This is a genomic window from Nostoc sp. (assembly GCF_036916985.1).
Classification (GTDB): Bacteria; Cyanobacteriota; Cyanobacteriia; order Cyanobacteriales; family Nostocaceae; genus Nostoc.
Genome location: NZ_JBALFD010000042.1, coordinates 57,672 through 99,226 on the forward strand (window position 1 = coordinate 57,672; position 41,555 = coordinate 99,226).

Genomic DNA, 41,555 nt, shown 5'->3' on the forward strand with positions numbered 1-41,555 from the left:
AAGGTCATACTTTGCCACAATTCCGTTACAATGACGTAGGTACTTTGGCAATGATTGGGCAAAATTTAGCTGTTGTAGATTTAGGCTTAATCAAACTCCAAGGTTTCATTGCTTGGCTCTTTTGGCTAGTAATTCACATCTACTTCTTAATCGAGTTTGACACTAAAATAGTAGTAGCAATTCAGTGGGCGTGGAATTATATCACTCGTAATCGTCGCTCTAGATTGATTACAGGTCGGGAAGCTTTTGTAGAAGCAAAAACTGTTAAGAAGAACGTGCAACGGCCTTCTGTGACACCTCTGTAACTTCAGGAATTACAGAATCATTCAATGATGTTATAAGAGCTTGTTAGAGTGATGACTGTACCTTCCCTTATTTTGAGATGGCAAGAGAAATTAACGGCTTGAGGGGGAAGTAATTAACGTGAGTTCGATAAACCTCTCCCTGCTTTGAATTAAAGTTCAAGTCTGTCCCTCTCCGAGTCGGAGAGGGACGGTTTTGCATGATTCTAGAATCTTCATTACACCGATTAAGGATTTTCAAAAAGTTAGAATTATTGAGTGCATTAGACGTAGGTTGTGTGAAGCGGAGCGCAACCCAACATATATCAGGATATCGGGCAGGATGTTGGGTTACTGAAATGTCTTTAATTTTGAATTTTGAATTTTGAATTTTGAATTGTTAATGAGTTTGGTTGTTTGATATTGCAGCATTATTTTTATCGTGTTCAAGTTCTCTGATTAGAGAATCAAAACCACTGGTGTTGTTTCCGCTTTGGGCAAATAAAGACCGAATTTTATTGATGATCGCACTCATACTGTTGGAGAAAAACCGACCGAGATTATTAACAAAGTTTTTCAGTTTCTCAAATATCGTAACCTCTACAGTTGAGTATTTATTGACAATGGGATATACAATTTTTCCTTTTTCTGTTTCATAGTACTCTTGTTCAGGCATCAACATTGATTTGAGTGGTTGTACCTGTTTTGCCATATCGGCTTCGGTTCGTTTATTGCTGAGGAATAAAACATCATAAATTTTCCCATTCCAGCTAGCCCAATAATGGTTTTGAAAAAACCATCGTTTACCATCATCACAATTTGGCTTTTTCCCTTGGTGTGGCGTAGCTCCAGCTTCACTCAAAAAAGGCTTGGCAATACTTTCAACTGTTATTTTCTCAATACCAAAATATTCTTCTGCAACTTTTTTAAAAGCACGAGCTAATGTCTGACAGTCTCCTTCTGGAGAGCCTTTTAATAGAGTATCTTGACTCTTACTCACCATTGTGTATTGAAATTGAATATTTCCAAAATTTTTGAAAAGCTGTTCCAGGATTTTATCTTCTGGTAATGTGTCATCTATGCCATTTACTAGTGTTTTGGCTAGCGAGTATTCTTGTAAAAATTTTTGTTTTTTATCTGCTGAGTTATTTGCTGCTAATATTTCTTCAGACTTTGCTTGTTCGTTCTTAATACCTGGTAGAGTTGTCTGCTGTGCATCCTGGTTTTCTGAAACAACTCGATTAATTTGGTTAACTACAGAAGTAGCGACGCTATCCGCCTCTTGCTCATATTGATCTCCTGATTGACCAATAGTGAGTTTTGGCTGTATTTGTCCCATTAACACACTATCAGCACGTTTGATCGCCATTTTGCTCAGGCTATGACCAAACTGGGAAGAATGTTTTTTTCCTTGCTGCAACGACTCATTTATCTTTGTTTGCAATACAGTGAGTCGCTCTTGTCCCTCTGCTGTGATCGTGCCGTGCTTGGCTTGTATTTGGAGTTTTGTTGCCTCAAACTGATACTGTTGAAATTTCTGATTTTCTACTTTAGCCTGTACTATAGGCTGGTTGGAGCGGAGTTGAGGGTGGGTAGTTAATAGATGCTTTCGCAACTGACTTTGCTCTGACGAATAAGCGGATGAGTCAGCTTTTTTGTGGATTTGTAGCCGTTCTTTCATCGCTAGTTTCAAAAGTCAATAGTGGGTAATCTATATATTATGTCATTTAAATAACCCCAACTTTTTAAAGAAGTCGGGGTTCTACGGGTTTTAGATCGGATTGCGATAATTTCTACTGGCTTAAGAACGCCGTACATTCAAGCAACACCATTCTTTTCGTTTCCACAGGGTAGCGACAACCCAACCATTTTGTTCTAAAGCGTCAGCAACAGCTTTAGATTGTTCCAGCAAAATACCACTGAAGATCGCCCAAGTTTCAGATTTAGCGATCGCACTCATTTCTGGTATCAATTCAATAATTACATGAGCCAAAATATTGCAGACGATACCATCCACCGGACTTACAATTAATTTTGTCAAAACGTCTACACTTCCCAATGCTGGTAGTAAACGTTCTGGGCTAATGTCATTCAGGGCACCATTACTGATGGTTGATTGTACCGCCAAAGGGTCATTATCTACTGCATAGACTTTCTCTGCACCTAATAGCAGCGCCCCAATGGAAAGGATACCAGAACCACAGCCAATATCCGCAATTACCAGATGTTCATGTTTGCCACTACTACCCACAAAAGACTGAGGAACGCCACTCAGGCGCATTTCCAAAGATTCCAAACATAACTGAGTCGTAGCATGGTTGCCCGTACCAAATGCTACACCAGGGTCGAGACGAATCACTAACCGTTCCGTTGTTTCTGGTAATGGTAGCCACGCTGGGTTAATTAGGAAGCGATCGCCTATTTCTTGCGGATGCCAATATTGTTTCCAGCTAGTCGCCCAATCTTCCTCATCAATCAATTGCCATTGCAGTGAGGGAGATGAAACTCCTACACAGAGGGCATCTTGACGCAGCCATAGCGATAGTGCTGCCAAATCTAGTAACTCTGTTTGAATTGTCGGCAGATAAGCCCTGACTAAAGATGAGTTTCCTTTGTTTTCGCTAGCTGTACCACGACAGCCAAAATCTTCCAGTCGCCAAAAGATCGAATCTTCTAGGTCTGGCTCACATAAAATCTGTAGTTCCCACCAGGTGTTTGCCATAAAAAAGTAAAAAGTAAAAAGGTAAAAGGCAAAAGTAAAAGTATTTCTTTTTACTTTTGCCTTTTTACTTTTGCCTTTATAGAGTTACTGTATACGCGTCCCGAATACCAGGGACTTTGATAATTTCATCCAAAATGCCCTCTGGTAAAGGGTCATCTATACTCAGAGCCATTACCGCATCACCACGGACGATTTTACGACCTACCTGCATACTGGCAATATTCACATTAAAACTGCCGAGTAGGGAACCAAGTTTGCCGATGATCCCCGGCATATCGCGGTGTAGAGTAAACAACATATATTTGCTGGGGGGGACGTTAATTGGAAAACCGTCAACGTCGGTGAGGTGGATTTCCCGCTCACCCAACAAAGCGCCTGTTACTGAATGAGTACCTAAAGTACCCGTAGCTTCTAGATGCAGTGTGCCGGCATAGTCTCGAATGGAAGCATCGCGGGTTTCAATTACCCGAATTCCGCGTTCTTTGGCTTCTATACTGGCATTTACGTAATTTACCCGTTCCCGCAAAGCTTGGTAAAGTAGTCCTTTCAGGGCAGCAACGATTAAAGGCTGACTTTTGTTAGTTGCGAGTTCACCTTGCAGTCGAATATTCAGTACTTCCACCCGTCCGCCAGCTAGCTGTCCTACTAGATTACCTAGAGTTTCTGCTAGCTGCATATAGGGTTTGAGTTCTTCCAAAACGTCGGGGCCGAGTCCGGGGATGTTGACGGCTGAACGCGCTGGTAGTCCTAAAAGTACATCACGAATTTGTTCGGCAACATCAATGGCCACATTCACTTGAGCTTCGGCGGTAGAGGCTCCTAAGTGGGGGGTGAGGATAACTTCTTTGCCTAGCGATCGCAATTCCGATTCACCCAGCGGTTCTGACTCGAACACATCCAAGGCTGCACCACCGATTTTACCAGCTTTCAGAGCTGCTGCTAAAGCTACTTCATCAATAATCCCACCACGAGCGCAGTTGATAATCCGGGCTGTGGGTTTCATCTTTGCCAAGGTTGTGGCATTGATTAAGTGGGTAGTTTCTGGGGTTTTGGGAATGTGGAGGGTGATATAGTCTGCTTGCTGGAAGAGTAAATCCAACTCCACCAACTGACAGCCAATTTGTTCGGCTCGTTCTGTAGAAATAAAAGGGTCGTAAGCTAGGAGTTTCATCCCCATTGTCTTAGCTACAGCCGCAACATGGGAACCAATTTTGCCCAAACCGACAACGCCGAGAGTTTTTTTGTAGACTTCCGCGCCGACAAAGCTATTGCGATCCCAAGCACCGCGTTTCACCGAAGCGTTAGCATCGGGGATGTGGCGAGATAAAGCTAAAATCATTGCTAGTGCGTGTTCGGCAGCGGCAATTGTATTTCCCTCTGGAGAATTGACTACCACAATTCCCCGGCGTGTGGCGGCGGGAACATCTACATTATCCACGCCCACACCAGCACGACCGATGATTTTTAGCTGAGTGCCGGCATCAATGATTTCTTGAGTGACGCGTGTACCAGAGCGAATCATCAGCGCGTCATACTCACCAATAATTGCGATCAGTTCCGCTGGTTTTAGACCTAGTTTGACATCAACAGTTGCAACTTGCGAAAGAATGTCAATTCCAGCTTGGTCAATCGAATCGGAGACAAGAACCTTAGACATGATTATTTCATTTAAAGCTACAGGTTTTGCTGCACAAGACTTTTTAGTTTAGTCTTTATCTGTCGCAATTCAGCAAAAATTATTCATTTGAATATCGACTTAACTTTAACTTACACTATATGGTCGTGGTATCAAAGCATGAGTTACTTCCGGTGGCTAATGCCTGCTAAGTGTTTTTATTGCTGACTAGAAACTCTCAACACTAGCTTTACCAAGTACTAGCTCAGAAATCGCTATAATTCTGGTGAGCCAAATACCCTTTGAGTTTTGTGGAAACCACCCATGTTAGAGTACAACTTGCCAAGGTACTTGCCCTCAGCCGAGGAACTACCGGACTCTGATGAAACACCTGTGGATAACGAACTGCAAGAATTGATACCAGGCTTGCTTAAAGCTATCCTGCTGATACTTTGGGCAGAACGTATGGACTGGTTGTTTGCCATAGATATGGGTATTTATTATCACCCAGATAAACCGCCAATTGTCCCAGATGGGTTTTTGAGCTTAGGGGTAGAGCGTTTTTATGATGAGGAACTGCGTCCTAGTTATGTGCTGTGGGATGAAAATGTTGTACCGATTTTCGTCCTAGAAGTAGTATCCCAAAATTATCGTAAGGAATACACTACTAAATTAGCTGAATATGAGGCTTTAGGTGTACTTTATTACGTAATTTATTCCTCTCGTCGCCGCCGTAAACCGCATCTGGAAGTACATAAATTAGTTAATGGTAAGTATGAATTGCAAGAGGGAAACCCATTTTGGCTACCAGAAATTGGCTTAGGAATTGGTTGCGAAAGGGGAAATTATTGTGGTGTAACACGAGAATGGATGTATTGGTATGATGAGCAAGGACAACGATATCTCACGCCCGCAGAACAAGTAAAACAAGCAGCACAACTTGCTCAACAAGAGATACAACGCGCTCAACAAGAGACACAACGCGCTCAACAAGAGACACAACGCGCTCAACAAGAGACACAACGCGCTCAACAAGCAGAACAACGCGCTCAACAAGCAGAACAACGGGTGCAACAATTGACTGAACAATTAAGAGCGCTGGGAATAGATCCAGACAATCTGGGTTAACTGAAATATTTTGCAATATTTTCAACAAGACTCAAAAAACTGAGTTTTTCAGATTTATGGCAAATGCCTAAATCAAAATTTGCTACTGGAAACTGTCAGTAAAAAACTATTGCTTTTTAGGAATAACGTTCCTGATTCCACTTTTGCTATAAACAGTATCACCTTTATAACGAGGGATGATATGAATACTAGCGTGCATAATATTTTGACCTGCGGCTCGATTGATGTTCATTCCTACATTAAAACCATCAGGTTCAAATTCTGTTTGGAGAATTTCTTGCACTTTGTTCACCATAAGCCAGCAAGCAGATTGCTCCTTTAATGGCAGTTCAAAATAATTGCTAACATGACGTTTGGGAATAATCAAAACATGACCTTTACTTATAGGATAGCCATCAAAAATAGCATAGGCAGTTGCTGATTCAGTTAATAGTTTGAGAGTTTTATGGGGATTACAGAATATACAATAATTAGATGAATTTCGCTGATGATTATAATGGATATATTCATATAATTCCCGGCGTTCATCTAAACAAACCGAGGGGAAGGGAAGTTTTACAATACACTGATAGGTAGGTTTTTTGTGAACATAATGTTCTCGAAAACCTTCTTTTTTGAGATCCCTCCTTACAGCATAATAAGCTTTACCTCCTGGTTTTAATAGGTGTGATACTTCCATGAGAACATTAGTTTGTTCTTCAATAAATAAAACATTTAAAACATAAAAGCAAATTATTGTATCGAACTTATTATCAGGATATTCTGGAAAATAATAAGGGTCGTAACCTGTAATATCATAACCTTTTTGGCGCAATATCTTAACATCATTCCCAAAGCCACAACCAAAGTCTAGTATTTTGCCTTGTAACAGGTTTTGATTTAATAAAAACTGTGCAGGAAATGACAGATAACTTCTTTCGATCGCAGTCAGATGACTGAATTGATTTTTTTGCTGTTTCATGGAATGAACTTTGGTGCAGATATCCCAAATTTATTATTCCCAGCACCCATTGAGGTTATGCGATCGCAGCTGATAATTTTTAAGGTGAAAACAGGTAACAGTGTCGAGTAAATAGTTCACAAGCTATAATAGCGTAGGCGTAGCCAGCCTTAGGCATCGCTTACAATCCGACTTGAATATATTTCATCAACAATTTGTTCTGTGGTGCGTGTATCTTCCCACGTTCCAAAGGTTTCCATAAATGTGTCTAGCGGATGCGGTTTGGGCTGCTGCTCAGATGAGAGAATGATTTCATTCGCTATCAATTGATTTGCTTCTGGGACTTGCTAGAAGAGAAATTGCGCGATCGCGGCCGATAAGTTTATAATTACTTCAAAATAGGAGATTTTCAAAAGGATAACTTTGCTTCCAACGATAGGTATTAAAGTCACGTTTATCTACTGAAAAAATACGTCCATGCCCTAAATGCTCTGCTAAAATTACTAGGGAAGCATCAGCCAAATCCATTGGAAGATCAGCATATTTTTTCATTAATTCAATAATTCGAGCAGTATGGTGAAGTTCTAAATTAAAAATCGTAAATAATTCTTGTTGCAGACTATTTAGAAAAATAATTTCAGCTTCAACTCCCTTGCGAGTTAGCAAAAGATAACAAGTTTCTGTGACAACAGACCATGTTGTAATTAAAGGTTCATTATATTGTTTTAAAGCTTGTTTTACTCTTTCGTGGTGAGTGTCCTTTTTATCAATAAGAGCTAACCAAAACCCTGTATCAACAATGATCATATTTATTATCTAATGTATTAGATAAAACTTCTTTGTATGTGGTTGATAAATTTTCTTCCACAGAACAACAACCAATTAATCCAATGTCATCAAATTTTTCATAGAGACTTTTTTCCTGACTATGATTTTCTGATTCTGATTGTGGATAACGCTTTTTGAGCAACTGAATAAAATCAAGTAGTAATATTTGAGCTTCTTCTGGTAAAGTATCAATATCTCTAGATATCTCTTCAAATTTAATTACCATAATTAACTGCTAAATTGAGTCTTTTCAGTATTATCCCATTATAAACTACGCGGTGATGGTAGGGTGAGACGTTTGATACGGTGAGCTAGTTGATCACGAGTCAAGTATTATTACTGTTAGATTACTCTATGTTTATAGGCTAAAAAGATACTAAAATACCACTTAGCTGAACTATAAATAGTTCTAGGTATTCTTTGTTTGCCGGAAATTTAGACGTAAATCTAGGAGTAGTTTGTTGTGAGTTTACAAGAAGAAGTTGCTCAGATTTTTAGAAATTGGGGCAGTGGTATGTTGGAAGTTGAACGCAAAGCATTAAGAGAAAAGGCTGCTAAGTATACAGTTGATGATTGGAAAGCAGAACACATAGTATACGTAGCTGGATCTGGTGCATTAACTGGCGCAATTGGAGGCCCCGTAGGGTTAGCAGCAATAGTACCTGATCTTCTTTGGTGTAAAAAAGTAGCCACTCAGGGATGTCTTGGGATTGGTCACATCAAAGGTTACGTTATAGACTATGAAAATGACATGAACATGATCCTAGCTGTTTGGTCAGACTTAGCAGAAGCAACAGTTTCAGTACCAGTTGGAAAAGTAGGGATTAAGGTTTCAAACAAGATACTTCCTAAAGTAGCTGGCAAGGTAGTAGAAAAAGTAATCCTTAAGGGAAGCAGTAAGATTGGGGCGAAACTAGCGGCAAAAGCTGCATCCAAAGCAGCGACAAAACTAACTGCGAAATTAGCCGCAAAAACTGGTGTTGGATGGATTCCGCTAATTGGTGGAGTAGTATCAGCAGGAATCAATTGGTGGTTACTAAAAGGATTGCTAGATGCGGCAGAGACTTACTATAAGAGTGATTACATTGTTTTAAAGGATGATGAGATTTCCTCACTAGCCTAAATAAAAAAATCAGTACGATCGCAAATCTTGTACGGTGCGTTATGATATTTTGATTTTTAATTTTTTTTACAAACATGACTGCAAGTAATTACAGCTAAGTGTAATATTTTTTATTTTTAATAAAAATTAACCAACATGAAAATTTTTTGTTCAATTCTTATTTTAGTGATGCTATATAGCTGCAAAGGCTCTGGCAAACTAGCAGGTGAAATAGCAGAAGGTTTAGGGAAAGGTTTCGCTAATGCCGTAGGTGAATCTATGGTAAAAACTGGTAGCGAAGCTATTGCTAAGTCATTTAGTAATCAGAACAAAGTCTCTAAGCAACAGGCTTTATGGGAAGCAGCTAGTGAGATGAATAAGTCTACACCTATACAAATAGATCAAGAAACTATGCTGAATAACGTTAGTGTAGACGGTAATGGATTAGTTTATAACTATGAATTGATCAACTACTCATCTTTTCAAGTAGATCCAAAACAGCTTGTTTATAATATATCTCCGGTAGTAAAAAATTCTCTCTGTAGCACTCCAGATACAAAAGTTGCTTTGCAAAAAGGTGTATCATTTTCCTATTGTTATTTTGGTAATGATAATAAATTTATCGTGAAATTAATTATAGAGCCAGCAGATTGTGGCTATTAAATTAGTGCGTGCTTACCGATTTTGTCAAATTAAAATAACTACAATCTATATCTGCTTTTTTTTCACAAATCTCACTAAATCCTCAGAATATCCCTAACCTATTTTAAAATAGGTTAGGGATATAAATTTATAGCAATATAGCAAATCCTTAATGCACTAACGCGATCGCTCTTTTTGTCAAAGCTTCCGCAGTCAATCCATTAAACGCCATCAACTCGCCAGCACTGGCTGTAGTTTCGCCACGTTTCCATGCAAAAGTATCGCGCTTGGCTGTACTCCTTAACAGAATTGGTTCTAGCATCCCCGCAGCGCCACCAGTAACGGCAATTAACGCATCGCCATCAAATAATTCGGCAAATGCTGCATCATCCAAGAAACCGCCTTCGGGTTCAGAACAAGTATCCCAAGCAGTATCATGGCTACGGTATAATTGCCGAGGATTGATCACAGAAACAATCTTGACACCAATACCTTCAGTTTCTAAGAAAGCAGCAGCTTCAAATACTGGTATTAATGTTAAATCGCCAATCACAGCAAATACAACTTGCTTATCACCAGCGACTTCATGCAATAGCACAGCACCATCTCGTAACCCTTGACGAGTTTGTTCTAAAGTTGTGCGAATTGGCAATGGTGATTTACTTGCAGTTATCACAATTCCCTTATTTTTAGTTTTCAATGCCCAGTCATAACAGGCTTGAATACTATTAGCATCAGGCGGAAATAATGGGAAAACATTTCCATTTCGCATCAACGAAGCAAAGTAAGCTTCAATTTCTGGACGTTGGTGAGTCCAACCGTTGCGTCCTTGCTCTAATGCGCCAGCTGTGAATAAAGTAATAGTCGAGGGAGTTGGACGGCGCAATTCTGCCATTGCTTGAGTCACAGTTTGCCAAATTGGTAATCCGTTGATGGCAAAAGATTCGTAAGAACACCACAAAGTTCTCGCACCCATTAACGCTAAACCGGCAGCTAAACCGGCACAAGCATCTTCACTCAATGGTTCATAAACTTGTCCGTTTGGTGCTTGGAAATATAAGTCGTCGGTTGTGGGGTGAATAATTTTTAATGCTTGGTTGATGTTGGCAATTCCTGATGCTTCGTTACCATCGGCGTTGGTGACAAGGAAATTCTGATCTTTATTTCCAACTATTCCTACCAATCGTCCCATCGCGGTTGTAGAAACTTTGGGTTCACCACCAACGGCATATTCTTCTAAAGGTAATTCGCCTAGTTCTGGTAATGGTAATTCAAATTCTGTCACCACAGTTTTTGCTGCTGGGCCACCACCGGCACGTTCGGCATTTGTTCTGACTAATTGCCAAGCTTCCGCAGACAAAGCACGGGTTTGCAATGCACTGATAATATGCGGTGCATCCAGCGTATCTTTAGGATAGAGGTTGTGAGATTTTGCACCCCGCGCGTGAACTCCTGCACCTTTGAGTTGTTTAATAATGAAGACGGTAAGTTTACCACCCAATGCAAAACGCGCGGCTTGATCTACACCCGAAAGTACTGCTTGCGTAAATGCTAGACGTTTCTCAAAGGAAAAGGCGGTACTATCAACGTAATCCCCTAGCTGGTTTTGATCGTCGAAATCTTTGGCATCAACTAACACGACTTCATCAAAACCGTTACCTTGCCAATATGCCTGCATCTGTGCATTGGTTTTGAGGGAAACCATGCTGTGATGTTCTTGGCTGTAACCGTTCCATACCAACACCGGTAAAAAGTTGGTGACAGCAGGATAAGCTGTATGGAAATGCGCGATCGCACTTACAATATAAGGCTCACCCAATCCACCATCGCCAACTGTAAAGGGGAACAACTTATCTTTGTGCAAGAGTGCAGCTGCCATTGCAAAGTGTTGCCCTTGTCCCAAAGGCCCCGCAGGTGCAAGAATACCGGGAATGTAACCAGAAAGATGTCCTAAAAGTCCGTGCTTTTCTCGGAAGCGATCGCGCAATTGTTGGACTGTAAAAATTCCCATGTCCTCTAGCGAACGATCCAAGAACATGGCACTATAAAATCCAGGGGCGTGGTGTCCGACTTCAGTAATAATGTTCTTGTATCCCAGCATGACAAGAGATGCGTAAGCTTCTGCTTGGCTGGCAAATCCGCCGGGATGCCCAGAAGCCTTACTACCAGTAACTTGTAAAGTCAGGTAGCGTAAGGCATCGGCAGCAAGTAAAGTTTGATATACTGCATTTGGTTCTGTGGGAGATGCGATCGCAATTTTGCCTGACTCAATAGCAGGTGTAGCACCATAAGTTTCAAAATCTGGTAACGCTTCACCAAAATATTGAATCCCTTCAGAAAAATTGGGAAGCGCTGAAGATGCCTTTGGGGAGATTGCAGTCATGCTGAGTACCTTATTGACGATGAGGTGAAACTGTAGATGCTCGTTGAATTTAACCAAAATTTTACATCTTCGAGGTTGTAACAGTTTATTGCTTTTTTGCAACGTTAGAATAAGTACTTTAAATGGTTACGCAAGCAAAATTTAAATTAGTTTCATACCAATTCTGTATGACAATGCAGATAACAACACTTCTCTGTAATTTCCCCTGAATCAGACAGAACGGTGTAGCTGGTGGGTAAATATATGCAGCTTCACTAAGAAACGGTTTAAGTAGCAAAAAAATATCAAGCAGCAAAAAAATTTATGAAATTCCCAAACGGCCCACAAACTCCAGCAGTTGTACAGATGCTACGCTGGATTGCCAATCCAATGTCATTTATGGAGGCTTGTGCTAAAAGCTATGGCGAGATTTTTACTCTCAGATTAGACAAAAATCTTCCTCCTTTGGTGATTGTCAGCAATCCCCAAGCGCAACAGCAAATTTTAACAAATGATACCAAGGAATTAGAAGCACCCGGCGATCTGAATGATGTGTTTGAACCTTTGCTGGGAAAGCATTCTGTGATTACCATCAGCGGTGCAGAACACCAGCGTCAACGTCAGTTGTTAATGCCTCCCTTTCATGGCGAAAGAATGCGGAACTACAGCCAGGTGATTACCGATGTCACCAAGCAAGTTATCAGCCAATACCAGATAGGTAAACCCTTAAATATTCGGTCTGCAACTCAAGCTATTACCCTGCGGGTGATTATGCAGGCTGTATTTGGTTTATATGAAGGGCCTCGCGCCGAAAAACTACAGCATTTTTTGGGCGATCTTTTAGAAAAGGCCAGTTCTCGCTTAAGTGTGGCTTTGCTTTATTTTCCAGCTTTGCAAAGGGATTTTGGCCCGATTAACTTCTGGGGAAACCAGATGCGCCTTCAGCAAGAAGCTGACGAACTCATCTACGAGGAAATTCGGGAACGTCGAGAACAACCAGATTCATCACGGACAGATATTCTTAGCTTACTCATGGCTGCTAGGGATGAAGCCGGTCAACCGATGACTGATGAAGAGTTGCGCGATGAATTGATGACTTTGTTAGTCGCCGGTCACGAAACCACAGCAACAGCCTTAGCATGGGCCTTATACTGGATTCACAAAATACCATCAGTGCGCCAAAAGCTACTGCAAGAATTAGATAGCTTGGGTAATAATCCAGACCCCAGCACCGTTTTTAAATTACCTTATCTCAACGCTGTTTGTTCTGAGACATTGCGAATTTATCCAGTCGGTATACTAACTTTTCCCAGAAAAGTAAGAACACCGATATCGCTAGGCGGTTATGAATTAGAACCGGGTACAGTCCTCATTGGTTCTATTTATTTAACCCACCACCGAGAAGATATTTATCCAGAACCTAAGCAGTTTAAACCAGAACGTTTTTTAGAACGGCAATTTTCCGCTTATGAATATTTACCCTTTGGGGGTGGTGCAAGGCGTTGTATTGGACTAGCATTTGCCCAGTTGGAAATGAAGCTAGCACTTGCTCAAATCCTTTCTAGTAAGGAATTAGCACTAGTTAATAAAGGTGAAGTGCGACCTAAACGCCGTGGTTTAGTGACAGGCCCAGATCGTCCCATTGAGATGGTTGTTATGAGTCAACAAAAATCGCCGGGAATCCCAGCCCTTCAAGAGGTGTAAGATATCAAGAATTCGTTACATCGAATCGAGCCGATGACGTAATTGGCTACTAAAAGCATCAATTACTGTGACGACTACCAAAAGCACTAACATCATAGTTGTTGCTTTGGTGTACTCGAATCCGTCTATGTAACTTTTCAACTGAAAGCCAATACCACCTGCACCAACTACACCCAAGACAGAAGCAGCACGAATGTTGTACTCAAACATCCAGAAGGTATAACCTAATCCCAGCGGTAGCACTTGCGGGAGAATGCCGTATTGAGCAATCTGTAGCTTGGAGGCTCCGATAACTTGCAAAGATTCAAGAGAACGCGGATCAACCGCTTCAATTGCCTGTTGATAAAATTTGGCAAGGTAGCCGATGGTGTAGATTCCCAAAGCTAAAGTTCCTGCTGGTGCGCCTAAGCCAGTGGCGGCAACAAACATTAGCCCTAGAATAATTGAGGGAACAGAACGTACAGTATTTTGCAGCAAATTAGCTAGCGATCGCAACCACCCAGGCGCAATATTGCTGGCGCTAGCGATCGCAATTGGTACAGAAAGAATTGCTCCAATGGTAGTTCCCCATAAAGACATCTGTACAGTTTCAATTAGCGCCTTAACTGCAATATCTAAAACTTTCCAATCGGGAGGAAATAACCGAGTAATAAAATCGGTGATGTATGGCCAGCTAGAACGCAGCAGTTCAAAATCGAGTTTGAGTCCTCGCAAAGCCCAACCATAAACTACCACAACAATTAATAAGATGAGTACAGAACTCAGCCAAGGGTAGAAGCGTAAGCGTTTTAATTTAAAGAAGGAACTCATAGTGTATTGAAGAAGAATTCAGAATTCAGAATTCAGGAGTCAGAATGCAATACTGTTTGGTTTAGACAAGAGACGCGATAAATCGCCGTCTCTACAAAAGATTGATTATTGTAGAGACGGCGATTCATCGCGTCTTTTTTGTGAAATCAAATCCCACTCAAGCGGAAACTTTAGCAAATTGAGCTTGTAAGTTGTCACAAAATCCTTGGTAAACGACGCGTCCAGCATCTAAGACGATCGCTTGCCCTGCGTATTTTTCTGCGATTCCCAAATCGTGCAAAACTGCGACAATTGTCATGCCTTGTTGAGTGTGCAATTGGGATAGAGTTTCCATAACTTGTTGCGATGCCACAACATCTAAGCCAGTGATGGGTTCATCGACTAAGAGAATTTGCGGTGATTGAATTAAAGTCCGAGCGATCGCTACTCGTTGTTGCTGTCCACCGCTTAATTGACTGGTTTTTTGAAAAGCTAACTCTCCGAGTCCTAACTGTTCTAATAAATTTAGTGCCAACATGCGATCGCGTTTGGAAAATCCCAACAATGTTTGCCAAGTTGTTCTTTTACCAAGGCATCCGCACAAGACATTTTCCAGTGCTGATAACTGTCGAATCAATCCGCCACCTTGAAATAACATGCCAACATCGCGCCGAATTTTTGGCAGTGTTCGGGAATTCATCTCAACATTATTGACGATCAATTCTCCTCTCACTGATGGCACTAATCCAACTAGCGATCGTAGCAATGTAGACTTTCCAGCACCGTTTAACCCCAGCAAAACGACAAATTCACCCCGTTTAATCTGGCAATTAATCCCGTTGAGAATAGGACGATTGAGAGATGGAGTATAAGCTGTCTCTAGGTTATGACACTCGATAACATAATCATTCATAGAAATTTATTGAACAGAATTCAGGAGTCAGGAGTCAGGAATCAGAATAGGCTAAACCTTAGCTATCCGCTAACAGAATGAATTTTGACCGAAAAAGCGGATAGCGCCGCGTCTCGTAGAGAGTGTCAAGATTGGTAAGTTCTGAATTCTGAATTCTGAATTCTGAATTCTAAATTATGGTTCAATGCCAGCAATTTGCAGAGCGTCACGGATAGTTGCTAGATGACGATCGTGGTTAATTCGCACTAATTCTGTGGAATTATACAAATCGCTTAACAACTTATTATTTTGCGACTGATTTAATTTCAGTAAAGCGTTGATGATTTTTTCCCGTGTTGGGGCTGGAACATCATCATCAATAGCAATACCGTGGGCAGGTACACCATTAATTTTGTGCAGAACCCGTAACTGACTTTTCTCTTCGGCGGTGATATAAGGTGGATTCAGAGCATATTCTGACACAACAGCCACATCAGCTTGACCGCGCACAACGGCTTGCAAAGCTTTGCTGTAATTGCCACCGTAAGAAACTTGACTAAAGAAATCATCTAAGCGATCGCGGTTGGGTACAAATTTTTGTTTGACCAATTCAGCCACAGGGATAATAAACCCAGAGCCAGAAGTAGGGGAAGTAAAAGCAATTTTCTTACCCCGCAGTTGTTCTAAAGTGGCTTTAGCTGAATTTTGAGTTTTTAGGGGACTATTCTTGGGGACAACAAATGTTGAGCTATAGGTGTATCTTCCAGAATAAGTGGAACGAACTTCGGCTAGATACAAACTGGCGTTTGCTAATTGTTTCGCTTTCAAAGCCGGACGGCTACTTAAAAAAGCGACATCAGCCCGATTTGCTCTCAAAGCTTCCACAGCAGCCGTATCATCACCAACTTGTGCAACGACTGGAATTCCTAACTCTTTCGATAAAAAAGCTCCTACCGCATTTGCTTTATTTTGCAAGTCTGTAGAATCAGCACGACTGGGAAAAACTATTGTTAAAGTCTTCAGCCCTTGAGCAAGTAAGTGTGGTGTTTGTTGATTAGCTGTAGGGTTGGCGATCGTTGCCTGCATAGTCCCTACTGTGCTGACGACTAAACCTGTAAGCACTGCAAATGCCGCGCCAGCACCCAATAACCTCTTTTTTCTCACACTCATTTGTAACTCTCCATTAGGAAGTTTTCTCAGTTCTTTTGCTAATTAATTTCAATTAGTCCTTAAAAAGGATTTATAGCTTTTAAGAACAAAAGTCAATAATAAAGCTTAGTTTGTTTGGAAAGTTGTAGGCTTTTTTTGTGAGTGTATTGGCACTAACCGCTAATTACAGCGATCGCATCAATTTCTACCAACACATCTTTAGGTAAGCGTGATACTTGCACACAAGCCCGTGCTGGGGCTGTATCTTCCGGGAAATATTTAGCATAAATGGCATTCACCGCCGCGAAATCATTCATATCAGCTAAAAATACAGTGGTCTTTACCACATCCTGAAAAGTCGCCCCGGCTGCTGTGAGAATGGCTTCAAGATTAGCTAATACCTGCTCAGTTTGCTTTTTGACATCATCAGTGTAGACGACATCACCAAGGCGGGGATCGATGGCAATTTGTCCAGCAATGAATACAAATTGACCTGAAGCTGCGATCGCTTGATTATAAGGGCCCACTGGTGCGGGTGCTTTATCAGTATTAATTACTTTACGGGTCATAGATATTACTTTCTCTAACGATGTTTCCTGTTTACCGATTTCCGCTTCAACTGCGATCGGTTTGTAAACCTCTCCATCTGGCATTATCGCACCAGTTAGGTCTGCATTTTTAAAGGTTGCTCCGTAGATATTTGCGCCAGTTAAATTTGCCTTCTTTAGGTTTGCCTCGTTTAGATTCGCGTTCATCAAATCTACTTTTTGCAGTTCTGCTTTCTCTAAATTTGCCCCTTTTAGACAGACTTTTCTAAAATTTACGCCTATAAGATTTGCTGAACTTAGATTAGCCTCAGTCAGATTCATTCCAGACAAATCCTTTTCCTGCCAATGAACGCCCCCAATCGTGGCTCCCTGTAAAATAGTGTCTTTGAGTTTCACATAAGTTAGGTTTGCTTGACTCAAATCAGATCCAAACAAGTTAGCCCCACTTAAATTAGCATCACTAAGATTAGCTCTAACAAATTTTGCTTCATTTAAGGATGCGTCGGTTAAGTTTGCGGAATTGAGTATAGCATCACTTAAGTTTGCCTTATCTAGGTTTGCTTTACTCAAGTTTGCTTTACTCAAGTTTGCTTTACTCAAGTTTGCATTATCCAGATTAGCGTTACTGAAATTAGCACTATTCAGGACTGCTTCACTAAAGTTTGTATTCTTCAAGTTAGCGTTACTTAAGTTTCCACTACTGATATTTGCCTTACTGAAGTCAGCACAAATTAAATCTGCCCAACTCAAATTTAAACTAGAACTTTCCACCAAACCACTTAAATTTGCACCTGTCAAAGATGCCCTGGTGAGGTTTGTACTTTTGAGACATGCCTTGCTCAGGTTGGCATTATTTAAATCCGCTCCCGTCAAATCTGCACTTGTTAGGTCTATCCCACTCAGATTTACACCTTTGAGGTCTACTCCTCTCAGATTTACTGAATCAAACTTTCGCTGACCTTTTGCATATTGTTTTAAAAGTTCTTCAGCATCCATAATGCACCTTTAAATACCACTGACACAGTATAATCACAAAAACTTTGTGTCACAGGTATTCTTCTCTCCTCTTCTCTCTGCGCTCTCTGCGCCTCTGCGGTTCGTCCCTTTACCCCAACCTCTAATGTATCCCAATAATACGATCAGGTCAGCATCGCGATCGCACTCGTATAATACTGTTACAACAGACTGCAAAATATCATTTATGAATATTCAAGAACTACTACTCCAAGAAATTGAATCATCCTCAGATGTTCTACTAGCCCAAACACTAGATTTTTTGCGTTTTCTCAAGACAAAACCAACAACCGAGGAAATATGTCTTGACCTGTCAATGGAAAAAAATGATGATACTTCCAATCATCAAACAAAACCGGACATACAGGAAGCAACACCAAATTATTAGAGGCTCGAAAGCAGAAGACTGATCATTTTTGGAGAAACAAACATCATTCGTCGGTTACAAGATCATCTCTCTGCGCCTCTGCGGTAGCCTGCGGCAAGCTGCTGACGCTCCTTCTCTGCGAGACGCTGCGCGAACGTCGCTACCGCTTCGTTAATGCGTCTACGTTCCTCTTACCCCAACCTCGGACGTATCCCATAATGCCGATATCGCCAATAATCGCGCAAAATGCGATCGTGGTCAAAACATAAATTACCAGGCACACACCAATACTCAAAAATCCCTACACCCTTAGCATCATCGCCAGCCTTTGGTTCACCCTTAGCTGTCGCCAAAAACACAATACTAATTGTATGCTGACGCGGATCGCGATCGGGGTCAGAATACACCAGTAATTGTTCAACCAACTCCACCTGTAAACCTGTCTCTTCTTCAGCTTCTCGCCGCGCCGCCACTTCCACAGCTTCGCCATAATCTACAAAGCCACCAGGAATAGCCCAACCTAAAGGTAGATTATGTCTTTCAATTAACACTATTGGCCGATGAGGTCGATCTACTAGTTCAATGATGATATCAACTGTTGGTGTAGGATTTCGATAAGTCATAGTTATTTAGTCATTGGTCATTGGTCATTAGTCATTAGTCATTAGCCAAGGACAAAGGACAAATGACAAACAAAATGAGTTTACTTGATTTCCTCTGCAAATACCGTTCAGTGATAAATTCGATGCGACGATCGCATCGCGTCTCCATCAGACAATTGCCCCCTCTCATAATTAAGGTTACTTATGCCTTTTCCTAGATCCAGTGGCATTTTGCTGCATCCTACTTCCTTTCCCAGTCGATTTGGCGTTGGGGATTTAGGCTTAGAAGCCTATCGCTTCATTGATTTTCTCAAAGAAAGCCATCAACAATATTGGCAAGTTTTACCCCTGGGCCCCACTGGATACGGTAATTCCCCATATATGTGCTACTCAGCAATGGCGGGAAATCCCCTGCTCATTAGCCCAGAAAAACTCCTAGAAGAGGGTTTACTATCTGAAGAAGACTTTGCTAATTTACCAGGATTTCCGGCAGAAAAGGTAGATTTTGAGCAGGTTGTACCGATTAAAAATGGGCTACTCAAAAAAGCCTGTGAAAACTTTAGAGCCAATGCTACGCCTATCCAGCATAAAGAGTTTGAAGGCTTTTGCGACAGTAAAGCCTATTGGTTAGATAATTACGCCTTATTTATGGCGCTGAAAGACGCTAATAATGGAGCAAGCTGGCATACATGGGAGCCTGAATTTGTCAAGCGAGAACCAGAAGCATTAGCTCAGGCAGAAAGCCGACTCAACGGAGATATTTTTTATTACAAGTTCATCCAATTTGAGTTTTTTCGGCAGTGGTCAGACCTGAAAAACTACGCGAACATGCGGGGCATTGACATTATCGGCGATATTCCAATCTATGTAGCTCATGATAGTGCCGATGTTTGGGCGCATCCCAATATCTTTTGCTTAGACGAAGAGACGGGAGAAGTTGCCCAAATGGCAGGAGTTCCACCAGATTACTTTAGTGCCACCGGTCAATTGTGGGGAAACCCGGTTTATAACTGGGAGGAACTGCAAAAACAAGACTTTAAATGGTGGGTACAGCGCTTTGAGGCCATGCTGGATTATGTCGATATAATTCGCATTGACCACTTTCGGGGCTTCGAGGCATATTGGTCAGTACCCAAAGGTGAAGAAACTGCTATTAATGGCGAATGGGTGGAAGCACCTGGAGACGCTTTTTTTGAAGCGATCAAACAAAAGTTGGGCAAGCTACCCGTCTTAGCGGAAGATTTGGGAGTAATTACACCAGGGGTAGAAGCGCTGCGAGACAAGTATGAATTTCCGGGAATGAAAATTTTGCAGTTTGCCTTTGGTTCAGATCCCGCTAATCCATTTTTACCATTCAATTACTCGCGGAATGCTGTAGTTTATACTGGAACTCACGATAATGACACAACCATAGGCTGGTTCAACACAGCTAACGACTACGAAAAGCAAAATTTATGGCTGTATTTAGGTTGTATCAGCCCTGAAGGCGTCCACTGGGATTTAATTCGCCTAGCGTTGAGTTCCATCGCTAACCAAGCGATTATTCCTTTGCAAGATATTTTGGGATTAGGAAACGAAGCGCGGATGAATTTTCCCAGTGTTGCTGAGGGTAACTGGGAATGGCGCTATCTAGAAGGAGCCTTGAGAGATGAATGGCGCGATCGCTTAAAAGTTCTGACTAGACTTAATGGACGCGCCCCAGAAGCCCAGTAAGGAGTAGGGAATGGGGAGATGAGGGAGCAGGGGAGAAGAATTTTCCCCTCCGCCCCCCGCACCTCTGCCTCTTTTCAATGCCCAATGCCCCATTCCCTATATTTCAAAACTTAGGCTTGGCAGCAATCCTAACTTCTTCCTCTTTCCCTGGTTCTCCCATTTCTTTAGCTTTCTCCTGATTGACACTCATCAAAACACCGCCAGCATTATCAGTTTTCACTGTCAATTGCTCTTGGGCTTTCCAAATTCGATGAGTTCCCTCTGGCAGAATACCCTCAAACTCGGTTTTGCCATCGGCTACTACCCGAATCCAAGATGAGGCTTTCAAGGTGACACCAATCTGTACAACCTGTTCCTTTTGAACGCCGCTCAGGTTGTCGCTGACGGGTTGTACCTCCATTGACTCTTTTAGTTGAGCTAATTCTGGTTTGACAACAGACTTTTGTTTGGGATATGGCTGGTTTTGGCTATTACTTGCTTGTAGTACCGCGTTATTTAATAACTGAGATAAGCCATTTACAGAGCAGACTATTAGCAATATGTAAAGAAAGTAAAGATGAATTGGACGTAGTTGAGCAAGGGGTGAAGTATTCCCAATACCTTGAGAGTTCACTTTTGCAGAACTGATTGGAAAAGTGCCAGAAAATTCTACTCCATTCAAGCCTAGAGCTTCTGCAAATTGCCTAATCAAACCCTGAATATAGACTGGTTCTGGCAGATCATTTAAATTACCTTCTTCGATCGCTTGCAATAATCGCCGAGGAATTCTGGTCAATACAACCACTTGCTCTAGAGAAAGACCCTGTTCTTGCCGTAATGCCCAAAGTTGAGCGCCTAATTCTGCCAACTTTTCGGCTCGTTGTTCCTCTAATGAAAGTGATGGCTGGTGATTATTCTTCTGTCTTAGCCATTTCATGTCTACTGACACTCCTTAATTCCGCTGAATCTTTAATAGGTTGCGTTATTTGCCCTTGCAAAAAGTGAATCTCATGATCTTTGAGGGAACGATATTTACCCTCTGACAAAAAGGGTTCCTTTAGAGTTTGTAATTGAATTGGGCCGATAGCAGTCCGATGCAGCTTAATGACTGGATATCCTAACTGTTGAGCTATACGGCGAATTTGGCGATTTCTTCCCTCCTGCAACACTATTTCTAAAAAGCTTTGCTCGGCACGGTGTTCGATTAGACGTACCTTAGCGGCCCTAGTTTTTCTACCCTCCAACATCACACCCTGACGCCACTTTTGGAGTACTGTTTCTGGTGGGTGTCCTTTGACCAAAACATGATATGTCTTGGAAATGCTATGGCGGGGATGGGTTAATCCAAATGTCAGTTCTCCGTCATTAGTCAGGATTAATGCTCCTGTGGAGTCTGCATCTAGACGGCCAACTGGGTGAATACCTGAACCCTCCCGTAATTCTTTCGGTAGTAGATCCAGAACTGTTGGTCTGTGGTGAGGGTCGTAGCAAGTCGAAACGACTCCCGCTGGTTTGTGCAGCAATAGATATATTAAAGCCGGACGCTGCTTTTCGGATACGGGTTTACCATCGATAGCGATCGCATCTTTTTCGGGATCAACTTTTTGACCTAAATGTGCCAATACTCCATTGATCCGTACTCGTGAATGCCTAATCATTTCTTCGGCTTCGCGACGTGAGGCGATACCCCATTGAGCAATAATTTTTTGTAACCGTACCTCCATGTGGAAATTGCTTATTTACTGTTAACAATTAAATGATATTTGCATTTTGTAGCGAGTAGGCATAAATGTTACATTTAAGGCTTATTTAATTTCTGTTCAGTCGTTGAACAAATACCCATAAACAGATTGGTTAAATGCCAGAGCAAAATTCCCAAACAACAAATGCAAATAAAATCCGCATAATTACGCAGGTATTAACAACAGCAGTCAAGCTTTGGTTAAGAGCGCAAGTCAGCCAAATATCAGAATTAGAAGTGGAGATCAAAACGAGCGATCGCCAACTTCTCTCTGGGCGCATCCCTTCGGTATCTATTTTTGCTACTCATGCAGTTTATCAAGGTCTCCAGATTACACAAATTAAATTAACAGCAGAAAATATTCGGATAAACATTGGCTCCGTACTCAAGGGAAAACCCTTGCGACTGTTAGAAACAGTACCAGTGGTTGGCAATTTAATCATAGACGAGAAGGATCTCAATGCTTCTCTCTCATCTAACTTATTATCGACTGCTTTGAGCGATCTACTGGTTAAGGTTTTACCGACACATTACCCACAGACACAACCAATTAATTGGCAAGAAATTCTTCTGGGGAACAACCAAATTATACTGCGAGGTTTGAGAGTAACCAATAGTGAAACAACGCCTCTAGAGATTTGTCTGGGCTTACAGTTACTCAGTGGACATGAGTTGCAAGTGGCACTGATTCCAATCCAGCCTGCCCAAGCAGATATGTTAGAGGACAATCATGAGTACAATCTGGATCTTGGCTCAGATGTCGATATCCAAGAAATAACACTGATCCCAGGCAAGTTGGTCTGTCGTGGGAGGATTAACGTTAATCCTTGATGATGACAGATTTAAAAATATTAATACCGTAGACTAGGGACTGGGGACTAGGAAAAAGTTTTCCAAATACCCAATACCCAATGCCTTATACCCAATGCCTTATAGTAGTGGCAAAAGCAATGTCACGAAATAATAAACCAAAGGAGCGGTGAAAATATAACTATCGGTACGGTCTAAAATACCACCGTGACCAGGGATTAATTGTCCAGAATCTTTAACTCCAGCATCTCGCTTGAGCATAGATTCAGTGAGATCCCCTAAAAGACTAGCAATACCAATCAGCAAACCCAATGCTAAACCAGTGAAAGGGGAACTTGGCAAGTGGAGATAATAGGCTCCTGCTACGGCTACAGCAACACTTGAAGTAATGCCAAAGACAGCACCTTCTACAGTTTTTTTCGGGCTAATGTCAGACAGACGGGTTTTTCCAAAGAATTTGCCAATGGTATAAGCACCGATATCGGCTGCCCAAATACACAAAAAAGTTAGCAGTGTTGCTGTAAAACCTTGTGGTAGAGAAGCGGAATTTGCCTTCTCCCAGAAATCTATCCAGTTTGTGGGCCAGTAGCCTCCAAAAGGGAGATTACTAAAAGCAGCACTATCAATTGCTCGTAACCGCACCCAGTAACTTGGTAAATAACCTACATAAAATAGCCCCATAATGGAAGCGGAAACATCAGCGATCGTGGCAAATTTGGGTTGAAACAGCAGGTAAAAACAAATCAGTGTTCCAGCTATTGGCATCACAGCATCAGCTAAACTGCCATCTAGAGTGCAAATTACCAGCAATACTTGGCTAGCAGCCATTGTGGTTTTAGCAGCAGGAACTATACCTCTGGATCGCACCAAATTAAAATATTCCTGTTGTCCCAAAAAGACGATAACCGCAAACATGATGGTAAAGTACCAACCACCCAAAAGGGTAACTGAAAGAGCAAGAGCGATCGCAACAATTCCACTAATAATCCGAGACCAAGGCATAGAAGTATTGGGTACTGGGTACTGGGGATTGGGTATTGGGTATTGGGGATTGGGTATTGGGGATTGAGAAGAGACAAGGTAGACAAGGTAGAGGGGGAGATAAGGGAGAGACTTGTTCAATAATTCCCCCTTGTCCCCCTTGTCTCCTCGTTTCCCCCAGTCCCTAGTTCCCAGTCCCCAGTCCCTAGTCCAGTTTCTCACCACTGAGGATAAAAATGGGATCAACGGCGGTAAAGCTTTGAGAAAAGCCGCGCGTCTCTAAGCGGTTAACCGCAGATTGGACGACTTCGATATTTCTAGCCCTTAACAGAGAAAAGCTCTGAGAAATAGCATATAGACTTTCTAGATTAGCAGCTGTGGCTACAACCCGACCGGATGGCGGCAAATAATGCCAAGCTGCTTGCAGTATTTCCTGAATGGGGCGTCCTCCCTCGATACAAATACGGTGAGGGGCAACTTTAAGATCGTGTAAACACTCTGGGGCGCTTCCTTCAATTACTTCGACATTTTTCACATCAAAGCGATCGCAGTTACGCTTGATCAAATTAGCTACTTCTTCATCCCTTTCGATAGCGATAATCTGTCCACCTGGACACAATAGCCCCACTTCGACCGGAATTGTACCCGTCCCTGCGCCAATATCCCACAGCACGGAATCTGATTTTAGCCGCAGTTGGGAAATTAATAGCAGTCGGACTTCTCGCTGACTCAGGGGAATTCCTGGCAAATGTTCAAATAATTCATCGGGAATACCAGGGGTAATATAAGGCCAAAGTTGGGAGGGCATAGAATTACGCAATTATACTAAAGATATTGATTTGCCATATTGAAGAGCTATAAGCTATAAAACTTTTCAACGGTAGCATTATAAGAAAACATAATGATTGGCGAAATATTAGGCGAACGCTACGAAGTTCAGCAGCTACTAGGAAAAAAAGCAGGGCGGCGGACGCTATTAGCTCGTGATTTGCAAACTCAGGAATTAGTTGTCATCAAGTTACTCTCTTTTAGTAGTGACTTTGAGTGGGATTCACTCAAGTTGTTCGAGCGAGAAGCTGAAACTTTAAAAAACCTAGCACATCCCTCAATTCCTGGCTATTTAAACTATTTTGAGGTAAATCTACCAACCATCAAAGGATTTGCTCTAGTACAAACTTATATCCCTGCACAAACTTTAGAGCAATGTTTACAAACTGGACGGACTTTTACAGAAATTGAAGTCAAAGAGATAGCTAAAGCACTTTTAGAGATTCTCATTTACCTACATGAGCTACATCCGCCTGTAATTCATCGTGATATTAAGCCTAGCAATATTTTATTGGGCGATCGCTCTGGTAATAATGTCGGTCAAGTTTATTTGGTAGATTTTGGCTCAGTACAAACCGTCTTGGCTACCGAAACCGGGACAAGAACTGTAGTCGGAACTTATGGCTATATGCCACCAGAGCAATTTGGCGGACGCACTGTTGCAGCATCAGACCTTTATAGTTTAGGTGCAACCTTAATTTATTTAATGACAGGTACTCATCCAGCCGATTTACCCCAAAAGGATTTTCGGATTCAGTTTGAACAAGCGGCTAATCTCAGTCCCAGCTTTAGCAATTGGTTAAAGTGGATGATTGAACCTAGTTTAGAACGGCGTTTGAGTTCTGCGAGTGCTGCACTGGCCGCTTTAGAAAAACCACAACCGACAAACCTGCCTACTTTAGTTGTTGGCAAACCAGATGGGAGTAAGATTCAACTAACCAAAAATGGGGATTCTCTAGAAATTATCATTCCACCTGCTGGTTTTGATTTATCAATAGTATTCACAGGTTTATTTGCGATCGTCTGGAATTCATTTATCCTCTTTTGGACACTTGGCGCACTCTCAGCACCTTTTCCTGTCAACATCCCCTTTGCTTTGTTCTCGCTTCCATTTTGGGGTGCTGGCTTGATGATGGTGTATAAATTTCTCTTTCATTTATTTGGACGCATCTGCTTACGCCTGAATCCCAAACAAATTGCCTTAACCTGGGAGTTGTTTAGTTGGAAATTTTATCGTCCCCGTGCATCATCAAGACAAAGTATTAATAAGTTAGTTTACATTCCCAAACATTTTACTAAAGATTCTGAAGGTACTAGAATTGCCGTTCCTGCACAATTGGATATTTGGGTAGGAGTAAAAAAATATCAACTTGGTGGTAGTGGTGGTGCGATTAAATCGGAAGCGGAACTGGAATGGCTAGCTCAGGAATTAAGCGATTGGTTAGATTTGCCAATTACCAATCCAATTAGAAGTTAGTTGCGCTCATCAATGGCTAACTTATGGTATGTGAGCCATCAATGTCTATATTTAATTACAGATGCCTTAGAGGAAATTTATATGTTTGGACTGGGATGGCCAGAAATAGCTGTAATTAGCATAGTCGCTATTCTAATTTTCGGCCCAAAAAAAATTCCTGAACTGGGGACTGCACTGGGCAAAACCTTACGAGGTTTTAAGGAGGAGATGAAAACTCCCAGCGAGGAAACCAATCAGGAAGAAGAAAAGCAGTAATTAAAGTAGTCAGTAAGAGTCAGCGCACTGACTCTTACTGACTACAGCAAGGTATTGACAACAGAAGAAGGTGTGATTCCATTTTGGGAATCGATGACAGTTGTGCCAGCATTTTGTTGGTGTGTCTCTTCCTTCGCTAGACCACGCAGCTTAATTAATTTAATCGCCCGAGTAACACTTTCTGGCAAAATTACCACCAAACTGTTATCAGGAGCCATGTCTAAGCCTTTATTTATCGCTTGGGTTTCATCCAAAATCGATTCATAGCGGCTATCAGGCTTAACTTCGGTGATGCCTTGAATAATCAACTGGGCGGCTGATCCCCGTAGTCTTCCCCGTGTATCATCGTCTTCTTTGATGATGATGTAATCAAAAATTTGTGCTGCTAGCTTACCCAAAGTAACAAAATCTTCGTCGCGGCGATCGCCTGGCCCACCAATTACCCCAATCCGTTGTCCTGTAGTCCAGTTCCGCACAAAGGAACCTACAGCTTCATAACTGGCTGCGTTGTGGGCATAGTCTACCAAAGCGTGGTAGTTGCCTAAATTAAATAGATTCATCCGTCCCGGTGTTTGGCTAACTGAAGCCCGGAAGGTCTTCAAACCAGCACGAATCTGCTCAATTGTGACGTTTTGCACGAATGCTGCCAAACTTGCAGCTAAAGCGTTGGCAATCATAAACGGCGCACGTCCGCCCATTGTTAAAGGTATATTTTCTGCTCTTTCTATCCGGTGTGTCCAATCACCTTTAACAATTGACAAATAGCCATTTTCATACACTGCCGCTACTCCACCCTTTTGGATGTGTTTCCGCACTAATTCCGAGTCGGGGTTCATGGTGAAGTAAGCAATATTAGCCTTTGTTTTTTCTGACATAGCGGCGACGCGGCGATCGTCGGCATTAAGTACCGCATAGCCATCAGGGAATACGGCTTCCGCTACTACACTCTTGAGATTAGCTAACTGCTCAATGGTATCTATATCGCCTATTCCTAAGTGGTCTGAGGCTACATTCAATACCACACCTACATTTGCGGCTTCAAAGCCCAATCCAGAGCGGAGAATGCCACCGCGAGCCGTTTCCAGAACTGCTACTTCTACTGTGGGATCTTGGAGGATGACGTGGGCACTTTGGGGGCCGGTATTATCACCTGCCTCTACTAAGTAATCACCGATATATGTTCCATCTGTAGTCGTATAGCCTACTACTTTACCAGTCTGTTTATAAATATGTGCTAGTAGGCGGGTAGTGGTGGTTTTGCCATTAGTACCCGTGACGCTGAGGATGGGAATTTGGCTAGATTGCTCGTTAGGAAACAACATATCCATCACTGCACCGGCGACATTGCGGGGAATGCCGACACTTGGGGCAACGTGCATTCGGAAGCCGGGAGCGGCGTTAACTTCGACAATTACGCCATCAACTTCCCGCAAAGGACGGCTAATATCCGAGGTGACGATATCGAGTCCGGCAATATCCAAACCGATAATCTTGACTACCCGTTGTGCTAACCAAAGATTTTCGGGGTGAATTTCATCGGTACGGTCTACGGCACTACCACCTGTACTCAAGTTGGCTGTTGCTCTGAGATAACAAATAGTACCCTTGGGTGGCACGCTATTTAGGGTGTAACCTTGCCTTTCTAACAATTGGTAGCTAGTGCGGTCTAGTTCAATCTTGGTGAGGACGTTATCGTGTCCTTCACCGCGATTTGGGTCAAGGTTGGTTTCTTCGATGAGTTCGGAGATGGTGGATCTGCCGTTGCCGATAACATGAGCCGGAACCCGTTCGGCGACTGCGACAACTTTGCCATTTACCACTAATACTCTGTGGTCGCGTCCAACATAATATCTTTCGACAATAATTGACCGAGAAACCTGTCTGGCAGCTTCGTATCCGGCTTCAGCTTCTTCCCAAGTTCTGATATCAATGGTGATCCCACGTCCATGATTGCCATCTAGGGGCTTGATGACGATGGGATAGCCGCCCACGAATTCAATGGCTTGTTCTAAATCGTCTAAAAAGTTGATTACTGTACCTCTGGGTACTGGCGCACCAGCAGCAGCAAGGATGCGTTTAGTGGCTTCTTTATCGCAAGCTAATTCTACGCCCAGAATGCTTGTGTTATCGGTCATTGTGGCTTGCATTCGCTTCTGGTTGACGCCATAGCCTAGCTGAATCAAAAAGCGGGCTTCCAGCGACATCCAGGGAATACCTCTTTTTTCTGCTTCTTTGACGATCGCTTCTGTGGAGGGGCCTAGTGAAGCATCACGGGTGAAGTCTTTCAGGTCTTGGATATCTTGCTCTAGTTCTGCCTTAGGATAACGGCCTCGATCAACGATACTCTGGCATAGCCGTACTGCGGCTCGTCCAGCGTAGCGTCCCGCTTCCTCATTCAGGTACTCGATGACTACTTGATAAATTCCGGGTGTGGCAGTTTCGCGGGTGCGACCAAAGCCGACATGCATACCTGCTAATTCTTGGAGTTCTAGGGCTACGTGTTCCACGATATGACCCATCATAGTGCCTTCTTTGACTCGCATCAAAAAACCACCACGACAGCCAGGCGAACAATAGTGACCCTCCAGACTCGGCAGCGCCTCAACTAATCCTTCATAAAAGCCAGGGATTTCATTCGAGGGCGTCTCGCCAAGGGTTTCTAAATCGAGGCGCATGACGATCAGTTTGTGGCGTCGAATGCTCCAATAGTTTGGGCCGCGTAAGGTCTGGATCTTGAGGATTCTCATGGGAATAGGTAGATGGAGATTCGGAACCAAAATTCTAGTTTCTTACTGGAATTGACCGCTAAACTGTTCATGAAAAACAGTTTTTTCTTTTTACATGGTATTCTTATCATTTTTCTACGGTAAGAAATAATAAACGTGCGGCCAACCAATTTTGGATTTTAGATTGACATTTTAGATTGTAAAGATACTACTAGGGTACTTAACTCTCTGAATTTTAGATTGACGTGGAGCTAAACCGAGTCATTGAAGGTCTTTTAGATTGGTTTTGTCTACTTTCTGGTAGTATGTACCGAAAAGTTCTTTTAATCTAAAATCCAAAATCCAAAATCTAAAATTTGCGGTCAACTCAGTGTAACCTCAGATACTCTATACCGTCAGCTGGAAATTCGATGTACAGCAGGCAATACAGTCCGCTGGTACAAGTGGAAGCGATCGCCATAGCTGAGGATATGAAGACGTAAATTATGTACGGTTAATGGTTCATTAGCACCAACATGAGGTTCGTTAGTGTGGGTCAACTCAGTGGGATCAACAATGGTGACACTGCCTTTACCCATAACTTGTAACCAACCATCACGTTCAAACACAGCACAAGTATCTTCGTCAATGCCAATACCTAAGCGATCGGGATGAGCTGAGATCGCGCTAATCAATCGCCCCATCCGATTACGGTTGTGAAAGTGTTGGTCAACGATGACTTCAGGAATAAATCCCAAACCAGTTGCCATATCCACTAGGGAACGATTTGGCGTTTCTCCACTACCGCCGCCAGCAATCATGTGATGCCCCATCACCGCCGCTCCTGCACTGGTGCCTGCTAACGTCAGTTGCCCCGCCCTTACGCGCTGGCGAATAATTTCCATTGCTGGCGTATCTGCCAATACGCCACAAAGACGCAGCTGGTCTCCTCCTGTCAAAAATACCCCACTACAAGCTTCTAAGGATGCTTTAATCTGGGAGGCTTCACACTGTTCTCGTTCGCGGATGTCTAAAATCTCTACCTTCTGGGCACCCATTTCTTCAAAAATGCGAATATACCGACCACCGATGATGGCGGGTTCGCGAGAGGCAGATGGAATAATTGTAATATAAGCCTTACTAGCACCGGCGCGTCCAAAAAAAGTTCGTAGGATTTCGCGCCCATGAACTTTATCTTCTGCACCTCCGATAACCAGAACGGCGGTTTTAGTTGCTTGGGGTGTCCTCATTTCTAGCGATTTAGCTTGTAATTGCGGCATTTTGTTTCTCCTGTCAACAACTTCAGGTGAATTTAACAAGGTTCGGAAGCAGCCATGATTTTTGCGCTTTGCAACTTTAGAGAGGACACTTTTTGGAAGTTTGGAACTGGGCCAGCCACTCTCCAAATTTTCGCCTAACGCTCGCGTTGCCTCAGTCTAAACGTGTTTGTTCCCATTCCTCAAAGCCAGTGCCTTGTTTTTCACCTGTCCACTTGCAGCAGGGCAAAATAGTCTTTGGAGGCTAGATTCCCCCTTTAGGATTGGGGACAAGCATTTAAGACTACGCTTTTTTCTGAGGCCGGCTTGATGCATCCTGGAAGTTGTTAACTTGATATGATTATTAATTTAAATGTAGTTGTGACAACATTTAAACATAAATTAAGTAATTAGAAAAACTTTTGATCCCATCTAAAATCCAAGAGGTCTGGTAGTTTTAGATACTATTGATAAAGTTTAACTGGAGTTTAACCCGACCTTGGCTTGCTGGTGTTTGCTAGACATTCAAATTTAAGATTAGTGTCCTCGAATACGAATAACTGTGCGCTTTGATATAGTTACGCTTTTTCCTGACTGTTTTAACTCTGTTCTCAATTCTGGGCTGCTGGGTAAAGCCTTAGCCAAACAGATTGCCGAAGTGCATCTGGTTAATCCACGGGACTTTACCACTGACAAGCACCGAAAAGTAGATGATGAACCATACGGCGGCGGTGTTGGGATGCTAATGAAGCCAGAACCTCTTTTTACCGCTGTGGAGTCGCTGCCGATTCTACCCCGAAGAGAAGTAATTTTGATGAGTCCACAAGGTCAAACAATTAATCAACCTCTTTTGAAAGAATTGGTGACAAATTATGACCAGCTAGTAGTAATTTGCGGGCATTACGAAGGAGTGGATGAGAGGGTGCTACATTTGGTAACTCGTGAGGTATCTTTAGGCGATTTTATTCTGACTGGTGGAGAAATTCCAGCAATGGCTTTGATTAATGGCGTCGTGCGACTAATACCTGGAACTGTAGCCAAAACGGAGTCTCTCACCGCAGAAAGTTTTGAAGAAGGGTTATTAGACTATCCCCAATATACTCGTCCTGCAAATTTTCGCGGCTTGAAAGTGCCTGATGTCCTACTCAGTGGGAATCACGCAGCGATCGCCCGATGGCGTTACGAACAACAAATTCAAAGAACCCGCGATCGCCGCCCCGATCTTTTGGAGAAATTGAAGCAGGGGAAGCAGGGGAGCAGGGGGGCAGTGGAGCAGGGAGAGAATAATAATTTCTAACTCTTGACTAATGATCAATGACTAATGACTAATAACTAATGACTAAAATTCGTATTGGTAACGGCTACGATATTCATCAACTGGTGAGCGATCGCGCTTTGATTTTAGGTGGAATTCAAATTCCCCATGAACTGGGTTTATTGGGGCATAGTGACGCTGATGTACTGACACACGCGATTATGGATGCCATGCTTGGGGCATTATCCTTAGGGGATATTGGTCATTATTTTCCGCCTAGTGATCCTCAATGGGCGGGAGCAGATAGTTTAATACTATTAACTCAAGTAAATCAACTAATTCGCGATCGAGGCTGGCAGGTGGGGAATGTTGACTCGGTAGTAGTAGCAGAACGTCCAAAATTAAAACCGCATATTCACAATATGCGTGACAAACTAGCGGCGGTTTTAGAATTAGAACCAAATCAAATTGGCATCAAAGCTACCACTAACGAAAAATTAGGCCCCGTTGGACGTGAAGAAGGTATATGTGCTTATGCTGTTGTCTTGCTAGTTGCTTCAGAGTAACTTTTGTTTTAGCCTCTGATAAAGATATTGAAGACTGATTAGATGGAAATAAATGGGAAATTATGAAATTTTTTAGGAAAATATTTCTGGCAATTAAATATTTTTGGTTGCCAATAATTTTTACTTCAGCGATAGCACTTACAGTTACCGCCTGCAACCCAGCTAACTTTAAAAGTTCAGCTGCTCAAATACCGCAACTGGTAACTGCTATTCTCAGCGATCCTAAAACCTTTAACTACCCTCTGAGTCAAGAGTTTCCTAATGTTTTTTCTCTAATTTACGAGGGGTTAATCACCCAAAACCCAATAACTGCGAAAGTTGAGCCGGCATTAGCAGAATCCTGGCAAATTTCTGATGATAAATTAAAGATTGTTTTTACCATACGGCAAGGGTTGAAATGGTCTGATGGTCAGCCACTAACAGTAGATGATGTGGTATTTACTTACAATGATATTTACTTAAATGAAGCAATTCCTACTGATGTTAGAGACGCGCTACGGATTGGTAAAAGTCGGAAACTGCCCACTGTGCGAAAAGTGGATGAACGCCGGGTTGAGTTTAGCGTACCGGAACCTTTTAGACCTTTCCTACTGAGTACAGGTTCACCAATTTTGCCCGCCCACATCTTGCAACAATCGGTCAAAACGAAAGACCAAGATGGGAAACCAACCTTTTTGACAAAATGGGGCGTTGATACTCCTCCCGACCAAATTATTGTCAACGGCCCTTACAAAATAGATCGCTACGACACGAGTCAGCGTGTGGTCTTTCGGCGCAACCCCTACTACTGGCGCAAGGATGCTCAAGGCAATTCTCAGCCTTATATTGAACGGGTAATTTGGCAAATTGTAGAGTCAACAGATACCTCGTTACTGCAATTTCGTTCTGGTGGATTAGATACTGTCGGAGTGTCCCCAGATTACTTTTCTTTGCTAAAAGTGCAAGAAAAGCAGGGTAATTTCACCATTTATAATGGTGGGCCAACATCTAGTACATCGTTTGTTTGGTTCAATCTCAACAAAGGTAAAAGGGACGGAAAACCATTAGTAGATCCAGTTAAATCTCGGTGGTTCAATAATGTGCAATTTCGGCAAGCTATAGCTTATGCAATTGACCGCCAAACGATGATTAATAATACGTTTCGCGGCTTAGGTGTAGCACAAAATTCACCCATTTCTGTGCAAAGCCCCTATTATCTTTCTGCTAAAGAAGGGTTAAAAGTTTACGATTACAATGTGCAAAAAGCTAAGGATTTACTCCTAAAAGCAGGATTTAAGTACAACAACAATCAGTTAGTAGATGCTCAGGGAAATCGTGTCCGTTTTTCTTTGCTTACCAATGCTGGAAATAAAATCCGTGAGGCAATGGGATCGCAGATTAAACAAGACTTGAGCAAAATCGGCATTCAAGTTGATTTTACTCCGTTGGCATGGAATACTTTTACTGATAAAGTTTCTAACTCCTTGGATTGGGAAGCTTCTTTGATGGGTTTGACTGGTGGATTAGAACCGAATGACGGTGCTAATGTCTGGGCACCTGAAGGCGGATTACACATGTTTAATCAGAAACCCCAAGCAGGACAAAAGCCGATTCAGGGTTGGGAAGTTGCTCCTTGGGAAGCAGAAATAGCGAATCTTTATATTCAAGCTGCAAGAGAATTGGACGAAGCTAAAGTTAAAGCAATTTATGCTGAAACACAGCGAATTACCCAGGAAAATTTACCTTTTATTTACTTGGTTAATGCTTATTCAATGTCAGCGGTACGTAATCGTTTTGAAGGTATTAAATTCTCTGCTCTTAGCGGTGCATTCTGGAATATTGAACAAATTAAAGTAACAGAAGATTAGGCATTGGGCATTGAGCAAAACAGTTCCCTTAGCGATAGTGGGGCGTTTAGCCAGTTCTGAGTAAAGAAGTGAGACCAATTTGAAAAATGATTGCGACAGATGGAAAACTGAAACACTTATCCAATGGATGTTTCACAATCCAAAATCTAAAATCTAAAATCCAAAATGGTATGAGATTCCTTACTCAGCACTCCTAAAGGGCATAGGGAATTAGTTATTAGACGACTGATAAATCACAAAAGGCAAAAGACAAAGGGCTAATTACCAATGACTGATGAAAAAACTTTGCGATCGCTACTCGTTGCGGTTGCTAATGGTAAAGTTACCCCAGATACGGCATTAGACTCACTCAAAGACTTGACTTATGAATCCGTGGGTGAGTTTGCTAAAATTGACCACCATCGCCAGCTAAGAACTGGTTTCCCTGAGGTGATTTGGGGCCCTGGTAAGACTCCCGAACAAATTGCTCAAATTATGGAGGTGATGCGTCTCCGTAATTCGGTGGTGATGGCGACTCGGATTGAACCAGCAGTTTATACCGCATTAGAATCAAAAGTTAGCGGTTTGCGATATTACCAATCGGCGCGAATTTGTGCGATCGCTCCTCCTACCATCGAACCACAATTCGGGGGTGAAATTGGTATTCTTTCTGCTGGTACTGCTGATTTACCCGTTGCGGAAGAAGCCGCTGTCACCGCTGAACTTTCAGGTTTTTGCGTCCAGCGTCTTTGGGATGTTGGCGTTGCTGGGATTCACCGTTTATTAAGTAACCGCCACCTGATTGAGTCAGCATCAGTGTTAATTGTCGTGGCGGGGATGGAAGGCGCTTTACCCAGCGTTGTCGCTGGTTTAGCGAGTTGTCCTGTGATTGCTGTACCCACCAGCATCGGTTATGGCGCAAGTTTTGGTGGTTTAGCGCCTTTGTTGACAATGCTCAACTCTTGTGCTGCGGGAGTAGGCGTAGTAAATATCGATAATGGTTTTGGTGCAGCAGTTTTGGCGGGGCAGATTTTGCGGACTGCCGAGAAATTGCGGTTGGCATCGGCTACATCTTGAGTTAAGACATTGAAGTTATATCCAATATTTCAGTAAATATCAGTACTTTATGTAAAAAATTTACTGATGCTGAAATTTGCCACCTTTACTTCTTAAGCATCAAATATGAGCCAGAACATCGATTTGATATCTCAGCTATTTTGGCATTTGCCTGTCAATTTTACAGCACTAGCACAAACAATCACTGATCCAAACGTTTTGGATCAGATGCAAAAAGCTTGGAGCCACTTTATACAAACAGGTCAAGTGTGGGCATTGTTGATTGGTTTATTCATTGGCTATATCATTCGGAATCTAACTAGCTACGGTTAAAGTAATTTTGGATTTTGGATTTTAGATTTTAGATTAATCCAAAATCCAAAATCTAAAATCCAAAATTGATGCCCCTTCCTGATAATTTATGACCACAAAAGAAACTTGGAGCCAGCGGTTTGAATCAGCATTACATCCAGCGATCGCTCGTTTTAATGCCAGTATAGGTTTTGATATTGAATTAATCGAATATGACCTGACTGGTTCTCAAGCCCATGCCCAAATGCTCGCTCACACGGGCATTATCTCCCCAGAAGAAGGAGAGCAACTGGTTGCCGGTTTAGAACAAATTCGCCAAGAGTACCGCCAGGGGAAATTTCAGCCTGGTGTCGATGCTGAAGATGTACATTTTGCAGTTGAACGCCGACTGACAGAAATTGTCGGCGATGTGGGGAAAAAGCTGCATACGGCGCGATCGCGTAATGACCAAGTTGGTACCGACACTAGACTCTATCTCCGCGACCAAATCCAACAAATCAAAAGCAATTTGCGAGAATTTCAAGGTGTTTTACTAGATATAGCCGAAAAGCACGTTGAAACCCTAATTCCTGGCTATACTCATTTACAACGCGCCCAACCTGTGAGTTTAGCTCATCACCTCTTGGCATACTTTCAAATGGCACAGCGCGACTGGGAACGTCTGGGTGACGTTTCTCGCCGTGTGAATATCTCACCCTTGGGGTGTGGCGCTTTAGCGGGAACTACTTTCCCTATCGATCGCCACTACACAGCAAAACTATTGAATTTTGATGATATTTATGCTAATAGCCTCGATGGAGTGAGCGATCGCGATTTTGCGATCGAATTCTTGTGTGCTGCTAGCTTGATTATGGTTCACCTCAGCCGCCTTGCAGAAGAAGTCATTCTTTGGTCATCGGAAGAATTTCGCTTTGTTACCCTCAAAGATAGCTGTGCTACAGGTTCCAGTATTATGCCCCAAAAGAAAAACCCTGATGTTCCAGAATTGGTGCGGGGGAAAACGGGGCGTGTATTTGGTCATCTCCAGGCAATGTTAGTGATTATGAAGGGGCTACCCTTGGCATATAACAAAGACCTACAAGAAGATAAAGAAGGTTTATTTGATAGCGTTAAGACAGTCAAAGCCTCTCTAGAAGCAATGACGATTTTGCTGAGAGAAGGTTTGGAATTTCGTACTGAGCGGTTAGCATCAGCTGTGGCGGAAGATTTTTCTAATGCTACCGATGTAGCAGATTATCTGGCAGCACGGGGCGTTCCTTTCCGGGAAGCTTATAACCTAGTGGGCAAAGTCGTAAAAACTAGTATTGCCGCAGGCAAACTCCTTAAAGATTTGACATTGGAAGAGTGGCAACAACTACATCCGGCATTTGCAGCAGATATTTATGAGGCGATATCCCCCCGTCAGGTTGTGGCAGCCCGCAATAGTTACGGCGGTACTGGCTTTGTACAGGTAAGCAAAGCACTTATAGCCGCCCGCGCTCAAATTGATCAATAGAGGGAGGGAGTAGGGAGTAATAATTTTAGATTTTAGATTTTGGATTTTGGATTAAATTTCAATCTAAAATCCAAAATCCAAAATCCAAAATTGAATTGCCCAATGCCCAATAATAAATAAGGGCGTACAAATAAATGTACGCCCTAAAAATTAAATAACCGAAACAATAAGGATTCAGGCAGGCAGCTTATTCAGTGTCAGCTGCTGCTGCGCCTTCTTCTTCCTCACTCTTTGGTGGTCTTTGTTGGAACCTTCTCTGCATTCTTCCTGTCGTAGTTCGTTTACGAAACTTTCTGGCATACGCCTGGTTACGTAGCGCCTTTTCTTTTTTCGGGTTACGGCGCTTGGCCATGTTCACCTCATTAATAAACAACAAAAAAGTAGCAACTAGGCATCACGTAGGCAATATTAGCTACCAATGTTATTGATATACTTGTAGCCTAGTGCAGCAATAAATACGCTTTAAACAGTGTACTAGTCTACCGCATACAACCTTGTTCTGTCAATAACAATTCTAAATTATCCCTGCCAGGTAGACGAAAAATACCTTTTCTTAGATTCTAATCTATTAAATAGATTGTAAATTAGCTAACTACTTATTGTTATTGAAACAAACCAATCTTATCAGGAAAGAATTCAGATTATTTTTTGAATGTGTGCTGAAAAACTATTAGTAATAGCTAGTTTCAGCAGCACGAATGCTAACGATAAACTGAAAATTTTCCTAATTTAAAAAATATTATGTATATATAAATACAGTGCTTCTCTTGAAACTTGATGTTAGAATTAATAATATTCTACGTAAATCGTGAGAATAAAATCTCAACCCACAAACATTTTTGTATAAAACAAAACTCAGCCAAAATTTTATTAGTTGAGTGTATGTAAGTGGTAGGGAAATATAGAATACAACACAAAAAATTTGAAGATTGAACGTTATTGCTTTTTTTCCGGCAGCAGTAGAGTCCACACGTAGCTTGTGGCGTATTGGACAAACAGTACTGGGTATAATATTTCGTCACCCCATTACTGGCACTAGCATCATCCCAATTTTACCTGATGGTCGAATAGTACTGATCCGGCGGCGTGACGATGGTCTTTGGGCATTGCCTGGAGGAATGGTAGATTGGGGAGAAGATATTCCCAATACAGTCCGCCGGGAATTGATGGAGGAAACTGGGCTAGACTTAGTGAAAATTAACCGTTTGGTAGGGGTTTACTCTGCACCAGACCGCGATCCCAGAATCCATTCAATTTGTATTGTGGTTGAAGCCGAGGTGCATGGGACAATGGAAATTAAGGATACTTTGGAAGTTATGGAAATCCAAGCTTTCTCCCTCAGTTTCCTACCTTCAGGACAGATGTCTCACGACCATACTCGGCAGTTACAAGACTACTTGAAGGGCTTGACAACATTGGCATAATAATATTTTGTCATTAGTCATTAGTCCTTTGTCACTTGCCGCCAAAGTTACGATCTAAGGAAACATCTCTTTTCTACAAGAGGCTGCGCGAACGGCTCAAACTTCTCTCTTTGTAATTTGTCCAAAACTAATAACCAATGACTAATGACTAATGACTATTTATTATGGTGCTAAAAGTTAACTACTAAATTAAAATGGATACATTATTCCGTAACTCCCGGAGAAAGCTTTCTCAAGGGCTAATATTCTGGCGTGAAGTCGGTGAAAAAACTCCTATAATTTTTTTACATGGTGCTTGGAATGAAAGCAGTCAATGGTTATCTGTGATGGAGTCTCTTGCACAAGATTTTCATTGTTTTGCACCTGATTTATTAGGGTTTGGTGAATCAGAGAATCCGAATATCCACCATTCGATAGATTTACAAGTTGAGTGTTTAGCTGAGTTTTTGCAAGCTGTCAAGCTAGAAAAAGTATATTTAGTGGGGCATTCTCTTGGGGGTTGGATTGCTGCTAGCTATGCTTTAAAGTATCCAGAAAAAGTTGATGGTTTAGTATTGTTAGCACCAGAGGGTGTAGAGATAGCAGGACAAGAACAACATTGCCGGAAGATGCGGCGATTATTGAATTATCCAACACTAATAGTTAAATTGTTGCGATCGCTAATTCCCTTGACTAAAGTTCTGGGTTGGCATGACAAAATTGCCCAGGATTTGCAATTACGTCAGGAATTGTCACGTTTCCCCATAGCTTGTCAGTTACTTTTCAAACGACGACAAGTAGAAATTGAGGCGGAATTAGTGCAAAAGCGGCTTTATATGATAGATGCCCCAGTTTTTATTTTACAAGGTGGCCAAGATACACCAGATGCTTTAGCCAAAAGTCGTGTTTATGCCCAACTGATGCCGAAAGTAGAGTTGAAAATGATTGCCCATGCCGGAAATGATTTACCAGAATCTTCTGCTGGAGTTGTGGCGATCGAGATTCGGGAGTTTATTAAAGAGAATTGGGGATAGGTATTGGTGATTGGATAATGCAAATTACGTATTATTTTATACTTGCTTTGCAAGAATTAAGCTACATAGAATAAATCTAAAATCCAAAATCTAAAATTAAATGGCTTTTCCCTGACTTGATTGCTGAGTCAATCTAAAATTCAAAATTGTTTGACTCACCTTTAGCACAGTCTCTCCTATAAACCGTTGCCGATTAAAAAGAATGGTGCCCAATAATAGGGGTGACTGAGATTATTCACTACCTTGGGTGATAGGTTGTTACGTGTAGATTGGAGAATTGCCCTATCTTGTTGGGAACCGATCAATTTGAATTCACCTGTAATCATAATTGCCTGTGCCTGACGTAATGCTTCAGCTTTGCTAATATTGCCTTGATGCAGTAAGGCGTAGAAGGTGTTCATCAAGATTTGCGTACCACCATCACTAACTGACCATAAAGATGCGATTGTAGCTCTTGCACCTGCATTTTGCATCTGATAGCCAAAGCCTAGAATTTCCTCTCCATTACCATTATTTATACCGCCTATCCCCGTCTGACAAGCACTCAACACCACTAAATCCACGTTTCTGAGTAGCAATGTTTGAATATCAGGCATAGTAATTATATCGCCATCACCCAATAAAATAAATGAGTCTTCTGGCTTACCAATGGCAAAAAAAGCATGAGTTGCCAAATGAATAAATGAGTAATTTGTCAAAGAGTATATGGTTTCTTTTTTGTTGAATTGCTCATCAATTAATTTTTTAGTTGTAGGTATCATTGCAGCTAGGTTTTCTACTTCGCTACCAGCAAAAGGCAAACTGTAAAAATCTACATTATTTACAATGTGACGGTTAGTTGTAGCTCCTGCTAAAATTTGCAGTGAAGGTAAGGGTTGAATATTGAGTTTTGTCAAACTACGCGCAGTAATATAGTTAGTGTTAAATCGTTCTGCTAACCATTGCTTGCCGTCATATAATGCTGCTAGCGGTATGTAACGTAACTGCCCATCTGGAGCATAAATAATTGTTTTGGCTTTAGCAGCAGCTAATCCTGGTTCTATCGGTTTAATGAGCCATCCATATAGTTTTTTAGCTGGAATTTTTACATTTGAGTTGCGGTTTTTGAGAGCCTCAACAAAATCTGTGATTGTCTGTGTGATAACTTGCTTTTTCACATAGATCGTACTACGAGTCGGAGGTGTATAGGGTGTAACTACAACCACTTCTAGGCGATTTTCTAAAATTAAAGGATAGAGCAATACAGCATTTTCTCCGTTTCGATTTAGCCCTTGTAAATCCTCTGAGAAAGTTCTAAGTCCATCTAAGTCTAAAGTTTGATTGCGGATGTTTGGGTTAATTTGTTCTAAATAACCAATAACTTCTGGACTTTTGATAAAATTTAGAAATTCTTTAATAATTTCTGATACCTTGTTTTCTAGTTCTCTAATTTGTTCTATTTTATCTGGTGTTCGTTTATCAACTGAAGTTTTTTTAAGTTCTTCAAGTTTTCTACCTAAGATAATTTGTTGAGTCAAAATATCATTAAAACCACGATTAATTTGCTGTTCTTGTGGTAACACATCAACTCCTCTACCTGTGATGTCGTTACCTCTGACATTATGCAGGTAATCATCTATTTCTTGGACTTTTAACAAGTCTAAAACTTGTAGTGCTTCTAGAATTCTATCTTGTTGTAGTAGTAAGTCTGCAAGGCTGCGATAAGTATCAGCAATAGTGTTTGTATAAGATTTCTGTTGTTCTTTTGGTAGGGGACGTAAATCTTTACGAATGGACTCAGTTACATTAACTGATTGCTTATAAAATAAGATGGCTAATTGTGGTTGCTTTTTTTTTACTAGCACATCTCCAATGTTACTCAATGTGATTCTTTCACCAGGGCGATCGCCAATATCTTTACGAATAGCTAATGCTTGCTGATATAATGTCAATGCTTGTGGTAATTTGCCTTGATTTTTGTATACTGTGCCAATACTATCAAGGGTATTTCCTTCAATTCGGCGATCGCCTGATAGTTGCACAATCCTCAAAGCTTCTTCAAGGTACTTTAATGCTTGAGAATATTGACCTAATTTTTGGTAAGTAAGTAGCTAGGCACAATTAAATATAAGACGCTCAAGGGCATATTCACCCTTTACGCTTCTGGCTTCCATGCCATCAATAATTGCCATAGCCAAA

At 41.9% G+C, this 41,555-nt stretch carries 39 protein-coding genes and 1 pseudogene (1 of these 40 only partly in view); 18 read left to right on the top strand and 22 right to left on the bottom strand.

Annotation, left to right across the window (positions count from 1 at the left end; genetic code table 11):
• A protein-coding gene (locus V7L07_RS15375; RefSeq protein ID WP_335059186.1) for an NAD(P)/FAD-dependent oxidoreductase crosses the window boundary here: on the top strand, window positions 1-305 show its 3' portion. It extends 1,042 nt beyond the left edge of the window; the window shows 305 of its 1,347 coding nt (coding positions 1,043-1,347); its start codon lies off the left edge, out of view; it ends in the stop codon at window positions 303-305.
• A gap of 376 nt (window positions 306-681) precedes the next feature.
• Here V7L07_RS15375 and V7L07_RS15380 read toward each other — a convergent pair whose 3' ends face one another.
• The 3 genes from V7L07_RS15380 to serA form a co-directional block, all read right to left on the bottom strand.
• Window positions 682-1,962, bottom strand: coding sequence for a hypothetical protein (locus V7L07_RS15380; RefSeq protein ID WP_335059188.1), 1,281 nt, complete (start codon window positions 1,960-1,962; stop codon window positions 682-684).
• A gap of 120 nt (window positions 1,963-2,082) precedes the next feature.
• A complete protein-coding gene (gene prmA / locus V7L07_RS15385) occupies window positions 2,083-3,003 on the bottom strand; it encodes a 50S ribosomal protein L11 methyltransferase (RefSeq protein ID WP_335059190.1) in 921 nt (306 codons plus the stop codon).
• A 76-nt stretch (window positions 3,004-3,079) separates the two neighbouring features.
• The gene (gene serA / locus V7L07_RS15390) at window positions 3,080-4,660 is read right to left on the bottom strand and encodes a phosphoglycerate dehydrogenase (RefSeq protein WP_094350973.1); all 1,581 of its coding nucleotides are present in this window, start codon (window positions 4,658-4,660) and stop codon (window positions 3,080-3,082) included.
• Between the two features lie 282 nt (window positions 4,661-4,942).
• On the opposite strand from serA, the gene V7L07_RS15395 reads away from it, so the two are divergent.
• Window positions 4,943-5,746, top strand: coding sequence for a Uma2 family endonuclease (locus V7L07_RS15395; protein ID WP_335059192.1), 804 nt, complete (start codon window positions 4,943-4,945; stop codon window positions 5,744-5,746).
• Between the two features lie 106 nt (window positions 5,747-5,852).
• On the opposite strand, the gene V7L07_RS15400 is transcribed toward V7L07_RS15395, so the two are convergent.
• The 4 genes from V7L07_RS15400 to V7L07_RS15415 form a co-directional block, all read right to left on the bottom strand.
• Window positions 5,853-6,707: an HIT family protein gene (locus V7L07_RS15400; protein ID WP_335059194.1), complete on the bottom strand. Its 855-nt coding sequence runs from the start codon at window positions 6,705-6,707 to the stop codon at window positions 5,853-5,855.
• A 149-nt stretch (window positions 6,708-6,856) separates the two neighbouring features.
• Entirely contained in the window at window positions 6,857-7,012 is a 156-nt protein-coding gene (locus V7L07_RS15405; protein ID WP_335059196.1) for a hypothetical protein, read from the bottom strand.
• A 67-nt stretch (window positions 7,013-7,079) separates the two neighbouring features.
• Window positions 7,080-7,493 carry a type II toxin-antitoxin system VapC family toxin gene (locus tag V7L07_RS15410; protein ID WP_335059198.1) on the bottom strand — a complete coding sequence of 138 codons (414 nt, stop codon included), beginning with the start codon at window positions 7,491-7,493 and terminating at the stop codon, window positions 7,080-7,082.
• Window positions 7,480-7,740 (bottom strand): DUF2281 domain-containing protein, encoded by a 261-nt coding sequence (locus V7L07_RS15415; RefSeq protein WP_335059200.1) that lies wholly within the window; start codon window positions 7,738-7,740, stop codon window positions 7,480-7,482. The genes V7L07_RS15410 and V7L07_RS15415 overlap by 14 nt, the downstream gene beginning before the upstream one ends.
• Window positions 7,741-7,977: 237 nt before the next feature.
• On the opposite strand from V7L07_RS15415, the gene V7L07_RS15420 reads away from it, so the two are divergent.
• Both V7L07_RS15420 and V7L07_RS15425 read left to right on the top strand, forming a co-directional pair.
• Complete coding sequence (locus V7L07_RS15420; RefSeq protein ID WP_335059202.1) at window positions 7,978-8,637, top strand: hypothetical protein; 660 nt, start codon at window positions 7,978-7,980, stop codon at window positions 8,635-8,637.
• Window positions 8,638-8,772: 135 nt separating this feature from the next.
• Window positions 8,773-9,279: a hypothetical protein gene (locus V7L07_RS15425; RefSeq protein ID WP_335059204.1), complete on the top strand. Its 507-nt coding sequence runs from the start codon at window positions 8,773-8,775 to the stop codon at window positions 9,277-9,279.
• Between the two features lie 148 nt (window positions 9,280-9,427).
• On the opposite strand, the gene V7L07_RS15430 is transcribed toward V7L07_RS15425, so the two are convergent.
• The gene (locus V7L07_RS15430; RefSeq protein WP_335059206.1) at window positions 9,428-11,641 is read right to left on the bottom strand and encodes a phosphoketolase; all 2,214 of its coding nucleotides are present in this window, start codon (window positions 11,639-11,641) and stop codon (window positions 9,428-9,430) included.
• Window positions 11,642-11,944: 303 nt separating this feature from the next.
• Here V7L07_RS15430 and V7L07_RS15435 point away from each other — a divergent pair, with 303 nt between their 5' ends.
• A complete protein-coding gene (locus tag V7L07_RS15435; RefSeq protein WP_335059208.1) occupies window positions 11,945-13,324 on the top strand; it encodes a cytochrome P450 in 1,380 nt (459 codons plus the stop codon).
• 15 nt (window positions 13,325-13,339) lie between these two features.
• On the opposite strand, the gene phnE is transcribed toward V7L07_RS15435, so the two are convergent.
• The 4 genes from phnE to V7L07_RS15455 form a co-directional block, all read right to left on the bottom strand.
• Window positions 13,340-14,134: a phosphonate ABC transporter, permease protein PhnE gene (gene phnE, locus V7L07_RS15440; RefSeq protein ID WP_335059210.1), complete on the bottom strand. Its 795-nt coding sequence runs from the start codon at window positions 14,132-14,134 to the stop codon at window positions 13,340-13,342.
• Window positions 14,135-14,291: 157 nt separating this feature from the next.
• Window positions 14,292-15,026 carry a phosphonate ABC transporter ATP-binding protein gene (locus V7L07_RS15445; protein WP_335059212.1) on the bottom strand — a complete coding sequence of 245 codons (735 nt, stop codon included), beginning with the start codon at window positions 15,024-15,026 and terminating at the stop codon, window positions 14,292-14,294.
• A 174-nt stretch (window positions 15,027-15,200) separates the two neighbouring features.
• The gene (locus tag V7L07_RS15450; RefSeq protein ID WP_335059214.1) at window positions 15,201-16,175 is read right to left on the bottom strand and encodes a phosphate/phosphite/phosphonate ABC transporter substrate-binding protein; all 975 of its coding nucleotides are present in this window, start codon (window positions 16,173-16,175) and stop codon (window positions 15,201-15,203) included.
• Between the two features lie 152 nt (window positions 16,176-16,327).
• Window positions 16,328-17,698 carry a Rid family detoxifying hydrolase gene (locus V7L07_RS15455; protein WP_335059216.1) on the bottom strand — a complete coding sequence of 457 codons (1,371 nt, stop codon included), beginning with the start codon at window positions 17,696-17,698 and terminating at the stop codon, window positions 16,328-16,330.
• 205 nt (window positions 17,699-17,903) lie between these two features.
• Here V7L07_RS15455 and V7L07_RS15460 point away from each other — a divergent pair, with 205 nt between their 5' ends.
• Complete coding sequence (locus tag V7L07_RS15460) at window positions 17,904-18,104, top strand: hypothetical protein (protein ID WP_335059218.1); 201 nt, start codon at window positions 17,904-17,906, stop codon at window positions 18,102-18,104.
• Between the two features lie 170 nt (window positions 18,105-18,274).
• On the opposite strand, the gene V7L07_RS15465 is transcribed toward V7L07_RS15460, so the two are convergent.
• A complete protein-coding gene (locus V7L07_RS15465; RefSeq protein ID WP_335059220.1) occupies window positions 18,275-18,706 on the bottom strand; it encodes an NUDIX hydrolase in 432 nt (143 codons plus the stop codon).
• Between the two features lie 183 nt (window positions 18,707-18,889).
• Here V7L07_RS15465 and malQ point away from each other — a divergent pair, with 183 nt between their 5' ends.
• Window positions 18,890-20,398 carry a 4-alpha-glucanotransferase gene (gene malQ / locus V7L07_RS15470; RefSeq protein WP_335059222.1) on the top strand — a complete coding sequence of 503 codons (1,509 nt, stop codon included), beginning with the start codon at window positions 18,890-18,892 and terminating at the stop codon, window positions 20,396-20,398.
• Between the two features lie 103 nt (window positions 20,399-20,501).
• On the opposite strand, the gene V7L07_RS15475 is transcribed toward malQ, so the two are convergent.
• Window positions 20,502-21,314 (bottom strand): helix-turn-helix domain-containing protein, encoded by an 813-nt coding sequence (locus V7L07_RS15475; RefSeq protein ID WP_335059224.1) that lies wholly within the window; start codon window positions 21,312-21,314, stop codon window positions 20,502-20,504.
• Complete coding sequence (locus V7L07_RS15480; protein ID WP_335059226.1) at window positions 21,289-22,101, bottom strand: pseudouridine synthase; 813 nt, start codon at window positions 22,099-22,101, stop codon at window positions 21,289-21,291. Before V7L07_RS15480 ends, V7L07_RS15475 begins: the two co-directional genes overlap by 26 nt.
• Window positions 22,102-22,235: 134 nt before the next feature.
• Here V7L07_RS15480 and V7L07_RS15485 point away from each other — a divergent pair, with 134 nt between their 5' ends.
• Complete coding sequence (locus V7L07_RS15485; protein WP_335059228.1) at window positions 22,236-22,949, top strand: LmeA family phospholipid-binding protein; 714 nt, start codon at window positions 22,236-22,238, stop codon at window positions 22,947-22,949.
• Window positions 22,950-23,048: 99 nt separating this feature from the next.
• On the opposite strand, the gene V7L07_RS15490 is transcribed toward V7L07_RS15485, so the two are convergent.
• Window positions 23,049-23,930, bottom strand: coding sequence for a phosphatidate cytidylyltransferase (locus tag V7L07_RS15490; RefSeq protein ID WP_335059230.1), 882 nt, complete (start codon window positions 23,928-23,930; stop codon window positions 23,049-23,051).
• A gap of 184 nt (window positions 23,931-24,114) precedes the next feature.
• Window positions 24,115-24,717: a precorrin-6Y C5,15-methyltransferase subunit CbiT gene (gene cbiT / locus V7L07_RS15495; protein ID WP_179068373.1), complete on the bottom strand. Its 603-nt coding sequence runs from the start codon at window positions 24,715-24,717 to the stop codon at window positions 24,115-24,117.
• Window positions 24,718-24,810: 93 nt separating this feature from the next.
• On the opposite strand from cbiT, the gene V7L07_RS15500 reads away from it, so the two are divergent.
• Together V7L07_RS15500 and tatA are read left to right on the top strand one after the other, a co-directional pair.
• Window positions 24,811-26,214 (top strand): serine/threonine protein kinase, encoded by a 1,404-nt coding sequence (locus V7L07_RS15500; protein ID WP_335059232.1) that lies wholly within the window; start codon window positions 24,811-24,813, stop codon window positions 26,212-26,214.
• Window positions 26,215-26,295: 81 nt separating this feature from the next.
• Entirely contained in the window at window positions 26,296-26,469 is a 174-nt protein-coding gene (tatA, locus tag V7L07_RS15505; protein ID WP_094348761.1) for a twin-arginine translocase TatA/TatE family subunit, read from the top strand.
• Between the two features lie 41 nt (window positions 26,470-26,510).
• Here tatA and cphA read toward each other — a convergent pair whose 3' ends face one another.
• Together cphA and V7L07_RS15515 are read right to left on the bottom strand one after the other, a co-directional pair.
• On the bottom strand, window positions 26,511-29,216 hold the full coding sequence (gene cphA / locus V7L07_RS15510) for a cyanophycin synthetase (protein WP_335059234.1): 2,706 nt from the start codon (window positions 29,214-29,216) through the stop codon (window positions 26,511-26,513).
• Window positions 29,217-29,590: 374 nt separating this feature from the next.
• Window positions 29,591-30,454, bottom strand: a complete 864-nt coding sequence (locus V7L07_RS15515) for a cyanophycinase (protein WP_179068376.1) — start codon at window positions 30,452-30,454, stop codon at window positions 29,591-29,593.
• A gap of 538 nt (window positions 30,455-30,992) precedes the next feature.
• Here V7L07_RS15515 and trmD point away from each other — a divergent pair.
• From trmD to argH, 6 genes are all read left to right on the top strand, one after another.
• A complete protein-coding gene (gene trmD / locus V7L07_RS15520) occupies window positions 30,993-31,727 on the top strand; it encodes a tRNA (guanosine(37)-N1)-methyltransferase TrmD (protein ID WP_335059236.1) in 735 nt (244 codons plus the stop codon).
• 38 nt (window positions 31,728-31,765) lie between these two features.
• On the top strand, window positions 31,766-32,251 hold the full coding sequence (ispF, locus tag V7L07_RS15525; RefSeq protein WP_335059238.1) for a 2-C-methyl-D-erythritol 2,4-cyclodiphosphate synthase: 486 nt from the start codon (window positions 31,766-31,768) through the stop codon (window positions 32,249-32,251).
• A 62-nt stretch (window positions 32,252-32,313) separates the two neighbouring features.
• Window positions 32,314-34,098 carry an ABC transporter substrate-binding protein gene (locus tag V7L07_RS15530; protein WP_335059240.1) on the top strand — a complete coding sequence of 595 codons (1,785 nt, stop codon included), beginning with the start codon at window positions 32,314-32,316 and terminating at the stop codon, window positions 34,096-34,098.
• 267 nt (window positions 34,099-34,365) lie between these two features.
• Window positions 34,366-35,154: a nickel pincer cofactor biosynthesis protein LarB gene (gene larB, locus V7L07_RS15535; RefSeq protein ID WP_335059242.1), complete on the top strand. Its 789-nt coding sequence runs from the start codon at window positions 34,366-34,368 to the stop codon at window positions 35,152-35,154.
• Between the two features lie 105 nt (window positions 35,155-35,259).
• Window positions 35,260-35,466, top strand: coding sequence for a hypothetical protein (locus tag V7L07_RS15540; protein WP_335059244.1), 207 nt, complete (start codon window positions 35,260-35,262; stop codon window positions 35,464-35,466).
• Window positions 35,467-35,554: 88 nt separating this feature from the next.
• Complete coding sequence (gene argH, locus V7L07_RS15545) at window positions 35,555-36,940, top strand: argininosuccinate lyase (protein WP_334766215.1); 1,386 nt, start codon at window positions 35,555-35,557, stop codon at window positions 36,938-36,940.
• A 187-nt stretch (window positions 36,941-37,127) separates the two neighbouring features.
• Here the strand turns inward: argH and V7L07_RS15550 are convergent, their stop codons facing one another.
• A complete protein-coding gene (locus V7L07_RS15550) occupies window positions 37,128-37,292 on the bottom strand; it encodes a hypothetical protein (protein WP_167407613.1) in 165 nt (54 codons plus the stop codon).
• 577 nt (window positions 37,293-37,869) lie between these two features.
• On the opposite strand from V7L07_RS15550, the gene V7L07_RS15555 reads away from it, so the two are divergent.
• Entirely contained in the window at window positions 37,870-38,364 is a 495-nt protein-coding gene (locus tag V7L07_RS15555) for an NUDIX hydrolase (RefSeq protein WP_335059246.1), read from the top strand.
• A 194-nt stretch (window positions 38,365-38,558) separates the two neighbouring features.
• Window positions 38,559-39,377, top strand: coding sequence for an alpha/beta fold hydrolase (locus V7L07_RS15560; protein WP_335059247.1), 819 nt, complete (start codon window positions 38,559-38,561; stop codon window positions 39,375-39,377).
• 176 nt (window positions 39,378-39,553) lie between these two features.
• Here the strand turns inward: V7L07_RS15560 and V7L07_RS15565 are convergent, their stop codons facing one another.
• Entirely contained in the window at window positions 39,554-40,939 is a 1,386-nt protein-coding gene (locus V7L07_RS15565; RefSeq protein WP_335059256.1) for a CHAT domain-containing protein, read from the bottom strand.
• A gap of 225 nt (window positions 40,940-41,164) precedes the next feature.
• A pseudogene (locus V7L07_RS15570) lies at window positions 41,165-41,458 on the bottom strand (tetratricopeptide repeat protein); the annotation flags it as partial.
• Window positions 41,459-41,555 lie beyond the last annotated feature (97 nt).

Excerpts from the sequence above, each read along its gene's own strand:
- V7L07_RS15430 (WP_335059206.1), bottom strand. The coding sequence starts at position 11,641 with ATGACTGCAATCTCCCCAAAGGCATCTTCAGCGCTTCCCAATTTTTCT.
- V7L07_RS15400 (WP_335059194.1), bottom strand. The coding sequence starts at position 6,707 with ATGAAACAGCAAAAAAATCAATTCAGTCATCTGACTGCGATCGAAAGA.
- argH (WP_334766215.1), top strand. The coding sequence starts at position 35,555 with ATGACCACAAAAGAAACTTGGAGCCAGCGGTTTGAATCAGCATTACAT.
- V7L07_RS15550 (WP_167407613.1), bottom strand. The coding sequence starts at position 37,292 with ATGGCCAAGCGCCGTAACCCGAAAAAAGAAAAGGCGCTACGTAACCAG.
- V7L07_RS15455 (WP_335059216.1), bottom strand. The coding sequence starts at position 17,698 with ATGGATGCTGAAGAACTTTTAAAACAATATGCAAAAGGTCAGCGAAAG.
- cphA (WP_335059234.1), bottom strand. The coding sequence starts at position 29,216 with ATGAGAATCCTCAAGATCCAGACCTTACGCGGCCCAAACTATTGGAGC.
- V7L07_RS15465 (WP_335059220.1), bottom strand. The coding sequence starts at position 18,706 with ATGACTTATCGAAATCCTACACCAACAGTTGATATCATCATTGAACTA.
- V7L07_RS15560 (WP_335059247.1), top strand. The coding sequence starts at position 38,559 with ATGGATACATTATTCCGTAACTCCCGGAGAAAGCTTTCTCAAGGGCTA.
- tatA (WP_094348761.1), top strand. The coding sequence starts at position 26,296 with ATGTTTGGACTGGGATGGCCAGAAATAGCTGTAATTAGCATAGTCGCT.
- V7L07_RS15540 (WP_335059244.1), top strand. The coding sequence starts at position 35,260 with ATGAGCCAGAACATCGATTTGATATCTCAGCTATTTTGGCATTTGCCT.
- phnE (WP_335059210.1), bottom strand. The coding sequence starts at position 14,134 with ATGAGTTCCTTCTTTAAATTAAAACGCTTACGCTTCTACCCTTGGCTG.
- V7L07_RS15460 (WP_335059218.1), top strand. The coding sequence starts at position 17,904 with ATGAATATTCAAGAACTACTACTCCAAGAAATTGAATCATCCTCAGAT.
- prmA (WP_335059190.1), bottom strand. The coding sequence starts at position 3,003 with ATGGCAAACACCTGGTGGGAACTACAGATTTTATGTGAGCCAGACCTA.
- V7L07_RS15395 (WP_335059192.1), top strand. The coding sequence starts at position 4,943 with ATGTTAGAGTACAACTTGCCAAGGTACTTGCCCTCAGCCGAGGAACTA.
- serA (WP_094350973.1), bottom strand. The coding sequence starts at position 4,660 with ATGTCTAAGGTTCTTGTCTCCGATTCGATTGACCAAGCTGGAATTGAC.
- V7L07_RS15500 (WP_335059232.1), top strand. The coding sequence starts at position 24,811 with ATGATTGGCGAAATATTAGGCGAACGCTACGAAGTTCAGCAGCTACTA.
- V7L07_RS15480 (WP_335059226.1), bottom strand. The coding sequence starts at position 22,101 with ATGGAGGTACGGTTACAAAAAATTATTGCTCAATGGGGTATCGCCTCA.
- V7L07_RS15435 (WP_335059208.1), top strand. The coding sequence starts at position 11,945 with ATGAAATTCCCAAACGGCCCACAAACTCCAGCAGTTGTACAGATGCTA.
- V7L07_RS15415 (WP_335059200.1), bottom strand. The coding sequence starts at position 7,740 with ATGGTAATTAAATTTGAAGAGATATCTAGAGATATTGATACTTTACCA.
- V7L07_RS15445 (WP_335059212.1), bottom strand. The coding sequence starts at position 15,026 with ATGAATGATTATGTTATCGAGTGTCATAACCTAGAGACAGCTTATACT.
- V7L07_RS15490 (WP_335059230.1), bottom strand. The coding sequence starts at position 23,930 with ATGCCTTGGTCTCGGATTATTAGTGGAATTGTTGCGATCGCTCTTGCT.
- V7L07_RS15380 (WP_335059188.1), bottom strand. The coding sequence starts at position 1,962 with ATGAAAGAACGGCTACAAATCCACAAAAAAGCTGACTCATCCGCTTAT.
- ispF (WP_335059238.1), top strand. The coding sequence starts at position 31,766 with ATGACTAAAATTCGTATTGGTAACGGCTACGATATTCATCAACTGGTG.
- larB (WP_335059242.1), top strand. The coding sequence starts at position 34,366 with ATGACTGATGAAAAAACTTTGCGATCGCTACTCGTTGCGGTTGCTAAT.
- V7L07_RS15410 (WP_335059198.1), bottom strand. The coding sequence starts at position 7,493 with ATGATCATTGTTGATACAGGGTTTTGGTTAGCTCTTATTGATAAAAAG.
- V7L07_RS15485 (WP_335059228.1), top strand. The coding sequence starts at position 22,236 with ATGCCAGAGCAAAATTCCCAAACAACAAATGCAAATAAAATCCGCATA.
- V7L07_RS15425 (WP_335059204.1), top strand. The coding sequence starts at position 8,773 with ATGAAAATTTTTTGTTCAATTCTTATTTTAGTGATGCTATATAGCTGC.
- malQ (WP_335059222.1), top strand. The coding sequence starts at position 18,890 with ATGCCTTTTCCTAGATCCAGTGGCATTTTGCTGCATCCTACTTCCTTT.
- V7L07_RS15530 (WP_335059240.1), top strand. The coding sequence starts at position 32,314 with ATGAAATTTTTTAGGAAAATATTTCTGGCAATTAAATATTTTTGGTTG.
- V7L07_RS15515 (WP_179068376.1), bottom strand. The coding sequence starts at position 30,454 with ATGCCGCAATTACAAGCTAAATCGCTAGAAATGAGGACACCCCAAGCA.
- cbiT (WP_179068373.1), bottom strand. The coding sequence starts at position 24,717 with ATGCCCTCCCAACTTTGGCCTTATATTACCCCTGGTATTCCCGATGAA.
- V7L07_RS15450 (WP_335059214.1), bottom strand. The coding sequence starts at position 16,175 with ATGAGTGTGAGAAAAAAGAGGTTATTGGGTGCTGGCGCGGCATTTGCA.
- V7L07_RS15475 (WP_335059224.1), bottom strand. The coding sequence starts at position 21,314 with ATGAAATGGCTAAGACAGAAGAATAATCACCAGCCATCACTTTCATTA.